The 56,242-nt window shown below is 74.0% G+C and carries 49 protein-coding genes, 1 tRNA gene and 1 pseudogene (1 of these 51 only partly in view); 20 read left to right on the top strand and 31 right to left on the bottom strand.

Annotated elements, in window-relative coordinates:
• A protein-coding gene (locus AC2TEW_RS04400) for a hypothetical protein (protein WP_484621945.1) crosses the window boundary here: on the bottom strand, positions 1–477 show its 5' portion. It extends 156 nt beyond the left edge of the window; 477 of the gene's 633 nt are visible here — the first part of the coding sequence; the start codon lies at positions 475–477; the stop codon falls past the left edge of the window.
• Positions 478–718: 241 nt separating this feature from the next.
• Here AC2TEW_RS04400 and AC2TEW_RS04395 point away from each other — a divergent pair, with 241 nt between their 5' ends.
• Positions 719–2,893, top strand: a complete 2,175-nt coding sequence (locus tag AC2TEW_RS04395) for a HelD family protein (protein WP_484621944.1) — start codon at positions 719–721, stop codon at positions 2,891–2,893.
• A 65-nt stretch (positions 2,894–2,958) separates the two neighbouring features.
• Here AC2TEW_RS04395 and AC2TEW_RS04390 read toward each other — a convergent pair whose 3' ends face one another.
• Positions 2,959–3,432, bottom strand: a complete 474-nt coding sequence (locus AC2TEW_RS04390; RefSeq protein ID WP_484621943.1) for a MarR family winged helix-turn-helix transcriptional regulator — start codon at positions 3,430–3,432, stop codon at positions 2,959–2,961.
• Between the two features lie 122 nt (positions 3,433–3,554).
• On the opposite strand from AC2TEW_RS04390, the gene AC2TEW_RS04385 reads away from it, so the two are divergent.
• Positions 3,555–3,971, top strand: a complete 417-nt coding sequence (locus AC2TEW_RS04385) for a nuclear transport factor 2 family protein (protein WP_484621942.1) — start codon at positions 3,555–3,557, stop codon at positions 3,969–3,971.
• A gap of 119 nt (positions 3,972–4,090) precedes the next feature.
• Positions 4,091–4,474 (top strand): annotated as a pseudogene (locus tag AC2TEW_RS04380) (ester cyclase); the annotation flags it as partial.
• A 188-nt stretch (positions 4,475–4,662) separates the two neighbouring features.
• Here AC2TEW_RS04380 and AC2TEW_RS04375 read toward each other — a convergent pair.
• The 4 genes from AC2TEW_RS04375 to AC2TEW_RS04360 form a co-directional block, all read right to left on the bottom strand.
• Entirely contained in the window at positions 4,663–5,364 is a 702-nt protein-coding gene (locus AC2TEW_RS04375) for a DUF1062 domain-containing protein (RefSeq protein WP_484621941.1), read from the bottom strand.
• A 324-nt stretch (positions 5,365–5,688) separates the two neighbouring features.
• Entirely contained in the window at positions 5,689–8,475 is a 2,787-nt protein-coding gene (locus AC2TEW_RS04370; protein ID WP_484621940.1) for a hypothetical protein, read from the bottom strand.
• 183 nt (positions 8,476–8,658) lie between these two features.
• Entirely contained in the window at positions 8,659–9,987 is a 1,329-nt protein-coding gene (locus tag AC2TEW_RS04365; protein ID WP_484621939.1) for a hypothetical protein, read from the bottom strand.
• Positions 9,988–10,652: 665 nt separating this feature from the next.
• Positions 10,653–11,897, bottom strand: coding sequence for a Mu transposase domain-containing protein (locus AC2TEW_RS04360; RefSeq protein ID WP_484621938.1), 1,245 nt, complete (start codon positions 11,895–11,897; stop codon positions 10,653–10,655).
• 422 nt (positions 11,898–12,319) lie between these two features.
• Between AC2TEW_RS04360 and AC2TEW_RS04355 the strand changes: the two genes are divergently transcribed.
• Positions 12,320–12,634: a hypothetical protein gene (locus tag AC2TEW_RS04355; protein ID WP_484621937.1), complete on the top strand. Its 315-nt coding sequence runs from the start codon at positions 12,320–12,322 to the stop codon at positions 12,632–12,634.
• On the top strand, positions 12,619–13,437 hold the full coding sequence (locus AC2TEW_RS04350) for a DUF2637 domain-containing protein (RefSeq protein ID WP_484621936.1): 819 nt from the start codon (positions 12,619–12,621) through the stop codon (positions 13,435–13,437). Before AC2TEW_RS04355 ends, AC2TEW_RS04350 begins: the two co-directional genes overlap by 16 nt.
• Positions 13,438–13,489: 52 nt before the next feature.
• Here the strand turns inward: AC2TEW_RS04350 and AC2TEW_RS04345 are convergent, their stop codons facing one another.
• The 8 genes from AC2TEW_RS04345 to AC2TEW_RS04310 form a co-directional block, all read right to left on the bottom strand.
• Positions 13,490–14,836: a M20/M25/M40 family metallo-hydrolase gene (locus tag AC2TEW_RS04345; RefSeq protein ID WP_484621935.1), complete on the bottom strand. Its 1,347-nt coding sequence runs from the start codon at positions 14,834–14,836 to the stop codon at positions 13,490–13,492.
• A 124-nt stretch (positions 14,837–14,960) separates the two neighbouring features.
• A complete protein-coding gene (locus tag AC2TEW_RS04340) occupies positions 14,961–15,794 on the bottom strand; it encodes a M55 family metallopeptidase (protein WP_484621934.1) in 834 nt (277 codons plus the stop codon).
• The gene (locus AC2TEW_RS04335; RefSeq protein WP_484621933.1) at positions 15,782–16,768 is read right to left on the bottom strand and encodes a S66 peptidase family protein; all 987 of its coding nucleotides are present in this window, start codon (positions 16,766–16,768) and stop codon (positions 15,782–15,784) included. Before AC2TEW_RS04335 ends, AC2TEW_RS04340 begins: the two co-directional genes overlap by 13 nt.
• On the bottom strand, positions 16,765–17,685 hold the full coding sequence (locus AC2TEW_RS04330) for an ABC transporter permease (RefSeq protein ID WP_484621932.1): 921 nt from the start codon (positions 17,683–17,685) through the stop codon (positions 16,765–16,767). The genes AC2TEW_RS04335 and AC2TEW_RS04330 overlap by 4 nt, the downstream gene beginning before the upstream one ends.
• Positions 17,678–18,604, bottom strand: coding sequence for an ABC transporter permease (locus AC2TEW_RS04325; RefSeq protein WP_484621931.1), 927 nt, complete (start codon positions 18,602–18,604; stop codon positions 17,678–17,680). Before AC2TEW_RS04325 ends, AC2TEW_RS04330 begins: the two co-directional genes overlap by 8 nt.
• A 43-nt stretch (positions 18,605–18,647) precedes the next feature.
• Positions 18,648–20,261 carry a peptide ABC transporter substrate-binding protein gene (locus AC2TEW_RS04320; protein ID WP_484621930.1) on the bottom strand — a complete coding sequence of 538 codons (1,614 nt, stop codon included), beginning with the start codon at positions 20,259–20,261 and terminating at the stop codon, positions 18,648–18,650.
• A 92-nt stretch (positions 20,262–20,353) separates the two neighbouring features.
• Positions 20,354–21,946, bottom strand: a complete 1,593-nt coding sequence (gene dacB, locus AC2TEW_RS04315) for a D-alanyl-D-alanine carboxypeptidase/D-alanyl-D-alanine endopeptidase (protein ID WP_484621929.1) — start codon at positions 21,944–21,946, stop codon at positions 20,354–20,356.
• A 277-nt stretch (positions 21,947–22,223) separates the two neighbouring features.
• The gene (locus AC2TEW_RS04310) at positions 22,224–23,126 is read right to left on the bottom strand and encodes a LysR family transcriptional regulator (RefSeq protein WP_484621928.1); all 903 of its coding nucleotides are present in this window, start codon (positions 23,124–23,126) and stop codon (positions 22,224–22,226) included.
• A gap of 99 nt (positions 23,127–23,225) precedes the next feature.
• On the opposite strand from AC2TEW_RS04310, the gene AC2TEW_RS04305 reads away from it, so the two are divergent.
• The 3 genes from AC2TEW_RS04305 (at position 23,226) to bla (ending at position 26,225) form a co-directional block, all read left to right on the top strand.
• The gene (locus AC2TEW_RS04305) at positions 23,226–23,969 is read left to right on the top strand and encodes an SDR family oxidoreductase (protein ID WP_484621927.1); all 744 of its coding nucleotides are present in this window, start codon (positions 23,226–23,228) and stop codon (positions 23,967–23,969) included.
• Positions 23,970–24,130: 161 nt separating this feature from the next.
• A complete protein-coding gene (locus AC2TEW_RS04300) occupies positions 24,131–25,168 on the top strand; it encodes a C40 family peptidase (protein WP_484621926.1) in 1,038 nt (345 codons plus the stop codon).
• A 124-nt stretch (positions 25,169–25,292) separates the two neighbouring features.
• Entirely contained in the window at positions 25,293–26,225 is a 933-nt protein-coding gene (bla, locus tag AC2TEW_RS04295) for a class A beta-lactamase (RefSeq protein ID WP_484621925.1), read from the top strand.
• A gap of 10 nt (positions 26,226–26,235) precedes the next feature.
• On the opposite strand, the gene AC2TEW_RS04290 is transcribed toward bla, so the two are convergent.
• Complete coding sequence (locus AC2TEW_RS04290; protein WP_484621924.1) at positions 26,236–27,333, bottom strand: vWA domain-containing protein; 1,098 nt, start codon at positions 27,331–27,333, stop codon at positions 26,236–26,238.
• Between the two features lie 263 nt (positions 27,334–27,596).
• Between AC2TEW_RS04290 and AC2TEW_RS04285 the strand changes: the two genes are divergently transcribed.
• Positions 27,597–28,061 (top strand): hypothetical protein, encoded by a 465-nt coding sequence (locus tag AC2TEW_RS04285; protein WP_484621923.1) that lies wholly within the window; start codon positions 27,597–27,599, stop codon positions 28,059–28,061.
• Between the two features lie 34 nt (positions 28,062–28,095).
• Here the strand turns inward: AC2TEW_RS04285 and AC2TEW_RS04280 are convergent, their stop codons facing one another.
• The 3 genes from AC2TEW_RS04280 to AC2TEW_RS04270 all read right to left on the bottom strand — a co-directional run bounded on the left by AC2TEW_RS04280 (position 28,096) and on the right by AC2TEW_RS04270 (position 30,588).
• Positions 28,096–28,836 carry a class I SAM-dependent methyltransferase gene (locus tag AC2TEW_RS04280; RefSeq protein WP_484621922.1) on the bottom strand — a complete coding sequence of 247 codons (741 nt, stop codon included), beginning with the start codon at positions 28,834–28,836 and terminating at the stop codon, positions 28,096–28,098.
• Between the two features lie 207 nt (positions 28,837–29,043).
• Positions 29,044–29,445 (bottom strand): hypothetical protein, encoded by a 402-nt coding sequence (locus tag AC2TEW_RS04275; protein WP_484621921.1) that lies wholly within the window; start codon positions 29,443–29,445, stop codon positions 29,044–29,046.
• Between the two features lie 102 nt (positions 29,446–29,547).
• Entirely contained in the window at positions 29,548–30,588 is a 1,041-nt protein-coding gene (locus tag AC2TEW_RS04270) for an NAD(P)-dependent alcohol dehydrogenase (RefSeq protein WP_484621920.1), read from the bottom strand.
• Between the two features lie 822 nt (positions 30,589–31,410).
• On the opposite strand from AC2TEW_RS04270, the gene AC2TEW_RS04265 reads away from it, so the two are divergent.
• Complete coding sequence (locus AC2TEW_RS04265) at positions 31,411–32,379, top strand: LysR family transcriptional regulator (protein ID WP_484621919.1); 969 nt, start codon at positions 31,411–31,413, stop codon at positions 32,377–32,379.
• Positions 32,380–32,605: 226 nt separating this feature from the next.
• Entirely contained in the window at positions 32,606–35,203 is a 2,598-nt protein-coding gene (locus tag AC2TEW_RS04260) for a collagenase (protein ID WP_484621918.1), read from the top strand.
• Between the two features lie 118 nt (positions 35,204–35,321).
• Here the strand turns inward: AC2TEW_RS04260 and AC2TEW_RS04255 are convergent, their stop codons facing one another.
• On the bottom strand, positions 35,322–36,308 hold the full coding sequence (locus tag AC2TEW_RS04255) for a LysR family transcriptional regulator (protein ID WP_484621917.1): 987 nt from the start codon (positions 36,306–36,308) through the stop codon (positions 35,322–35,324).
• 173 nt (positions 36,309–36,481) lie between these two features.
• Between AC2TEW_RS04255 and AC2TEW_RS04250 the strand changes: the two genes are divergently transcribed.
• Complete coding sequence (locus AC2TEW_RS04250) at positions 36,482–37,732, top strand: MFS transporter (RefSeq protein WP_484621916.1); 1,251 nt, start codon at positions 36,482–36,484, stop codon at positions 37,730–37,732.
• A gap of 69 nt (positions 37,733–37,801) precedes the next feature.
• Here AC2TEW_RS04250 and AC2TEW_RS04245 read toward each other — a convergent pair whose 3' ends face one another.
• Positions 37,802–38,317, bottom strand: coding sequence for a MarR family winged helix-turn-helix transcriptional regulator (locus tag AC2TEW_RS04245; RefSeq protein WP_484621915.1), 516 nt, complete (start codon positions 38,315–38,317; stop codon positions 37,802–37,804).
• Positions 38,318–38,597: 280 nt separating this feature from the next.
• Here AC2TEW_RS04245 and AC2TEW_RS04240 point away from each other — a divergent pair, with 280 nt between their 5' ends.
• Both AC2TEW_RS04240 and AC2TEW_RS04235 read left to right on the top strand, forming a co-directional pair.
• Complete coding sequence (locus AC2TEW_RS04240; RefSeq protein ID WP_484621914.1) at positions 38,598–39,668, top strand: alkene reductase; 1,071 nt, start codon at positions 38,598–38,600, stop codon at positions 39,666–39,668.
• A 211-nt stretch (positions 39,669–39,879) separates the two neighbouring features.
• On the top strand, positions 39,880–40,788 hold the full coding sequence (locus tag AC2TEW_RS04235; RefSeq protein ID WP_484621913.1) for an NADP-dependent oxidoreductase: 909 nt from the start codon (positions 39,880–39,882) through the stop codon (positions 40,786–40,788).
• A gap of 26 nt (positions 40,789–40,814) precedes the next feature.
• Here AC2TEW_RS04235 and AC2TEW_RS04230 read toward each other — a convergent pair whose 3' ends face one another.
• Positions 40,815–42,848: a hypothetical protein gene (locus AC2TEW_RS04230; protein ID WP_484621912.1), complete on the bottom strand. Its 2,034-nt coding sequence runs from the start codon at positions 42,846–42,848 to the stop codon at positions 40,815–40,817.
• A 96-nt stretch (positions 42,849–42,944) separates the two neighbouring features.
• Positions 42,945–43,565 (bottom strand): TetR/AcrR family transcriptional regulator, encoded by a 621-nt coding sequence (locus tag AC2TEW_RS04225; RefSeq protein WP_484621911.1) that lies wholly within the window; start codon positions 43,563–43,565, stop codon positions 42,945–42,947.
• Between the two features lie 128 nt (positions 43,566–43,693).
• Between AC2TEW_RS04225 and AC2TEW_RS04220 the strand changes: the two genes are divergently transcribed.
• Complete coding sequence (locus tag AC2TEW_RS04220; RefSeq protein WP_484621910.1) at positions 43,694–44,359, top strand: DsbA family oxidoreductase; 666 nt, start codon at positions 43,694–43,696, stop codon at positions 44,357–44,359.
• A 75-nt stretch (positions 44,360–44,434) separates the two neighbouring features.
• Positions 44,435–45,370 (top strand): NADP-dependent oxidoreductase, encoded by a 936-nt coding sequence (locus tag AC2TEW_RS04215; RefSeq protein ID WP_484621909.1) that lies wholly within the window; start codon positions 44,435–44,437, stop codon positions 45,368–45,370.
• 89 nt (positions 45,371–45,459) lie between these two features.
• Here the strand turns inward: AC2TEW_RS04215 and AC2TEW_RS04210 are convergent, their stop codons facing one another.
• From AC2TEW_RS04210 to AC2TEW_RS04180, 7 genes are all read right to left on the bottom strand, one after another.
• Positions 45,460–45,960: a VOC family protein gene (locus AC2TEW_RS04210; protein WP_484621908.1), complete on the bottom strand. Its 501-nt coding sequence runs from the start codon at positions 45,958–45,960 to the stop codon at positions 45,460–45,462.
• 154 nt (positions 45,961–46,114) lie between these two features.
• Complete coding sequence (locus AC2TEW_RS04205; protein ID WP_484621907.1) at positions 46,115–46,531, bottom strand: hypothetical protein; 417 nt, start codon at positions 46,529–46,531, stop codon at positions 46,115–46,117.
• Positions 46,532–46,632: 101 nt separating this feature from the next.
• The gene (locus AC2TEW_RS04200) at positions 46,633–47,556 is read right to left on the bottom strand and encodes an oxidoreductase (RefSeq protein WP_484621906.1); all 924 of its coding nucleotides are present in this window, start codon (positions 47,554–47,556) and stop codon (positions 46,633–46,635) included.
• Between the two features lie 181 nt (positions 47,557–47,737).
• Positions 47,738–48,136 carry a hypothetical protein gene (locus AC2TEW_RS04195; protein WP_484621905.1) on the bottom strand — a complete coding sequence of 133 codons (399 nt, stop codon included), beginning with the start codon at positions 48,134–48,136 and terminating at the stop codon, positions 47,738–47,740.
• Between the two features lie 459 nt (positions 48,137–48,595).
• Positions 48,596–48,692: transfer RNA gene (locus tag AC2TEW_RS04190), tRNA-OTHER, on the bottom strand.
• 138 nt (positions 48,693–48,830) lie between these two features.
• Entirely contained in the window at positions 48,831–50,057 is a 1,227-nt protein-coding gene (locus AC2TEW_RS04185; protein ID WP_484621904.1) for an alpha/beta hydrolase family protein, read from the bottom strand.
• Between the two features lie 245 nt (positions 50,058–50,302).
• Positions 50,303–50,776, bottom strand: a complete 474-nt coding sequence (locus AC2TEW_RS04180; RefSeq protein ID WP_484621903.1) for a hypothetical protein — start codon at positions 50,774–50,776, stop codon at positions 50,303–50,305.
• A gap of 119 nt (positions 50,777–50,895) precedes the next feature.
• On the opposite strand from AC2TEW_RS04180, the gene AC2TEW_RS04175 reads away from it, so the two are divergent.
• Positions 50,896–51,294 (top strand): hypothetical protein, encoded by a 399-nt coding sequence (locus tag AC2TEW_RS04175; protein WP_484621902.1) that lies wholly within the window; start codon positions 50,896–50,898, stop codon positions 51,292–51,294.
• 165 nt (positions 51,295–51,459) lie between these two features.
• On the opposite strand, the gene AC2TEW_RS04170 is transcribed toward AC2TEW_RS04175, so the two are convergent.
• Both AC2TEW_RS04170 and AC2TEW_RS04165 read right to left on the bottom strand, forming a co-directional pair.
• The gene (locus tag AC2TEW_RS04170; RefSeq protein WP_484621901.1) at positions 51,460–52,713 is read right to left on the bottom strand and encodes an RNA polymerase sigma factor; all 1,254 of its coding nucleotides are present in this window, start codon (positions 52,711–52,713) and stop codon (positions 51,460–51,462) included.
• On the bottom strand, positions 52,710–53,042 hold the full coding sequence (locus AC2TEW_RS04165; RefSeq protein ID WP_484621900.1) for a YciI family protein: 333 nt from the start codon (positions 53,040–53,042) through the stop codon (positions 52,710–52,712). Before AC2TEW_RS04165 ends, AC2TEW_RS04170 begins: the two co-directional genes overlap by 4 nt.
• 194 nt (positions 53,043–53,236) lie before the next feature.
• Here AC2TEW_RS04165 and AC2TEW_RS04160 point away from each other — a divergent pair, with 194 nt between their 5' ends.
• From AC2TEW_RS04160 to AC2TEW_RS04150, 3 genes are all read left to right on the top strand, one after another.
• Entirely contained in the window at positions 53,237–53,836 is a 600-nt protein-coding gene (locus AC2TEW_RS04160) for a TetR/AcrR family transcriptional regulator (protein WP_484621899.1), read from the top strand.
• A 77-nt stretch (positions 53,837–53,913) separates the two neighbouring features.
• Positions 53,914–55,137, top strand: a complete 1,224-nt coding sequence (locus tag AC2TEW_RS04155; RefSeq protein ID WP_484621898.1) for an MFS transporter — start codon at positions 53,914–53,916, stop codon at positions 55,135–55,137.
• A gap of 101 nt (positions 55,138–55,238) precedes the next feature.
• Positions 55,239–56,168, top strand: coding sequence for an MBL fold metallo-hydrolase (locus AC2TEW_RS04150; RefSeq protein WP_484621897.1), 930 nt, complete (start codon positions 55,239–55,241; stop codon positions 56,166–56,168).
• Positions 56,169–56,242: the final 74 nt, after the last annotated feature.

The following is a 56,242-nucleotide window of genomic DNA, read 5'->3' as shown; positions in this document are numbered from 1 at the left end:
CGATCCGGTCGAGACCCCGCACTTGAGGAGGCCCTGCGGATCGCGCGGGTCCCGGGCGTCCACGTCCGTCATCGGCTCCGTCCACGTCTCCCGCGGGGCGAGCATCGCGGAAATCGCGGAGGAGGCCACCGCGGCGGGGTCGGTGATGGTGCCCCAGGCGCCGCCGATGGTCAGGATCCCGCCGGAGTCGTCGGTGTACCTGGCCTTGAGACTGCCGTCGAAGGCGGCGTAGCCGGGCGGCAGCGGTCCCGTCGGCGGGTCGGTCAGGACGTCGGCCGGGCCCTGCGCGCGGTAGCCGCCGGGCAGCGAGTCCGGGGCGGACAGCCGCAGCGAGCCCGGCGCGGCGCTGCCGGCCGTCCCTGCCGCCGACGGCGCCCCCGCCCCCGACGGTGAGCCGTCGCCGCCGCAGCCCGTCAGTGCCCCCGCCATCAGCACGGCAGCCCCGGCCGCCGCCGTACGCACTCCCACCCATTTCATGATCACATCGTACGGGCCCCGCCCGTCCGCGGGGATCCGTCCTTCCCCGCGCGCATCCGGTCCGACGAGGGCCGGGGTCCGCAGCCGCCACCGCACGAGGCGGGCGACCTGCTGCGGACCGTCCAACTGGCCGCCTTCTGCGGCGAGATGGCGGCGAGATGGTTCGGCAGAGGCCACATCTCCCCTCGTCCGGTCAATATTTACTTTTCCGGAACGCGTCTGCATAGTGACGGCTCGACTTATGGGTGAGGCGAACCGAGGGGGCCCGATCTTGTCCCGGAACAATGACGCTGCCGCACGCGAGACGGCACGGGAGAGCGCTCAGGTGGCCGTCATCGGCGAGCTGTTCGACGAGCGGCTGGCCGGGGTGCGGGAGCAGTTGGCGCGCGTGCTGGCGTCGCCGCCGGACGGTACGGGCAGGGCGTACGAGCGGGAGCTGGCGGCGGGGCGGCTGGCGGGTGAGGTCCGCCGGTTGGAGGGGGCCGAGGACGGACTGGTCTTCGGGCGGATCGACCGCGCGGACGGGACCGTCCTGCGGATCGGGCGGCTCGGGCTGCAGCGGGAGGCGGACGAGCTCCCGGTGCTGGTGGACTGGCGGGCCGAGGCAGCGCGGGCGTTCTACGAGGCGACGCCCGTTCATCCGATGGGGCTGCGGCGCCGCCGCCATCTCCGGCTGGCGGGCCGCGCGGTGGTGGGGGTGAGCGACGAACTGCTCGACGGCGGCGCGCCCACCGGGCAGGACGTCGTCGGCGACGGTCCGCTGACGGCGGCGCTGCGGGCACGGCGGACGGGCCGGATGGGTGCGGCGGTCGCCACGCTGCAGGCCGAGCAGGACGCGATCGTCCGGTCGCCGCACCGCGGGGTGACCGTCGTCCAGGGCGGCCCCGGCACCGGAAAGACCGTGGTGGCGCTGCACCGCGCCGCGTACGTGCTGTACGCCTTCCCGAAGGCGGCCGAGCGCGGCGTGCTGGTCCTCGGGCCGAACGCCCGGTTCCTCGAGTACATCGGCCAGGTCCTGCCCTCGCTCGGCGAGAACGACGTGGTCCTGTCGACCTGTGAGGACCTGGCCGGCGTCGCACCGCGCACCGTGGAAGCCGACGTGGACGGCGGCGCGGCGGCGCGGCTCAAGGGCGGCGCAGAGCTGGCCGACGCGCTGGCCGCGCTGGTCCGCTCCCGGCAGGCCCCGGGCGGCGCGTTCCGGATCCGGGTCGGCCGGGAGTGGGTCGAGCTGCCGGACGGCGAGGTCGCACAGGCCCGGGAGTCCGCCCGTGGCAGCGGACTCGCGCACAACCCGGCGCGCCGGCTGTTCAAGGAGCTGCTGGTGGACGCCCTCGTGCGGGAGCTCGCCGGCAGCGGCGCCGAGGCGCTCGAGGAGATCGACGCGCAGGTCGCCCTGCTGACCGGCCTCGACCTCGACCGGCTCGCCGCGGCGGGCCTGCGCAGCCTCGGTCTCGACGACACCCCCGCCACCGGCGCCGACGAGTTCGACGCCGACGCCGTCCGGGCCGGACTCCTGGACGATGCCGCGCTCGACCTGGCCGTCGAGGACCTGTGGCCGCGGCTGACGCCCGGCGACGTGGTCCGGGACCTCCTGGCGGACGGTGCCGCGCGCGCCGCCCACCTGCCGCAGACCGCGGACGACCCGCAGCGGGAGCTGCCACGGCGGGCACCCACCGCGCCGTGGACCGACGCGGACGTCCCGCTGCTCGACGAGGCGGCGAGCCTGGTCGACGGCCCGCCGGAGCGCACCTTCGGGCACGTCGTCGTCGACGAGGCGCAGGAGCTGACGGCCATGCAGTGGCGGATGGTCCTGCGCCGCTGCCCCGGCCGGTCGATGACGCTGGTCGGCGACTTCGCCCAGGCAGGCCCGGCGGCGGTGGCCCGGGACTGGGACGAGGCCCTCGGCCCGCACCTCGGACGCCGCTTCGACCTGCGCACCCTGACCGTCAGCTACCGGACCACGCAGGAGATCCTCGCCGCCACGCAGGACCTGCTCGCCCGGATCACCCCGGACCGGCCGGCGATCCGCTCGATCCGCCACGGCGAGCCGCCGCGGACGCTGCCCACCACGCCCGGGTTGCTGCTCGACGCGCTCGTGCGGGAGCTGCAGGAGCAGGAGGCCGCGTACCCGGGCGAGCTGATCGGGGTGATCTGCGCCGACGGCAGGGCGCAGCAACTCGCGGACGCGGGGGTCGAGCGGTACGCCCGGCTGGTACCGGCCGCCCAGGCGCGCGGCCTGGAGTTCGACTCCGCCGTCGTCGTCGACCCGGACGGGATCACCGCCGCCCGCCCGGGCGGCGAGCGCGACCTGTACGTCGCCCTGACCCGGGCCACCAAACGCCTGTGCACCGTCACCGTCGCGCCCGCGGCGGAGAAAACGGGACCGGGCAGCCCCGCCCGGCCGACCCGAGGCTAACCCCGGCCCCCGGCCTCGGCCGCCTCCCGGAACACCTCGGCGGCGATCCGGTAGGCCAGGGGCCGTCAGTGCGGTCGGGGTCTGCCGGGGGTGACGGGGGTGAAGGGGCCCTCGTCGGCGAAGCGCAGGAGGAGTCGGGCGAAGGTCCGGGCATCGGCCTGCGGCCAGGCGGCGAGCGAGGTCTCGATGGCCGCCGCGAGGCGCTGCCGGGTGACGGCGACGGTGCCGTGCCCGTGGTCGGTGAGGGCCAGGAGGGTGGCGCGACCGTCGGCGGGGTCGGGTTCGCGGCGCAGCAGGCCGGCCCGCTCCAGGCGGTCGGCGCGGCGGGTGACGGTGGTGCGGTCGAGTTCGATGTCGCGGCCGAGGTCGGCGGCGCTGCACGGGCCGGTGCGGGCCAGGCCGCTGAGCAGCGGGTAGGTGAGTTCGTCGACCTCCTCCCCGAGCCCCTCGGTCAGCCGGGCGTGCAGGCGCGTGCGGGTGCTGCGCCGCAGGAGCAGTCCGAGTGCATGGGCGATGTCGTGGCCTGTCGAGTTGTTCACCACGGCAGATTAGCGTGCATCGCGCACGCTTTTCCGCTACAGTCATAAGCGTGCTCGAAGCACGCAATACCCCGCACGGCCCGTCGTGCGGGCCACGACTTCACCCTCCCGGAGGAACCCCCATGAACCGCACCGACGCCCGCACCGACGCCCGCGCCGACGTCCGCACCGCCCTCACCGACCTGCTGCTCACCCCGGGCCTGCCCCTGGAGGAGGCCGCCGAGCGGCACTTCGCCCCCGATTACCGCCAGCGCACCGACGGCGAGTGGGCCGACCGCACCGAGTTCCTCGCCCACATCGCCCACCTGCGCGCCGTCGTCGCCGGCGGCTCCGTCGAGGTCCACGACGAGCTCACCGACGGCGACCGCTACGCCGACCGCCACACCATGACCGTCACCAAGACCGACGGCTCCACCGTCCGCATGGAGGTCTACCTCTTCGCCGAGTACGCCCCCGACGGCCGCTTCCGCCGCATCGAGGAGACCACCCTCATGCTCGAGGGCACCGACGCCGACCGCGACCTCGGCAGCGCCCGCTGAACCCTGACACACGCACGCACCCACCGCACCAGCCGTCCCGCGGAGCAGTTGGAGGGCCGATCGGCTGACGGCCGGGTCCGCAGCGTTGGGTGGACCCGGCTCGAAGGGAGAACCTCCGCATGGAACGTGACCAGATGCTGCATCTCTTCGAAGTCCACCGCGAGGCGGAGAAGGCCCGCGACTTCGATGCTGTGCTTGCGACCTTCGCCGACGACTGCTTCTTCGAGACGGTGGCCCTCGGGCGCCGGGTCGAGGGCAAGGCGGCCACCCGTGCCGCGTACGAGGGGTTCTTCACCGCCTTTCCGGACATCGTGCCGGTCGACCAGGGCATGAGCTTCGGTGAGGACGTGATCGCCGTGTGGGGCGAGCTGCGCGGCACCAACACCGGCAGGTGGCTCGGCCTCCCACCGGGTGGGGGCTCGTTCGTGGTGCCGTTCGCGAACGTCGCACCGTTCAGGAACGGCCGGATGGCGGGCGAGCGGATCTACTTCGACCTCGCCACGCTCTGCGACCAGGCGGGGCTGTCGACCGAGGAGGTCCGTGCCGCCGCCCGAGCAGCCGCCGGGGGCCCCCCTTCTGAAACAGTCGGCAAGCGGCGCCGCTTGCCGTCACCGGGCCTCCCGGCCACCCGACGGCGCCGCGCCGAGGGGCGCGCGCCGCTGGGTGGCCGGGAGACCCTGCTGTCCCGCCGCTACGCGCCGGCCGTGGCCGCCGCCCGGCGCGGCAGCTGCTGCGGCGGACCGGAGACCCCGGCCTGCCCGAGGACGGTGCGGGCACCGCTCGGAGCGGCCGGCAGCTTCGACTGCTTCGCCGCCTCGACGGCACCCGGGCCGTGGATGGTCAGCTCGAAGTCCTGGTGCGCCTTGGCGTCCAGGGCCATCGGCAGGTGGATGCACCCCTCCTCGACCAGCCGCCGGATCGCGGCCCGGCTGAGCCCGAGGCCGAGCGCGAGCAGCCGTTCCACCCGCACCGGCGCGGGCAGTTCGAAGCCGACCTGGACCTCGAGCGGCGCCGGGTCGTCGAGCGCGTACAGCGGCGTACGGGTCTCCAGCTCCCAGGTGCCCGTCCAGTCGAGGCGGTAACCGTTCCGCGCGGCGAGTGACCTACTGATCGTCAGCTCCCGTACCACGGCCGGATCGTTGGTCTCGTACGCCACCCGGCGGGCCGGCTCCAGCGTGGAGACGTGGACGCGTTCGTGGACGGGCACCTTCGAGGTGCGGTCACAGGCCGCACAGCTCAGCAGGAGCCAGACGTCGAGCAGTTTGCCGTTCGCGTTGACACGGATCTTGCCCGAGGGGCGGTGCCGCGTGCCGGAGCAGTCCGGGCAGGGGCGGACGATGGTGGGCAGGGCGGACTGACGCACGGCCCACCGGGCCTTGCGGTCGGTATTCATCAGGTGATTGCTCTCAGGACTCAGCAGGAGCTCGCGCAGCACGGGCTGCGGCTCCCGGATCTGACGAATGCACACGAGGGCGCGGCAGGGCGCCTCGGGGCCGGTTCGTCAGGCTCCGAGGTCGCCCGCGCGACCGGTCGGTTGATGCTTCGTGGCAGCCGTTACATGTCCATGAGGGCGATCGTGGTCGAGATGACGGGCCGTGGGCAACTCATTTTTCGCACCGCCGCTGCCCGCGCCGACAAGGCCGGGCCGGCGTCCGCCCGCACCGGTCCGGCGACGGGCGCGGACGCACGCCGGGCGCCGACGAACGCCCGGGCGGCCCTACTTCTGGCGGCCGGTCTTCGGGTCGTAGGACACCTCCACGGGGACGACCTGGTCGGTCGGGAGCACCTCGATCCACTGGCTGCAGACCTCGAAGCTGCCCTCGGTCCTGGCCTTGAAACCGCCCTGGAGCGGGTAGAAGCCGTGCTCGAAGACCCGCTCCACGGGCGTCGCGGTCACCCGGTTGTCGTCGTCGGGCTCCTCCTTGGGGTAGCGCCCGGTGGTGGCGGCCGCGATGTGCTTGTCGGCGACCGTGTGGCACAGGTCGCGGACGGCGTCCTCGATGGTGACCTCGGCGTGCCCGCGCACCGGGTCGTGCGGGTCGTGCAGCAGCAGCCTGGTCCGGATGGCCGCCAGCTCCGCGGGCGGTGCCGAGTACGCGGCGTCCAGCCCGTCGGTGCCCTCGACACCCACGTGGCGCAGCCAGTTGACCGCCGCCTCCTCCTTCCCGGGCCGGATCGGCAGCACGGCCTTGACCCAGGGCGCGTTGAGGAACGCGTTGCGCAGCTCGTCGCCGTCCAGTTGGAGCAGCCAGCCGAGTGAGCTGCCGAGTGTGGCCGGGGCGGAGGCGTCGGTGATGAAGTACTTGCCGTGGGCCCGGTCGTCGGCCCACTCGACCGTGGTGCCCTCGATCGATTCGGGCAGCGGCCGGCCGGCGAGGGCGAGGGCCGCCGGGCGGCGGGGCTTCCACCACTCGGGGGCGACGAAGTAGAGCATCTTCTCGATGTCGAAGATCGAGTTGATCAGCTCGGACAGGACGTGCCGGGTGCGGTGGCCCGCGGTGGTGTCGGGCGTGTCGTTGTAGAGGCGCTCGCTCATCAGGGCGCGGATCAGGCTGCGGTGCACGATGGTGCGCTCCTCCTCACGGAGGTGTTCGAACCGGCGCTTCTCGATCTTGCTGGCCAGGGTGACCCGCTCGTGCACCGCGTCCAGGTAGGCCTGCTCCAGCTTGCGCTTGTTCTCCTCGTCTGCGGCGAGCTTGGCACTGACCAGGGCCTGGTTGGCGGCGTTGATCTCGGCCTCGGCGGCGGGCAGCAGCCGGCAGGTGACGGCCCCGGAGACCTTGAACGTGATCCGGTCGTCCCAGGCCAGGCCGCCCGGGGCGGTGCTGACCCCGACCATGATGCGTTTGGCATCGGGGGTGATCATGCCCAGGAAGGCCCAGTTCGCCGCTCCCCAGGACTCGTCGTCCTCGGCGGCCACCACGGTCTTGTCGATGGCCAGGAACGGGTCCTGCACGTCGTAGGCGATCTCGTAGCCGTTCGGCACCCCCGGGATGTCGAGGGTGGCGAGCGGCACGAAGCGGTAGCGGGTCTCGGCGTGGCCGGACTGGTTCTGGCGGGAGTTGTCGGGGAAGTTCCACACCGCCTCGCCGCTGAAGCCGATGGTCAGCGTCCTGGGCGGCATCGGTGTGAGCTTGGGGTTCGGTACCAGGACCAGGTCCGCGGGCTTGGCGATGTGCACGAGGTGCGGCAGCGCCAGGTCCTTGCCGGGGTCGTCGACGAAGGTCTCCCAGCACAGGTAGCTGCCGATGTCCTGGATCTGCACGCCGACCTGCCGCATCTTGCGCCGCAGCTCGTAGTTGACCAGCGCGGGCGTGGTGTTCGCGAGGACGTAGCGCTTGCTGGAGGAGTCGAGCGTCTCGGTGACCGTCTTGAAGGTCGACTTGAAGTTCTGCCGGATCTCGGTGGACAGCTTCTCGCTCTGCTGCCGCATCCGCTTGTGGCCCTGCTCGCGGGCGGTCTGCTGGGTCTTGTCGAGGTTGAGGCTGCCGGTGGCGGTGGCGTTGCCGGTGCCCCAGCTCTGGTTGACGGTGCTGGAGAAGCCGAGCTTCATGTCGTCGCGGTTGTCCTGTTTGACCGCGTCGCTGATCTCCTCCTCCTCCGTGGTGGCGCGCTCGGACTTCGACGTGGTCTCCAGCGCCGTCTCGATGGTCTTCTCGACCAGCGACCGCCGGGTGGACACCTCGATCAGCTCCACCGACGAGCCTGGGCTCAGCCAGACGTGCCCGACCGGGGTGCCGAGGAAGGTGTCCAGCTCGAAGAAGTACTGGCGGAACAGGTGGACGATCCCGATCGGCGACAGCGTGACGTCGCTGATCTGCTTGGTCGGGTCGAAGTCCAGGTAGGGGTCGCGGTAGGTGTCGTCCGGCCCGGCGAGGGCGAGGTCGAGGACCTCCGCGCCCGGTCTGGTGGCGTAGAAGAGGTCCTTCAGCTCCTGATAGCGGCCGCGGTCGGCGAGGTCGACCAGCAGCCCGGCGACGGCCGACTCCTCGCGCAGCCGCGCGGTCACCGCGTCCTTCAGCCGGGCCGCGTCGAAGCCCTCGCCGCTGTGGCCATCCTGCCAGGCGTGCTGGTACTCGTCCCGGTAGGCCTGGTAGACGCCGCCGTTGAGCAGGTCGGTGAGTTCGCGCTCGTTGACGACGCTGCGCCAGTCGTCCCCGCAGGGCGCCGACTCCAGGCGGCGCAGCCGCTCGGCGAGGGCGGTGAGCACCCGGGCGCCGTCGGCCGCGGAGCGCGGGGCCAGGGTGCGCGGCAGGCCGGGGTCGACCCGGCCGGACACGATCTGGTCGTCGGCGTTGAACACGACGTCGGCCCGGCCCTCGAACTGGCGGCGCAGCCCGAGCAGCCGGTCCTGCCGCTCGCCGGCCGTACCGGTGGCGAGCCGGTCGAGACGGCGGCGGGAGCGCCAGCCGAGCATCGGCTGGTAGATGCCGAACATCTCGCTGGCGTACGGCAGGACGGAGGTGTAGTCGCTGAGGTCGGTGATCCGCTTGTTGGTCGGCACGGAGGGTCCCTCCTCGGATCCGGCGGCACCGGTGGGCCGGCGGACTGACGGACTTGCGGGTGGCGGGCCGGCCCGTCCGGCGAGCTGGCGGACGGGGTGGGAGCCGCCGGGCGGGCCGGGCCAGGTGTCAGAGGTCAGAGGTCAGAGGTCACGGGTCAGAGGTCGCAGGTGACGGGCCAGGGGTCAGGGGACGTGGACGACCTTGATCGGCAGCTGGTGGGTCTTGAAGAGTTCGGTGAGTTTGTCGGTCGCCGCCTTGCCCGCGACCCGCCACTCGACCTGGATCCCCTGGGCGGCCTCCAGCTGCCGGGTCGCGGTCTCCAGCGCCTTCCAGCCGGCCCAGTAGCTCTCCTTGACCAGGGCCTGGGCCATACCGCTCTCGTCCCGGTAGAACTTGGCGTCGATCAGCGCACCTCTGTCGTAGCCGTCGAACTGGACGCCGTTGCGGTAGTAGCCGAGGCCGGGGTCGGCGTGGCAGACCCGGCTCTGGTACGCGGCGGCCTCCTTGGTCATGTTGGTGCCCCCCTCGAAGTCCGGCATCCAGCGGCCCGGTTGGTCGGCCAGCGTGTCGCTGACCGGGCGGTTCCCGAATCGGCGGGCGCCGCCGGCGGCCGCCGGGACGGTACTGGTCAGCAGCGAGCCGGCGAGCAGCACCAGGTTGGTGGTCGTCTCGACGGCGGCATAGGCGGTGGTGAAGAACTCGGCGTTCTGCGCCTCGACCTCGGCGATCTTGGCGCGTTTCGCCTCCCACATCCGGGGCGTGCTGCTCCGGCCGTACCAGGCGGGGTGGAGCAACTCCCCCGCGCCGTACCGGGGCGGGTCGGGCGGCACACCGGTGGTGTCGAGGATGTCGTCGGCGTGCAGGCGGATCGCGCGGGCCGGCACCAGGTCGTAGGTGAAGACCAGTTGGAGGGTGGAGAGCCCGGCCCGCTCGCGCTCGGCGTCCCGGGCGAACGAGGCGGGGTGGACGTAGCAGGCGTCGAACGCGTCCGCCCGGAGCTTCTCCGGCTTCACCGCGAAGCTCTCCAGCGCCCGGACGATCAGCAGCCGGTCGTACTGCGCCGCGGCCGGGACCTCCCCGAACCGCAGCAGCAGTTCGTTGACCACCCCGGGGTCGTCCAGCCACACGGCGTCGAGCAGGTCGTAGAGGTCGACCGCGGGCAGCAGGTCCAGCACCCCGTACGCGTCGCCCCAGCGCCGGTCGGCGACGGCGCCGCGCAGCCGGGCGCGGACGGCCGGGAGTGCCTCGGCGCCGCGGGGCGGGAAGCCTCGGTGCACGGTGAGCGGGAAGGCGGCGGGGTAGGTGAGGGCGAACGGCTCGGCGGTGTCCAGCGTGATGCCGAACCGCAGCCCGGTGCGGACCTGTCCGCGGCCGAAGACCCACTGCCGGCGCTCCCGGTCGACGGTGAGCGTGTAGCCCCCGGGCTGGAGGTCGGTGTCGATGTCGCCGCGGACCGGCGGGCCCTGCGCAGTCAGCAGGGCGACCCGGCCCGCGTCCAGATCGACCGTCATCTCCTCGACCAGGGTGCCGTCCGGTGGCCGCCGCGCCGCCGTGGCCCGGCGGCCGGGCCGGCCGGACGTGCGGCCGGGTGGGCGGGACGGCACCCGCAGGACCGGATCCGGCCCCGGTGGGGCCGGCTCGACCGGGCGCGCCGGTGGCCTCGGCGGCGCGGGCCTCGCCGCCGGCGCGGGTGCGGCCGGCGGGGACGGGCGGGTAGGTGGGACGGGTGGGGCCGGACGGCCGGACGGGCCCGGGCCCGCCTGGGCAGGCTGCATCGCCCGAGGTCCGCTGTCGCCGCTCGCCAACTCCCCCACCCCGCCCCACCGGTTCGGATACGTGCGGATACCGTAGAGCCGAATCGCTCGGTATGCGTCCGATCCTTCCGGGGTTCACCCCAACGAGTGATCGCGACCGCCCTGGCAAGCGGCGGGCGCCGGGGAGGGGCCCGCGGGTCCGGCGCTGCGCGCCGGCGTCACGGCAGGATTCGCCCCGACACCTCGACGGCCCGCCATTCCCGGACGCGGAACTCACCGCCGGATTCCCTCGCATTCCCGGTCGGCCATCCGGTCCGGCCGCTGAATTGCCGGTCGCACGGCGGACATTCGGCCGGACCGGAACCAGCACCGGACCCGGAGCCATCGCCGGAGCCGGCACCCGGCACCCGGCACCCGGGGGGTCAGGCCCTGCCGCCGTCGGCCGTGCCCTCCCTGGGGGGCGGCACCCGGCCGGCCGGGTTGCCCGGCGCGTTCCGGAGCCGGCAGGCGGGCCGGCCCGCGGTCTGGGCGCGTAGGGCGGCCGCCTCCGCCAGCGCCTCCTCGGACGGCGGGCGCGGCGTGCTCCTGCGGCAGGGCGGGACCTCCGCGTTCGGGACCGGGCGCCGCTCCAGGACGACGCTCCTGCGTTCCACGACGGTCCGTCCCGCCCCCGCCGGGGCGAGCGGGTACCGGGCGAGCACGGCCCCGGCGGTGGTGGCGATGGACAGGTGGGACTGGTCGATGCGCCGGCCGACCACCAGGACGGCGCCGGCCAGGTGGTGCGCCACCGCGTAGTGGTTCCCGCCGAAGGGCACCAGCCCCTGGGCGGTGACGGTCCGCCGGGTCCGGATCCACAGCGGGAACGGTGCGGCGGGAAGCGCGCGGAGCGGGTCGGCCCGCGGGCGCGGGTCGTCCCGGACGCCCGGCTGGGCACCGTCCCGGCCCCGGTGGTGGTCCATCCGCTCCGCGATCCGGTCCAGGGCGTCCTGGGCGTCCGGGAGGGAGGTGCCGTCCGTGACCGCGCTCCACCACGACCGGGCGGCCCGGCCGGGACCCCCGCCGGCCGGCGGCGGGGCGCCGTCCTGCGGGCGGATCTCCAGCTGGGCGCCGTAGTACCGGGCCACCCGCCGGAATTCGGGCGTCACCCGGCCGTCCGGGGCGCGGCACGGGTCCGGCAGCCGGTCGAAGCACCAGCGGCCGGCGGTGCCGCCCAGCCGTCTCATCACCTGGTCCATCGCCTCGACCAGGTGGGGCAGGCCTTCGCCCTGCGCCAGTGCCCCGCGCCAGCGGCCGGAGGGGCCGAGCGAGCCCAGCAGCAGCTGTGCCCGGTCCCCGCAGCCCCAGGCCGACGGGGGGTCGGGAAGTCTCAGCCAGGTGAAGCGGATCCGCCCGGCGGGCTGCGCCGCGGCGGACGCACCGCTTTCGGCGTCGCCCGCGTCCCGGCACTGCCCGCAGGGCGGTCGGGCGTCGTGGCTGCGCAGCGCGCGGGTGAAGGTCGAGTAGGCGCCCGGGTATCCCAGCCCGACGAGCTCGGCGTACAGGACGGTCCCGGCGAGGTGCGGATCCTCCGTCAGACGCCGGCGGCAGTACGGCAGGAAGCGGAGGAAATCGTCACCGGAAGGAATTCTGGGGCCCGGGGCGCGTTTCCCGGAAAGATACGATCTCACCGTTTTTCGGTCGCGCCCCAGCTGTCGGGAAATCCTGGCAATCGACCATCCCTTGCGTTGGAGATCGAGCGCCTCCCGGTATTCCTCCGGACTGATCACGATTCCTCCCGATGGGCTCGGCCGATGTCCTGCGGCAGTGAATATGCCGAAGGCAAGCGGGAAATATAGCACGGGAGCTGGATGATCAAATCGAAGTAACGTTTCTCCAGAAGCGTGCGCGATGGGGATTTTCGGCGAGCGTCGCGGATGCTGAGTATGGGATTACCCGACCCCGGGCATTTTCGGCCACACCGGGCGGCGGACAGAAAACACCCACCCCGTCGCGCCACCCCGGGTAATTCCGGGGAGCGTGACCGGAACCGAATATGAAAGGGAACCCGAACGCCGCCGAACCTGCCCGCGGCAGGCTTCGTTCATTAACCGTGATCCCAACCTGCCACCCCTACGCCTCATCACCCCCCGAGCGGGAGCCGGTCGCCGCGCTCGGCAACTGGCTCTTCGTCCCCGACCGGCGCAATGCCGTCGGGGACGTCCACACCGGCTACCTGGTGTGCAACGGCGAGCGGGTCGTCCTGCGCCACACCTCGCGGCTGCTGGCCGACCTGATGCGCAAGATCCGCCACCTCGAGCGGGAGTTCGCCGCACGGATCGGGCCCCCGGCCGCTGGCGGCGCGCCGGGACGGGCCGAGTCCCTACCCGGCGACCGGGCGGGGGGTGTGCCGTGTACGACCCGATGAACGGCCTGCTCGCCTCCTACCCGGCCCACGGCTACGGCGAGGCGGGCGGCGAGCCGTGGCCCTCGGCCCACGGCCCGCTCCACGACGGGACCCACGGCCCGCTCCTCGACGGGACCCACGGCCCGGTCCACGACGGGGTCTTCGTCCCCGGCGACTGGTGCGGCGAGAGCCTCGCCCACGGCGTCGGCTTCTCCTACGCCGGTCCGCCGCTGTCCCCGCCCGTCGGCGTGCCGGGTGACGGGCGGACTGCCGAGGGCGGGTTCGTGCCGGCCCAGCGCGCGCCCGTCACCCAGGCCGCGCCCCGCGTGGCCGGGCCGGCCGACCCGCCCGTCTCCCGGCACCGGAGGCGGACCCGGCCGCCCGCGCCGGGCTGGTCCGACCGGATCAGCTCGACGTTCGGCGTGCTGACCGCGGTGACGGTCACCGCGGTCTGCGTGCTCGGCTGGGCGCTCTCCTACCACCCGCTGCGGGAGCTGGCGCTGTCCCGGGTGCCGCGCGGCCTGTCGCAGCTGTGGCCGGTCGTCCTCTACGGGCCCTGGCTGGCCGGCTGCCTGTCGGTCCTGCGGGCCGCCCTCCACGGGCGCCCGCCGCTGCACTCCTGGGTCGTGGTCGTCGCGTTCTCCGCGCTCGCGACCGGGCTGTGCGTGGCGGACGCCGCCCGGACCCTTCCCGCCGTCATCGTCGCCGGGCTGCCTCCGGTCACCGCCGTGGTCTCCCTCCAGCAGCTGGTGCGCCAGCTCACCGCCGCCCGGAGCGCCCGCCAGCAGCTCGGCCGCCCGGCCACCCACCGGGCGCCGCGCTGACCCGACCCGCGCGCGGGAGCCCCGGGGCCGGGCGGGCCCCCGGGCCGGGCGGTCAGTACGAGCCGAGGAAGCGGTCCAGTACCCGGACGCCGAACTCCAGCCCGGCGACGGGCACCCGCTCGTCGACGCCGTGGAACATCTGCTGGTAGCTCAGCCCGCTGCCCAGCAGCAGCGGCGCGAAGCCGTAGCAGACGATGCCCAGCCGGTTGAACGTCTTGGCGTCCGTACCGCCCGACATCAGGTACGGAACGGCGTGGCCGCCCGGGTCCTCGGCCTGCAGGGCGTCCGCCATGGCCCGGAAGGCCGGCCCGGCCGGGTCGCCCGCGACGGCGTCCTCCAGGTTGATGAACTCCCTGGCCACGTCCGGGCCGAGCAACCGGTCGACGGTCTCCAGGAACTCCTCGCGGGTGCCCGGCAGGTAGCGGCCGTCGACCTGGGCCCGTGCCGTGCCGGGCACCACGTTCACCTTGTGGCCCGCGGCCAGGACGGTCGGGTTGGCCGAGTTGCGGACGGTGTGCGCGAACAGCTCGCCGGCCCGGCCGAGCCGGGCGGCCTCGGCCTCCAGCCGGTCACGGTCGACGGTGGTGCCCAACACCCGTTCCAGCGCGGCGATCAGGGCCTCGACGGGCGGGGTGATCCGGGTCGGCCAGCGGTGTGCGGCGAGCCGGGACAGCGCGTGGACGAGGGTGGCGACCGCGTTCCCGTCGGCCGCCCGGGAGCCGTGTCCGGCCGGGCCGGTGGCGGTCAGCCGCATCCACGCGGTGCAGCGCTCGCCGACGGCCACCGGGTAGATCCGGCGGTCCGGGGCCACCGGCACCGAGAAGCCTCCCGATTCGCCGATCGCCTCCTCGCAGCCGTCGAGGTGGTCGCCGTGCCGGCCGGCCACGTACCGGGCGCCGAACTCGCCGGTCGACTCCTCGTCGGCCAGGAACGCCAGCACCAGGTCCCGGCGCGGGCGCCGGCCCGACCGGGCCCAGGACCGGACCAGCGCCAGCGTCATGGCGAGGGTGCCCTTCATGTCGACCGCGCCGCGCCCCCACAGGCAGCCGTCGTGGAGCTCCCCGGACAGCGGGTGCCGGGACCAGTCGGCGGCGTCGAACGGGACGGTGTCCAGGTGGCCGTGGATCAGCAGCGGTGCGAGCGACGGCTCGGTGCCGGGGATCCGGGCCAGCACGCTGGACCGCCGCGGCGCCGCCTCCACCAGCAGCGGGTCCGCACCGGCGCCGGTCAGCACCTCCGCGACGTACTCGGCGGCCGCCCGCTCGCCCGGCCCGCCGCCGTCGCCCGGGTTGGTGGAGTCGATCCGCAGCAGGTCCCGGCAGATCCGGGCTGCCTCGCCTCCCCCGGACGGCGCGGGCTCGGGTGCGGTGGGCTCGGCGGGTCTCGGGGCGGCGGTCATCGGCGGTCCTCTCGTTCGGGGGCGGTCCTCTCGTCAGGGGCGGTCCGCCCGTCCGGGCTGGTGCGATCGTCCGGGCGTGGGGCGATCGTCCGGGGGTGGGGAAATCGGCGGTGCCCGGGCCGGGTCAGCCGTAGCCCTCCTCGGCGGCGGCCTTCGCGACGACGGTGCAGATCTTGAAGGTGCGGGCGGCCCGGGTGGCCGTCGGCGCGGTGTACGCCACCGTGCAGGGACCGGTCAGCTCGACGGTGGGGACGGCCGCGACGGCCTCGGCCTGGTGGGTGGCGTGGAAGTCGATCTCGAAGCGGTGCGGGCCCGACACCGGTTCGGGCCGCTCGTGCCGCACCCGGTGGGCGACCGCCGCCCTGGCCTCGGCCCGGATCAGTTCGGCGCTGCGCGCAGGCGGCAGGCAGAGCGCCGCGTACCGGCTGACGCACTCCTTGACCGCGACGGTACGGGTGCCCGGCGCCCAGCCGGGGGCGGCCGCGCAGACCAGGTCGTCGCCGGTGACCAGCACCACCGGGACCCCGTGCTCGGCCGCCGTCAGCGCGTTCATCCGGCCTTCGTCGGCGTGCTCGCCGTCGATCCGCAAGCCCGTCAGCCCGGCGCCCAGGTAGGTGTGGGAGAGCACCCCGGGCAGGCCGGCCCCGGTGTGGTAGCCGAGGAACACCACCGCGTCGGCCTCCTCGACGCCCTGCATCATGCCGAGCGGCTTGTGCCGGCCGGCCAGCAGCCGGGCCCGCGGGTCGAGTTCCTCGATCAGCACGTTGCGCTGGCTGTCGTGGGCCTCGTTGACCACCACCTCGGCGACGCCGCCCTCGAACAGTCCGGCCACGCAGGCGTTGACGTCGGAGGTCAGCATCCGGCGCATCCGGGACCAGCCGGGGGTACCGGGCAGCACGTCGCCGGGCCAGGTGGTCCCGGTGGCGCCCTCCATGTCGGCGGAGATCAGGACGCGCATCGGACGGCCTCCGGCGGGTGGTCGGCGACCGGGCGGGCCGCGAGCGGGGGTTCCAGCAGGTGCAGCGCGGTGGGCGTGAGCCGGGCCGGGGTGCCGAGCGGGACGGTCAGCTGCAGCTCGCCGTGCCCGGCCGGCAGTCCGGCGGCGACCGGCACGCCGAGGCGGCCGAGCCGGTCGGCGAGCAGCGCGCGGACCTCGTCCGGGTCGCCGCAGTCGGTGAAGTCGCCCAGGACGACCCCGGCCGCCCGGTCGAGCACGCCGGCGCGCAGCAGTTGGGTGAGGATCCGGTCGAGCCGGTAGGGCTCCTCGCCGGTCTCCTCCAGGAGCAGCAGGCAGCCGTCGGGCGGCAGGGCGGTGGGGGTGCCGACGGAGGCGGCGAGCAGGCTGGCGTTGCCGCCGGCGAGCCGGCCCTCGGCGGTTCCGCCGGTCAGGGGCGGTGCGTCGAGCGGGAGTTCGGTGACCTTCTCGGGCCGGAACAGCACCTCGTGGAGGTGGGCGGCGTTGGCCGGGCGGTCGGTGAGGGCGGCGGTGGCGGGCATCGGGCTGTGCAGGGTGGTGGTGCCGAGCCGGACCGCGCAGGCCTCGTGCAGGGCGGTGACGTCGCTGGAGCCGGCCAGCACGGTGGGCGGGGCGTCGGCGAGCCGTGCCCAGTCGACCAGGTCGACGGTGCGCTGGGTGCCGTAGCCGCCGCGGGCGCAGAACACGGCGCGGACGGCGGGGTCGGCGAGCGCCTCGGTGAGGTCGGCGGCCCGGTCGTGGTCGCGGCCGGCCAGGTGCCCGAGGTGCCGGTCGTGGACGTGCGGCAGCACGGTGACCTCGAGCCCCCAGGAGGTGAGCAGGGCGGTGCCGCGGGCGAGCAGTTCGGGGTCGACCGGTCCGGCGGGTGCGGCGACGGCGACCCGGTCGCCGGGCAGCAGGTGCGGCGGGACGCGCGGCGGCGCCGGGGGCGGTGGAGGGGGCACGGCGGTCCTCATCTCAGCTTGGGGTCGTACGCGTCGCGGACGGCGTCGCCGAGCAGGATGAAGCTCAGCACCGTCGCGCACAGGAACAGCGCGGGGAACGCGAGCAGGTGCGGGAAGTCGAGGAAGTACGCCTGGGCGGCGTTGAGTTGCAGTCCCCAGGAGAGGGCGGGGTACTGCAGCCCGACGCCGAGGAAGTCCAGGGTGGCCTCCCCCGAGATGACGTTCCCGACGTTCAGCATGGCGACCACGACGACCGGTGTCACGGCGTTCGGCAGGATGTGGCGGGTCATCAGGCGCAGCGGTCCCGCGCCGGTGGAGCGGGCGGCCTGGACGTAGTCGGCGTCCTTGACGCCGATCACCTGGGCGCGCATCACCCGGGTCATGGTGGTCCAGCCGAGGGCGACCAGGACGAGGGTCATCGCGCCGAGGCCGTGGTCGGGGAAGGCGACCAGGACGACGGTGGCGCCGAGGACGAACGGCAGGCCGAAGAAGACGTCGGTCAGCCGGGAGACGGTGGCGTCGACCCAGCCGCCGTAGAAGCCGGCCAGCAGGCCGAGCAGGACGGCGACCAGCAGCGCGCCCGCGGTCACCGCGAGGCCGATGACCAGCGAGGGGCGGCTGCCGCGGACGACCTGCCCGAGGTAGTCGCAGCCCTGGAGGTCGAAGCCGAACGGGTGGGCGGGGCTGGGGCCGACCCGGGAGTCGGAGAGTTCGCAGCGGCCGCTGTCGTGGGTGAGCAGGGCGACGAACGGTTCGGGGAAGGCCGCCATCAGGCTGATCAGCAGCAGGGTGGCGGCGCTGCCCAGCACCAGGGGGCGGGCCCGCAGGTCCCGCCAGGCGCTCGCGGAGGGGGTGTCGGTCTCGGGCGGGGCGGGCGGCCCGGGCGGGTCGGCGGGTGGGAGCAGGAGGTCGGTGGGCGGGCTAGTCATGGCGGATCCTCGGGTCGAGCAGGCCGTACAGGACGTCGACGAGCAGGTTGGCGAGGCAGAAGACCAGGACCAGCACGGTGGTGACGCCGACCACGGTGGGGCCTTCGCGCAGTTGGATGGCCTGGAAGACCTGCTGGCCGATGCCGGGGAGGTTGAAGATGTACTCGGTGACGACGGCGCCCGCCATCAGCGAGCCGAGTTCGACGCCGAGGAAGGTCGCGACCGGGATCAGCGAGTTGCGCAGGGTGTGCAGCACGATGATGCGGCGGCGGCTGAGCCCCTTGGCGCCGGCCGTGCGGACGTAGTCGGCGCGCAGGTTCTCCAGCAGCGAGGCGCGGGTGAGCCGGGCGACGTAGGCGACGCCGAAGGAGGCGAGGACGAGTCCGGGCAGCAGGTAGGCGGTGGGCCAGCCGCCGTCCTCGCCGGAGACCGGGAACCAGCCGAGCCGCACGCCGAGCAGGAGTTGGGCGAGGTAGCCGACCACGTAGACGGGGACCGCGATGACCAGGGTGGTGCCGGCCAGGACGGCGCTGTCCACCCAGCGGCCCTTGCGCAGGGCGGCCCAGACGCCGAGGCCGATGCCGAGGGCGGCCTCGAAGAACCAGGCGGTGAGGCCGAGCCGCAGGGTGACCTGCCAGCGGCCGGCGATCGTGTCGGCGACCGGCTGGCCGGTGAAGGTGCGGCCGAGGTCGCCGGTGAGCAGGCCGCGCAGGTAGTGCAGGTACTGGGCGAACAGCGGCTCGTCGAGGTGGTAGCGGCTGCGGAGTTCGGCGAGGACGGCGGGTGGGACGGGCCGGTCGCCGGCCAGGCCCTGGATGGGGTCGCCGGGCAGCACGAACACGAGGGTGTGGATCAGGAAGGTGGTGGCCAGCAGTACCGGGACGGCGTACAGCAGGCGGCGGGCGAGGTAGCGGCCCATCGGAACGGTTGCCCCCTGGGGGTCGATGCGGCGGCGGTCGGGGTCAGTGCCGGACGGTCACCCGGTCCAGGTGCAGCCCCCCGACGTAGGGGTCGAGGACGACGTTGCCGACGCGGGTGCTCCAGGCCGTCTGGTCCTGCCAGTTCCAGAGCGGGATGAGCGGCAGGTCGGTGAGGGCGAGGTCCTCGGCGCGGTGGTAGTAGGCGATGCTCTCCTGGTCGGTGGGGGCGGCGTTGCCGCGGGCGAGCAGGTCGTCGAAGGCGGGGTTGCTCCAGCCCATCCGGTTGCCGGGGCCGAACAGGCCGGCCAGGTAGTTCTGCACGCTCGGGTAGTCGATCACCCAGTTCTGCCGGTACGGGCCGGTCGCCTTGTGGCCGTTGAGGATCGGGCCGAGGTCGGCGCCGGACATCTTGCGGAACACGACGCTGCGGATGCCGAGGTTCTGGCGCAGTTCGTTGGCCACGGCGGTCATCCACTGTTCGTAGGTGGGGTCGGAGTTGGCGAAGTACAGCTCGACCGATCCGGTGAACCCGCCTGCCCGGTCGAGGAGTTCGCGGGCCTTGGCGGGTTGGTAGGTGCAGGTCTCGCCGCAGGCGCCGGCCCGGTGGCCGGGGATCATCGCGGCGACCAGCGAGTCGGCCGGGGTGAAGACCTCGTTGTAGATCGCCCGGGTGATGCCGGCCCGGTCGATCGCCATGGACAGCGCCCGGCGGACGTCCGGGTTGCGGTAGCGCGGGTCGGCCAGCGGCAGGCCGAGGTAGTCCATGGTGCCGCTGGGCCGCACCGAGTAGCGGCGGCCGAAGGTACGTTTCGCCTCGTAGGCCCGGGCGGCGGGGACGTTGGTGACGAAGTCGACGTGGCCGGCCCGCAGTTCGGTGAAGGCGGTGTCCTTGCTGGTGAAGATGCGGAAGTGTACGGCGTCGGCGGTCGGCGGGCGCGGGCCGGTGTAGCCGTCGGCGCGTCTGAGGTCGATCCGCTGGTTGTGCCGCCAGTCACCGTCCATCGCGAACGGGCCGTTGCCGACCGGGTGGCGGTCGAAGCCGTCCGGATCGGTGAAGGCGGCGGCGGGCAGCGGGGCGAACGCCGGGAAGGCCAGCAGCATCGGGAACTGGCTGAACGGCGCGGCGAGGGTGACCCGCAGGGTGGTGTCGTCGAGCACGGTCAGGCCGGACAGGTGGCGGGTCGCGGGGGTCCGCCCGTCGGTGGGGTTGAGTTCGGGGTAGCCGTCGATCTGGGCGAAGTAGGCGTTCGCCTCCCAGCCGTTGGGCCCGTACGCGGCGGCGTCCCAGGCCGCGGCGAAGCTGCCCGCGGTGACCGGCTCGCCGTCGTGGAACCGGGCGCCCGGGCGCAGCCGGAGCGTCCACACCCGCTGGTCGTCGGAGCTGACCGACTCGGCGGCGAGCGGCAGCGGGTGGCCGTCCCGCGGGTCGAGCGTGACCGGGGTGTCGAACAGGCCCTGGAGGACCTGGATGGCGTAACTGCTGGTGGTGCGGCCGGGGGTGAGGTGGTCCGGTTCGGTGAGTGCGACGGAGTAGCTGCCCCCGGGCACGGCCGGGAAGTCGCCGGGGTCGTCGGTGCGGCGGGCGCAGCCGGGCAGGGCGGCGGCGGTGAGGAGGGCGAGGGCCGCGAGGGCGGCCCGGCGCCGGGCCGGCTTCATCGGCGGTGCGGTTCCTCTCCGTTCAGGTGTCCGGGGCCCGGGGGCCGCTGCCCGCGCCTGTGCCCGGGGCCGGCGGGCGGGTGGGCCGGGGGTCAGCAGCGGGCGTCCGTCAGGCAGGCGGTCTCCCAGTCGTACGGCGCGGCCCGGCGGCCGTCCCGGGCCGGGGGTGCCGCGCGGTCGGCGGGGGCCGGTGCGGCGGCGTCACCGGCCAGCCGGACCGCGAAGGCGTCGAGGAGCGGGCGGGGGCTGTCCCCGGCGAAGTTGTTCAGCAGGACGGCGAAGGCGAGCGTCCGTCCGTCGGCGCGTTCGACGTAGCCGGCCAGGGCGTCGACACCGGTCATCGAGCCGGTCTTGGCGTGCACCCGGCCGGCGGCGGCGGTGTCGCGCATCCGGTTGGTGAGGGTGCCGCCGACCATCCGGCGGGGGTCCCCGGCCACCGGCAGCGCGTCGTACCAGGCGTGGAACCAGGGCCGGGTGCGGGCGAACCCGAACAGGGCGGTCAGCCTGCGGGCGGTGAGCAGGTTCCGCCGGGACTGGCCGGAGCCGTCGCGCTGCCGGGCGGCGGTCGGTTCCAGGCCGCTGCGGTGCAGGAAGTCCGCGATCCGCTCGAGGCCCGCGGCCCAGCTGCCGCTGCCCGCGGTGACCCGGCCGATCTCCTTCACCAGGTGCTCGGCGATGCCGTTGTTGCTGAGCTTGAGGAACGGCACCATCAGGTCCGCCAGCGGCGCGGAGTCGTGCCGGGCGAGCAGGGTGTCGGTGTCGGGTGCGCGGCCGGTCGCGGTGCCGCCGCGGACGGTGACGCCGTGCCGGGCCAGGGCGGCCGCGAACACGGTGGTGGCCAGCGCGGCCGGGTCGTCGACGGCGATCCACTCCTGCCCGGTGCCGCCGTCGGCGGGCAGGGCGCCGTCGAGCCGCAGCTCGTTGCCGCCGGGCCGCCGGTCGACCTGGACGGTGTACGCGCCGCCCGCGGCGGCGGTGGTGACGCTGCCGCTCAGCTGCACCGGCGCCTCGGCGGGCGTGACCTCGACCCGGGCGGGCTGCCCGGGTCGGGCGGCGGGGGTGAGGGTGAGCCGGACCGTTCCGGGGTCGTAGTCGGTGTCGGTGGTGAGGGTGAGGGCCGAGATCTGCGGGCTGTAGTACGCGGCCTGGTCGTCCCAGGCCCAGTCGGCGCCGAGCGGCACGTCGTCGTACCGGGAGACGTCCGCGCGCAGCGCGCCGGTCACCTCGGTGACGCCGGCGGCGGCCACCTCGCCGGCCAGGGCGTCGAGGTCCGCGGGCAGCAGGGTGGGGTCGCCGCCGCCGCGCAGCACCAGGTCACCGTCGAGGGCCGGTCCGCTGCGCCGGCCGGCGGCGAGGACCTGGGTGGTGAACCGGTGGTCCGGGCCGAGCAGGTCGAGGGCGGCGGCGGCGGTCACCGTCTTGAGGGTGGAGGCGGGGAGCAGCAGCGCTCCCGGCGCGTGTTCGTACAGCACCTCGCCGGTGGCGGCGTCGGTGACCAGCGCCGAGGACTGGGCTCCGGTCAGCCGGGCGTCGGCGAACAGCCGGTCCAGGTCCGGGCCGAGGGACGGCGCGAGGGAGCCGGCCGATCCCACGGCCCGGGACGGGGTCGCCGCCTCCGTCTCGGCGGCCGCCGAGGTCAGCAGCAGCGCGCCGACGAGGACGGCGGCGAACGGCGTCGTGCGCACAGTTCCTCCACGGGGACGGGCCCCGACGGGCCGGACGTCCACCACCTTGGCGGTTCGCGGGCCGCCGCCGGGCCGGTGGCGGGCCGCGGCGGCCGAAATTCCTCCGCACGGACCACCCTGCGGCGTGTCGGCCGGGGGCCGGGCGGGCGGTGCGGCTACGCGGTCTCCGACGGCTGCCCGTCGCGGTGGAGCTGCGGAGGCGGAACGCGCCCGGCTCCGCCGGTGGGCGGCAGCGGGAGCGGCCGGTGGGGTCAGTCGACCGGTTCAGTCGACCGGTTCAGTCGAACGGCGGTTCGTCGTTCCTCCGTCGGGAGGCCGTGCCCGGCCGGGTCCGGGCGACCTCTTCCAGCGATCGGAGCAGCGGGTTGGGGTCGTCGGCGCGCGTGACGAGCACGACCTCGCAGGGATCGATGTCGGTGACGGGCACCAGGGCGATGTCCTCGCGCGCCGCGGCGCGTCGATCGCCGGCCGGGAAGACCGCGAGGCAGTGCCCGGTGGCGATGAGTTCCAGCTTGTCCTCGTAGCTGTCGTCGCTCGCGGGCGGGGGTGGTGCCGGGCGGTTGCCGACGGGCTTGGGCGTGCTCCAGAGGACCGGGGTGAAGGCGCAGCCGACCAGGTTCTCGTCCGACAGGGCGCGCAGGCTGACGGTCCGCTCGTTCGCCAGCGGGTGGTGTGCCGATGTGACCAGCACCCGCGGCTCCTCATGGAGGGCGGTCACCCGGAGGCCGTCCGCGGGCAGCGGCAGGGGGCGGTACGCGACGAGGGCGTCGACCCGCCCCTCGGCGAGGGAGTGCGTGTCGCGCCAGTCGAGGTGCCGGGAACGGACCTGGCCGTCCGGGTGGCGGCGGCGCAGTTCCTGCACCCAGCCGGTGATGACCAGTCCTTCGGCGCAGCCGACGGTGAGGGTGGGGGGCCGGACGGCGGCTCTGGCGGTGCGGGCGGCCTGCCCGGCCTCGTGGAGCAGTACCCGGGCCCCGGGGAGGAAGGCCTGACCGGCGTCGGTGAGGCTGCTGCCCTGCGGTGAGCGGTCGAACAGCCGGACCCCGAGCTGAGCCTCCAGCCGCTGGATCTGACGGCTCAGCGAAGGCTGCGCCAGGTGGAGCCTGGTGGCGGCCCGGCCGAAGTTGCCGCACTCCGCCACGACCGTGAAGTAGCGCACCAGCCGCAGGTCGAGGTCCATCCACCCAGGGTACGTGGCGCGCCGTCATGCGCCCGGGGCATGACGGCATGCGGAACAGGTCTTGGACGGGGTGGGCGGGTGGACCTTTGACTTGGGGGCATGACCACTTATGACGGCAAGAAGATCGTGATCACGGGCGGGAGCAGCGGTATCGGCCTGGCCACGGCCCGGTTGTTCGCGGACGGCGGGGCGCAGGTACTGATCACCGGCCGGACCCGGTCCACCCTGGACGCCGCGCTGGCGCAGTTGGGGGGCAGGGCGATCGCGGTCCGCAGTGATGCCGCGTCCCTGGAGGACATGGCGGCGCTGGCCGACGCGGTCCGGGAGCGGTTCGGCGTGGTGGACGCGCTGTTCGTCAACGCCGGCATCACGGCGTCGGCACCGTTCGGCTCGATGACGGAGGAGATGTACGACGCGGTGTTCGACGTCAACGCCAAGGGCCCGTACTTCACGGTGCAGGCGCTGGCGCCGCTGTTGCGCGAGGGGAGCGGCGTGGTCCTCACCACGTCGGTGGTGAACGTCCTGGGCCTCGACGCGCTCAGTGCCTACTCGGCGAGCAAGGCCGCCCTGCGGTCGATGACGCGCACCCTGGCCCGCGAGTTGCTGCCGCGCAAGGTGCGCGTCAATGCCGTGAGCCCCGGGCCGATCGACTCCGGCATCCTGGACCGCTCCCTGCCGGCCGAGGTCCTCGAGACGGTGAAGGACAGCTACCGGAGCACGATCCCGATGCAGCGGCTGGGGGCGTCGGAGGAAGTGGCCGCCGCGGTGGCGTACTTGGCGTTCGGTGCGACCTTCTCGACGGGGGCGGAGTTCCCGGTCGACGGAGGGGCGTCGCAACTCTAGGTGCTCCGACTGCCGACGGTCCGCCAGTTCACTTGCCGGGCAGGCGGGTTCGCGGGGACCGGAGTGGACGTGGGGCAGGATCTTGATTACGGTCCATCATCAAACCTATGTCAGGACGATCACACCTCACGGTGAGTCCGACGGGAGAAGGAGCCGGATCCTTGGCCGCACACCGCCGTTCCAAGCAGCCCAGCCGCGCGAGGGTCTCCGTGCTCACCGGCGCCGCCGCGACCGCGGTCGCCCTGACCGCCCAGGTCGGCGCACACGCGGCGCCCGCCCAGCCGGGCAAGGACGAGGTGAAGGCCCAGGTGGACAGGCTCCTCGAGGAACAGGAGCAGGCGTCCGAGCGGTACAACGGCGCCAAGGAGCGGGCCGACCAGCTGCGCAAGCAGGCCGACCAGCTGCAGGACCAGGTGGCCCGCGGTCAGGCCCAGTTGACCGAACTGGCCGCGGGCCTGTCGGCGGTCGCCGCCGACGAGTACCGTCAGGGCGGCGTCGACCCCTCGATGCAGCTGATGCTGTCCGCCGACCCGGACGAGTACCTGGCCCGGGCGTCCGGCTTCGAACAGGCCGTCAGCACCCAGGCGGACACCCTCAAGGCGCTCAAGGACCAGCAGCGCCGGCTGGACCAGCAGAAGCAGGAGGCCGCCGCGGTCCTCGCCGAACTGGACGCCTCCACGCAGACGCTGAACGGCGCCAAGGACGAGGTGCAGCACAAGCTCCAGGAGGCGCAGCGGCTGCTCGGCAGCCTCAGCGCCGCGGACCGCACCGCGATCCTCCGCGGCACCGACGGCTCCGCCTCCCGCAGCTCCGCGCGCGTCGACCCGTCCACCCTGCCGCCGGCCGGCGGCTACGCCGCGACCGCGGTGCGGGCCGCCCTCGACCAGCAGGGCGACCCGTACAAGTGGGCGGCGACCGGGCCGGACACCTTCGACTGCTCCGGCCTGATGGTCTTCGCGTACGCGAAGGCGGGCGTCTCGCTGCCGCGTACCTCGCAGGAGCAGGCGACCGTCGGCACCGGCGTCGGCACCGACTGGCACAACGCCCAGCCCGGCGACCTGGTGATCTACCACGGCGACCGCAGCCACGTCGGTATGTACATCGGCAACGGCCTGGTGGTCCACGCACCGCGCGCCGGGGACGTGGTCAGGACGATGAAGGTCGACGCCATCCAGATCTCCACCATCCGCCGGGTGTGAGCCCCCGCCGGGAGCCGGAACCCGCACACGGCGCACATGCTGCTCAAGTGGGGCGAACTGTAGGAAGGTCGGATGCGTCCCTCTTCCCGAAGGACGGATTGCTTCGGACAGGGAGGACCACGGAATGACGACCGACAAGGGGCGGCTGAGCCGCCGGGCGGTACTGGGGATGGGCGCCGGCACGGTCGCGGCCGCGGCGGTGTCGGCGGGCGGGCCGGCGTACGCCGCGACCGCGACGCCGCGGCGCCCGCCAGCGCCCGACGTGAGCCGCGCGCTGGCCGGCCTCGAACGCGAACACTCCGCCAGGCTGGGCGTGTTCGCCCGGAACACGGTCACCGGCGCGCAGGTGCGATACCGCGCGGACGAGCTGTTCCCGATCTGTTCCGTGCACAAGATCGTGACGGCCGCCGCCGTCCTGCGCGACCTGGACCACCACGGCGAGTTCCTCGCCCGCCGCATCCGGTACACCGCCGAGGACGTCTCCGCAGCGGGGTACGCGCCGATCACCGGCACCCCCGAGCACCTGGCATCCGGACTGACGGTCGCCGAGCTCTGCGCCGCAGCTCTCGACTACAGTGACAACGCCGCCGACAACCTCCTGCTCCGCGAGCTCGGCGGACCGGCGGCCGTCGGCCGCTTCTGCCGGTCCGTCGGCGACGGCGTGACCCGCCTGGACCGCTGGGAGCCCGCGCTGAACTCCGCCGAGCCGGGGCGCGTCACCGACACCACCACCCCGGCCGCCATCGCCGGCACGCTCACGGCGCTCGTCCTCGGCGGCGCGCTGAACTACCGGGACCGCCGCCGGCTCACCGACTGGATGCTCGCCAACACCACCGGCGCCGCCCGCCTGCGCGCCGGGCTGCCGCAGCCGTGGGCCCTCGCGGACAAGACCGGCACCGGCGACTACGGAACCACCAACGACGTCGGCGTCGCCTGGACCGCCGACGGCGCTCCGGTGGTCCTGTCCGTGCTCTCCACCAAGGCCGACCCGCACGCCCCCGCCGACGAACCCCTGATCGCCCGCGCCACCGCGCTGCTGGTACCGGCCCTGGGCTGACGGCCCGCGGTCACGGCTGCAGGAGGACGAGCAGCTCGGTGCCCGGCACCAGCTTCCGGTTGACGGAGGTGGACTGGACGAACACCGTGAAGGCCGGGTTGTCGCCCGGCTTGACCGTGGTCTCCGCCGCCGGCAGGCCGAGCAGCCGGCGCGCCGCCGGACCGGAGAACACCCGGCCGGTCATCCGGCCGGTCGCCGGGTCCTTCTCCGCGACGGCGAGCTGCTTGCTGCCCTGGATCTTCTCGCGCTTGGACAGCTCGTAGAAGGCGCAGCCGGTCCGGTACGTGTGACCGGCACCGGTGACGAAGTCCCGGATCGGCAGCGGCCGGTCGACCGGGACCAGCTGGTCCGTGGCGGTGTCCAGGGCGTCGAGGTTCGCGCTGACGTCGGCGGTGCTGAGGTCCCGGCCCATGGCGAACAGGTTCCTGGTGCCGCGCACGCCCTTCTCGCGGCCGCGCAGGAAGCCGGTGGCCGCCGTCTTCACGGTGCCGATGGCCTCCTCGACGCCCTCGCTGGAGTCCGCGTCCCAGATCGCGATGTTGCCCGCGGGGAAGCCGTACTCCTGGGCGGTCCGCTTGGCCAGCGAGTTCGGGACCAGGATCGCCGAGGTCCAGTGGTCGGGGAGGTCGTCCATGGCGCGCCGGATGCGGTCCATCCAGGTGCGCAGCACGGCGGCGCCCCGGCTGCCGGCCATCCTGACGTGCATCTTCCCGGTCTCCGAGCAGCCGGACGCGTTCTCCTCGCCATCGGTGACGACGACCTGGAGGAAGGAGTGCTCCCCGTACCCCTCCCAGATGTTCTTCAGGTCGTCGACGGACTTCACGGCCGCCTCGATCAGCGCCGTCGCGCCGTTGTCGACCCGGTAGAGGCCCTGGAGCGACGGCAGGTGCTTGACGTCCATGTCCCAGACCAGGTTCTGCACCTCGTGGTCGAAGGCGTACAGGCTGATCCGGGTCTCGTGCCCGAGCCGGTCGGACTCCTCCTGAAGGCCCTTCACGAACTCGTCCACCACCCGGACGAGCTGCGCCTCGTGCTGCCGCATCGAACCGGACCGGTCGACCACGAGCGAAACATGGTTCACCTTGTGGCTGATCCTCTGCGCAGACATGGCTGTCCCCCTCTTTTCAGTGCCATTTTCGGAACCGTTTCCGGCACCGTTTCCGGCGCTCTCTCCGGCGTTGTTCCAACCCTAGGCGGAGGCACTGACAACCGGCCCCGACCAGGGACTCTCCCGACTGCCGAGCGCCATTGCACCGGAATTGCGTAACCGCGGAGAAACGCTGACGGATTGTCGGGCGAAGGCCGGCCGCTGCGGGCTCCGGACCGGGCGCGCGAATTCAGCACGGTCGGGGTGGGTGCGAGGATACGGGGATGTACAGGTACCTGACCGTCCGTTCGGACCGCCGCTACAGCGGGAGCGCTGCGACCTGCGCCCTGGTGGAGCACCTGGACGCGGTGCCGGGCCTGCGGAGGACCGGCGCGCCCTTCTACCGGGCCGAGGACGGCTTCGACTGGCTCCACCTGACCATGGCCGCGTGCGACGCTGCCGGGAATCACGCCGCCCACGAAGGCCGGGTGCCGCGGCGGGTCACCATGGTCGAGCTGATCTGCTCCTCGGCGGGCGGCGACCCCGCCCACCGGGCCGCCCGGGACGTGGCGGCGGGGATCGCCGACCTGCTCGGCTGGGAGGTGGCCGACCCCGACAGCGACGAGGTCCTGTACACCGCACGGGCCGCAGCCGTTCCGGCGGCGTGCGCCGCCGGATGTCCGGCGTGTGCGGCAGAGGTCCGCGGCGCGGCCTCCCGTGATCCTCGGACGGGACCGTGGTCCTCCTGACGGTCGGCCGGGGAACCGGCGGGGCGCCGGAGGGTCAGGCGCGGCAGCGCAGCATCGTCAGCGGCGGGTTGGCGGCGTAGTCGTCCCAGAACTCCCGGCCGTACTCGCGCACGCCCGCGGCGGAGACCTCGAGGGGTACCCAGGTGAGGTCGTCGAAGCCGGCCGCCCGCAGGCTGCTCTCGTAGACCTGGCGGCTGGGCGGGTTGGCGACGAAGGAGATCGGCGGGTCGAGCAGTGCGGTGATCCGCACCCGCGGTCCGATCCCGGTCTCCTCGCCGAGCGGTTCGCACAGGAAGCCGTACTTGGCCAGGGACGGTCCGCCGAAACGGAAGTCGGGGTGCTGGGCGAAGGCGAAGAACTCGGCCCCGGGCGCGAGGCTGCGGTGGATGTTGCGGCACATCCGCTCGATGGTGGCGACGTCCGGGGCGTAGTTGAACAGCTGGACCGCGACCGCGAGGTCGAACGGGCGCTCGAAGCTGCGCAGTTCGGCCACATCGCCGACCTCGTAGGCCACGCCGAGCGGGTCGCGGTCCTCGAGCGCCCGGGCCGCGTCGACCATGGCGCCGGAGATGTCGACGCCCAGCACGTGCGATGCCCCGCGGCGCTTGAACTCCCTGCTGTAGAAGCCGGTTCCGGAGGCCAGGTCGAGGATCGACCTGCCCCGCACGTCGCCGACGAGGGCGAGGAAGCCGGGCACCTCGGCGTAGCGTGCCAGTGGGAGGGTCTTGAAGCCCTCGAAGGATTCGCCGATCTCGTCGTAGAGCTGACCGCTCATCGTCCTGTTCCCCCTGTGTCGCGGCGCCGGGCCTCCGGATCGGGCCGCGGCGCCTGACCGGAAGTCTCCCGCCCGCCGGCCGGGCAGGTGTACTGGCCGATTCCCCAAACAACCAGGGGCCGACGGTGGTTCGGTCTTCGTGTTCGTCTCGGAGCGGACCGGGCAGAGCGGACCGGGCGGACCGGGCGGACCGGGCGGACCGGGCGGTCACGGCCCGGCGGGCCCGGACGGGCGGCCGTGCCGTTCCTGCCAGGCGGCCGCGCGTCGCAGCTGCTCCTCGCTCAGGCCGGTCATCGCGACCACCCGCTCGTACATCTCCTCGTCGTCCAGCTCGCCGAGCAGCCGCACGGCCCGGACGATCTGCCCGGACCACAGCTCCTCGGTGACGAACGGGCGGTGCTGGTAGAGGGCGGCGAGTTCGACCAGATGGGCCTCGCCGCAGGCGCGCAGCAGGCGCTCGCCGTCGAACCGCATGTCCCCGGCGACCGCGGAGGAATCGGGCACCCGCAGCACCACCAGTTCGGGCAGCGGCACCACCGCGCCGCACCGGTCACACAGCTCCGGTCCGCCGCCGGCGCCGGATCCGCCCGCACCACCGAGTCCGTCCACCCCTCCGGTCTACGCCCGGCGCCTCACGCACGCGACCGGGGGCGGGTGCCCGCCCGCCGAGCGGCGGCCGTGGGTGGCGGCCCGGGCCGGCCGCGCGGCCGGTCAGATGGTGGCGGTGTCGATGACGAAGCGGTAGCGGACGTCGCTCGCGAGGACCCGCTCGTAGGCGTCGTTGACCTCCTCGGCGCGGATCAGTTCGATCTCGGCCGCCACTCCGTGTCCGGCGCAGAAGTCGAGCATCTCCTGGGTCTCGGCGATGCCGCCGATGCCCGAGCTGCTCAGGCTGCGGCGCCGGCCGTTCAGCGACCCGAGGTCGATCTGCACCGGGTCCTCGGGGAGGCCGAGGTTGACCAGGGCTCCGTCGGTGCGCAGCAGCGCCAGGTACGCGGCGAAGTCGAGCGGCGCGGAGACGGTGTTGAGGATCAGGTCGAAGCTGCGCGCGAGCCGGTCGAAGGTCGCCGGGTCGCCGGTCGCGTGGTAGTGGTCGGCGCCCAGCCGCAGGCCGTCGTCGCGTTTGCGCAGGGACTGCGAGAGGACGGTGACCTCGGCGCCGAGCGCGTGCGCGATCTTCACGGCGACGTGGCCGAGTCCGCCGAAGCCGATCACCGCGACGTGGCGGCCCGGCCCGGCGTTCCAGTGCCGCAGCGGCGAGTAGGTGGTGATCCCCGCGCACAGCAGGGGGGCGGCCGCGTCCAGCGGGAGGGCGTCGGGGATGCGGACGACGTAGTTCTCGTCGACGACCACGCTCTGCGCGTAGCCGCCGTAGGTGGGCTGCCCGTCCTTGCCGACCGCGTTGTAGGTCCAGACCGGGACCTGGTCGCAGTACTGCTCCAGCCCGGCCCTGCAGTTCTCGCACACGCGGCAGGAGTCGACCATGCAGCCGACCCCGACCCGGTCGCCGGTGCGGTACCTGGTCACGCCCGGGCCGGTGGCGGTGACGACGCCGGCGATCTCGTGTCCGGGCACCATCGGGAAGATCGCCTCGCCCCAGCCCTCGCGGACCTGGTGGATGTCGGAGTGGCAGATGCCGACGAACTTGATGTCGATCAGCACGTCGTGCTCGCCGACCGTCCGCCGCTCGACGGTGGTGCGCTCGAGCGGGGCCTTGGCGGCGGGTGCGGCGTAGGCGGCGACGGTGGCCATGGGGGTCCCTGCCCTTCACTGCTGCGGATCGGTACGGTCCACCCGGGTCCCGGCCCGGCACCCCGGGCGCGGTCTCCCCTCCATTGTCCGTGGCACCGTCCCCTCGGCGACTGCTCCCCGCGGAGGTCGCTCTCCCCGGAACGAGGACGCCGCGTCGCGTTCCGGGCCGGTCGCGCCGTCGGTGCGGCGTTCGCGGAGCAGTCCGCCGCTGCACGAGCATCGGGGCGCCGGGGCGTCCGAGCGGGCGGCCCGCATGGCGGGCCGGCTCGCGCCGCCCCGCCCGGATCCGCCCGGATCCGCACCGGAGGGGTCCGGGGCGGCGGACACCTGTCCGCCACCACGCTGCGGGAGCCCGGCGCGGCGCGCCAGTCGCAGCGTTCGCGCAGCGACGGGTGACGGGCACCTCTCCAGGGCCACCCTGCGGGAACGCGGGGCGGTCCGCCTTCGGCGCTCGACGGCGTGCCGGTCGGTGCCCCGCGGTCCCGGGCCGGACCGGCACTCCCTCCCCTGCACGGCGACAACCGGCGTGCCCGCCGGCACCACCCCGCGACCACCTCACGACGGCCCCGGACGGCCCGGACGGCCACCGCAGGGCCGAACCCGCTCCGCCACCGGCCGCCCGACCCCGCGCCCGCCCGCAGCGCGGTCCGGCCGGTGCCGCCGTCCCGCCCGACCGGGCTTGACGCGGCAGCGGCGCACCGCGAAGGTGAGCCGCACGATTGCCATGTCACGCGTGCCATGGCACCGGCTGGCGGCCGTCGTCGGCCCCGCCACCGGCGGGGCGGGCGGGCCGCCGGACGAGGGGGACCACGAGGAGGGCCAGTGGAGTTGGAGCTTCGGCATCTGCGGGTGCTGTGCGCGATCGCGGACACCGGCAGTGTGGGCCGGGCGGCCGCGGCGCTCGGCGCCTCGCAGCCGGCGACCAGTACCCAGCTGCGCCGGATCGAGCGGCACCTGGGCGCTCCGCTGTTCGAACGGGCGGCCTCGGGGGTGGTCCCGACCTGCTTCGGCGTCGAGGTGCTCGCGGCGGCGCGCGACGTGCTGGCCCGCGCCGACGGTCTGGGCCGCCGGGGGGCCGAGGAGTCCGCGCAGGCCGCCCGGGTGCTGCGGCTGGCCGCGACGCTCAGTCCCGTGCTGCCGGGGCTGCTCTCCCGGGCCCGGCGGCAGCGGCCGGATCTCCGGTTGACGGTGAGCACCGTCTACCGGTCCTCGGACATCGTCGAACTGCTCGAACAGGGCGGTGCGGAGGCCGCGTTGGCGGTGGACTACCCCGGCCGGGAGCTGCGCCACTCGCCCGCGCTCGCCCATCGGAGCATCGTCACGGAGCCGACCTTCGTGGCGCTGCCGGCCGGCCACCGCCTCAGGCACCACACCGAGATCGCGTTGGCCGATCTGGCGGGTGAGACCTGGTTCCTGACGCCGGACGACGGGGCGGGCTGGCACGAGGTGTTCCGGGGGGCCTGTGCGGCGGCCGGGTTCACCCCGCTGACGGTGCACGAATTCCTGGGCGGGCGGTTGGAGTTGCAGGAGCTGATCGCCGCCGGGCTGGGAATCTCGGTGGTCCAGGCGACCACCCGGCCGCTGGTCGAGGTGGTGGTCAAGCCGCTGGCGGGTACGCCGATCTGGTTCCGGCAGCTGCTGGTCTGGCGGCGGGCGGCGGTCAGCGACGGGGTGGTGGAGACGCTGTACGGCGCGGCAACCGGCGCCTACCGGGGGCTGGTCGCCGGTTCGCCGCACTTCCGCGCCTGGGCCGCCCGGACCTACCGTCCGGCGGGGCCCACCGGCCCCTGAGGCCGGCCGGCCTCCGCCTCACCACGCCCGGGGGTCCGGCCCCGGAACGGGCTCCTCCGCCATGGCCCCGTAAAGGTGTTATGCCGGGCCCCGTCGATGTCATATGACCTGTGACATTGTTCTGTCCCCGACCCGGTGTCAGGATTCACCGCGTCACCCCTCACCGCGTCACCCCCTGGCTCCGCCCCTGACGCCCGGTGAACTCCCCCACAGGACAAGGACCGCAGTGCGCCTTCGCATATCGCACACCACCCTCGTGGCCGGCGTGGTCGCCGGCTGCGCCACCGCCGCGACCCTGCTCCCGGTCTCGGCGTTCGCCGCCCCGGCCCCGGCCGCGCCCGCCCGGGCCGCCGCCTCCCCCGCCTCCGCCGCCGTCCCGCAGCCGCTCGGCCCCACGGTGGCGACCACGTCGGACGCACCCGCCCCGGTCGCCGCCCCGCTGCCGCCCGCCCTGCTCGGCCAGGTGGTGATGGGTCAGCCCGCGGGCACGGCCTACCAGACCGCACCCCGGCCGGCCAGGCCCGCGAACAGCGCCCCGGCCGCGAAGCCCGCCGCGCGGTCGGCGCTCGCCGCACCGGGTGGCGCGACCGCCGCGGACGCGCAGAGCTGTACCCCGGCCGACTTCGGCAGCCGCAGCGGCGCCGACCTGGTCGCCTTCCTCAAGTCCTCGACCACGGACTGCGTCAACACGCTGTTCAACGTCACCGGCACCGATGCGGGCAACATCTTCAAGCAGGCGAAGATGCTCACCGTGGCCAACGCCTTCCAGACCCTGGCGGCCGGCTACAGCGGTGACAACTCGTCCTCGATCCTGCAGTTGGTGCTCTTCCTGCGGGCCGGCTACTACGTCCAGTCCTACAACGCCGGCTCGGTCGGCAGCTACGACTCGACCCTCACCAACGCCACCAAGGCCGCGCTGGACGCCTTCTTCGCGAGCGCCCACCGGGGCGACGTCAGCGACGCCAACGGCACGGTGCTCAAGGAGGTGCTGATCCTCACCGACAGCGCCAACCTCCAGGCCAAGTACCTGAACGTCTACCAGCAGGTGCTGAGCGGGTACAACAACGCGTACAACACCTTCCCCAAGATGGTCAACGCGGTCAACGCGGTGCTCTCCTCGCCGCTGTGGCGGGCCAACTGGAACCCGGACTTCGTCGCTGCGGTCAGCGCCGACCCGGGCATCGCCACCGTGCTCGGGCGGTTCGCGCTCGACCACCAGGACCTGCTCGGCGGCCCGAACGCCTTCCTGGACACCAACGCGGGCAACGACCTGGCCCGGATGGCCGGCGACAACGCCACCATCGAGGCCGCGGCCAAACCGCTGGTCAAGCAGGTGCTCGACGCCAGCCAGATCCTCGGCCGCACCGGCCCGCTGTACGTCCACACCGCCTACCAGGCGAACGCCTTCGACCCCGGGCAGTGCTCGTACTACAAGACCTGCGACCTGACCGCGAAGCTCACCGCGGCCGTGCTGCCGAACCAGCTGGTCTGCGACAACCGCACCATCGTCACCGAGGCGCTCTCCCCCGCCGACCTGGCCGCGGTCTGCACCAGCCTGCGCGGCGAGGACTCGTTCTTCCACAGCCTCGTCAAGGACAGCGGCCCGGTCCCGAACCAGTACAACAAGACCATCACGCTGGCGGTCTTCGCCAACCAGGCCGACTACCTGACCTACTCCTGGGCGATCTACGGCAACTCCACCGACAACGGCGGCCAGACCGTGATGGACCCGACCGACCCCAACAACCAGGCCGTGTCGGTGATGTACCAGAAGTCGTGGAACGACAGCTTCCCCGCCAACGTGTGGAACCTCAACCACGAGTACACCCACTACCTCGACGGCATCTACGACATGAAGGGCAACTTCGGGGCCGAGATCTCCGTGCCCGACATCTGGTGGATCGAGGGCGTCGCCGAGTACGAGTCGTACGCCTACCGGGGCCTGACCGACACCCAGGCGATGTCCGAGGCGGCCAAGCACACCTACAAGCTCAGCACCATCTTCCAGAACACCTACGGCAACTCGGACTCGACCCGGGTCTACCCGTGGGGGTACCTCGCCGTCCGGTACATGTTCGAGAAGCACCCCGCCGACATCTACGCCATGCTCGGCCACTTCCGCACCGGTGACTACGCCGGCGGCTACGCGGTGTACAACTCCCTCGGCACCCGCTACGACGCCGACTTCGACAGCTGGCTGACGGCCTGCGCCGCCGGCGCCTGCTTCGCCGCGGGCCCGACCGCGCTGTTCGACCAGTCGGTGAGCGGCGGCACCGTCACGCTGTCCGACACCTCGGTGCAGACCGGGCCCGGCCGGATCACCTCCTGGCACTGGACCTTCGGCGACGGCAGCTCCTCCGACCTGCGCAACCCGTCCCACACCTACGCGGCCGCCGGCACCTACACCGTCGCGCTGACCGTCACCGACGACACCGGCCGCAGCGCCTCCACCCCGACCTCCGTCACCGTGACCAGCGGCGGCCCGGCCACCCTGCCCACCTGCACCGACCAGCGGGCCGACGCGATGGGCCAGAACTGCTCGCGGACGGGCCGCGCCGCGACCGCCGGAAACCTCGACTACCTGTACATCTACCTGCCCGCGGGCACCAGCACCCTGAAGGTCACGACCTCCGGCGGCACCGGCACCGCGGCCCTGTACTACAACGCGGACACCTGGGCCTCGCCGAAGGCCTTCACCGCCTCCTCGACCGCGCCCGGCACCACCCAGTCCCTCACCGTCACCAACCCGACGGCGGGCTACCGCTACCTCAGCCTGTACGCCGTCACCGACTTCAGCGGCGTCACCATCAGCACCCACTTCTGACACTGACCCCGCCCACCCGGGCGGTCACGGGCACCCTCCGGCGCCCGTGACCGCCCGTCGGCCGTTCCCGGCCGCCCGCAGCCGCCCGCGGCCGACGGACCGGACCGGCCGCCACCGGTCAGTGCGTTCCCCGCGGCAGCGCCCAGCCCGGCACCCAGGTCCCGGGGGCGCCGTGGCCGCCCGGCGCGGCGGCGAGGTGGGCGCGGAGGGTGGCCAGTGCCGGGTGGGGGTTGTCCCGGTGCCAGAGCAGCGAGTGCGGGTAGACGGGGGTCGGGTCGGTCACCGGGATCCGCCGCAGGCCGTGGCCGTGGCCGTGGTCGGCGGGCCCGGCATCGGCGGGGGCGTCTCCCGGCGGCAGCCTGGGCAGGGTCCGCGCGCCGACGAGGGTGGCCAGCGCCGGGGTGTCGGCGATGGTGTCGAGGAGCGCGTCGGAGCCGAAGTTGGGGCCGGTCGCCTCGATGGTGAGGCCGAACGCGGCGGCGAGGTCGTCGTAGTAGGCGGCCCACTCGGTACCGGGCACGATGCCGGGCATCCAGATCCGGTGCCCGGCCAGCCCGGCGACGGTCACCGACCGGGCGCCGGCGAGCGCGTGGGCGGGACCGACGAGCAGTTCGAGCGGCTCGTCCAGCACCCGGACGGCTTCGACGTCCTCGGGAAGCGGCCGGCCCGGCACGGCGACGGCGCGGAAGGACGCGTCGATCGCACCGGACCGGATCGCGTCGACGGCCGTCCCCACGTCGAACAGCATCACCACGTCGAGGTCCACCTCGGGGTGCGCCCGGTGGAAGCCGCGCAGCAGGCCCGACGACGCGATGCGCGAGGCGATCACGTCGACCCGCAGCGGACGCCCGCCGCCGCGGACGGATGCCACCGCGCGCTCGGCGACCCGCAGCAGCTCCCGGGCGTGGGGCAGGAACGCCTGTCCGTCGATGGTGAGTTCGGCGCCGCGCGGGGTGCGGGTGAACAGCCGGACGCCGAGCCCGCGCTCCAGGGCCGCGATGCGTTTGGAGACGGCCTGCTGGGTGACGGCCAGCTCGGCGGCCGCCTGCTGGAACTGCCCCGCGTCGGCGGCCGCCACGAAGGTCCGGACGGTGTCGAGGTCCATGCCGCCAGCCTAGGGGTACAACCGGTGGTTGTGGCACGCCCGTGCGGCGGTTGTTTGACCACGGCGGACCCCGCTCGCTTTGATGCTCCAGGCCTTGGACCGGACCTCGGATCGGGCCGCGGACCGGACCGTGGACCGGGCTCGTGCGGCCGAGCAGCGAGGGGGTGTCGGGGATGGGCGGCGGACAGCGGCCGGGGCCGCGGTTCGGGTGGCTGCGGGGCGCGTACGCGTGCAGCGAGCTCGGTACCTGGCTCGCCTTCGGCGCGTTCCCGCTGATCGCCGTCCGCGTGCTGCACGCCGGCCCGGCCGGGGTCGCCGCGATCTCCTGCGCGGGGGCCGCGGTGGGGGCGGCCGTGGCGGTGCCGCTCGGCCCGTGGGTGGAGTTCCGCCGCAAGCGGCCGGTGATGGTCGCGATGGATCTGGTCCGGGCGGCGGCGCTGCTGACCATCCCCGCCGCGTACGCGCTCGGCATGCTCACCTTCGTCCAGCTCCTGCTGGTCCCGGTCGTCGTGGCAGCGGCCGACATCACCTTCCGGGCTGCCTCGGGTGCCTACCTCAAGACGGTGCTCCCGACCGGCGAACTGCTCGTCGCCAACGCCCGGTTCGAGTCCACCTCCTGGCTCGCCACGATCATCGGTCCGCCGCTCGGCGGCGCGGCGACCGGTCTGCTCGGCCCGGTGGCGACCGTGGCCGCCGACGCGGCCAGCTACCTGCTCTCCGCCCTGGGGATCCGCGCCACGGGCGGCACCGAACCGCCGCCCGTGCGCCGGACGTCCGGGCGCCCGCGGGCGGCGGACCTGCTCGAGGGCTGGCGGTTCGTCCTCGGCGACGCGGCGCTGCGCCCGCTGCTGGTCAACACCGCACTGTTCAACGGTCTGGTGATGGCCACCGAGCCGCTGCTGGCCGTGCTGATGCTCGGCCGGCTCGGGTTCACGCCGTGGCAGTACGGTCTCGCCTTCGCCGCGCCGTCGGTCGGCGGGCTGCTCGGCGCACGGCTGGCCCGTCCCCTGGCCGACCGCTTCGGGCAGCTCCGGGTCCTGGTCGCGGCGGGGACGCTGCGCGCGCTGTGGCCTGTCGGCCTGGTCCTCCTCGGGCCGGGCGCCACCGGGCTGCTGCTGGTGGCCGGGGTCGAGTTCGGGCTCATCTTCTGCTGTGCGGTCTTCAACCCCGTCCACGCCACCTACCGCCTCCGACGCACCCCGGCGGACCGGGTCACCCGCGCGCTCTCCGCCTGGGCCGTGACGACCAAGGCCTCGACCGCGGTCCTGACGGCCGTCTGGGGCGCGCTCGGTGCCCTGCTCGGCCCGCGGACGGCCATCGGCCTGGCCGGGGTGCTGCTGCTGGCGACCCCGCTGCTGCTTCCCCGCCGTACCTCGCCACCGCTCCCCGAACCGGATCCGGCACCGGCGCCGGCCCGCGCCTGACGGGGCGGCCGCGGGCCGGGCGGACCGGGGCGGGCCGGCGCGGGCCGGGAGCCGGGGTGCCGGGTGCCCTCAGGTGCCGAGCGCGGCGGCGGTGCGGGTGAGCCGCGCCTCGATGCCTTCCAGGGCCCGTAGGACGGCGGCCTGTTCCTCGTCGGTGCTGTCCCCGACGGTGGCCTCCTCGAGCTGGCGCCAGAGCTGCTCGACCTCCGTGCGCAGGGCCTGGCTGGCCGGGGTGGCCTCGATCAGGGAGGCGCGCCGGTCGTCCGCGCACGGGGACCGCCGGACGAAGCCGGCGTGTTCGAGGCGGCGGATGGTGCGGGTCATGGTGGCGGCGTCGGAGTCCAGCAGGCGGACGAGGTCGACCTGCCGCTGCGGTCCGAGTTCCCAGAGCTGCATCATCACCAGCTCCTGGCCGGGGTGGAGGCCGACGCGGCGCAGCAGCTGTCCGGCGATCATGCGGTGGGTGCGGGCCACCCGGAAGATCGCGTGGCTGATGGGCCCCCCGGCGGCGGCCGCGGGCAGCGCGACGCCCCCGCTCCCGGGGGCCGTGGAGCAGCCATCCGGACCGGCTGTGGATTCCGCCATGGCCTGATCACTCCCGTTCTCGGCGAATACTGCCCGAGCAACGATACCTGGTCGGCGTTGGGATCTCACCTGCTCAGCCGCCGCCCACCAGCCATTCTCCGCCCGGACCGGACTCTTCGCGGGCCGCCGGGGCAGAAGTCGGGTCGCTTGCGGGAATGCTGCGGCTGCTTTTACTGTTCGAACAGGTAACTCGGTCGGGGGCCTCACAGGGACCCGACCGACCCGACCGGCGGGGCCGTTCCCGGCCCCTTGCCACACCCACCACCCGGAAGGCTCGATCATGACCACCGCTTTCGACCCGATCGTCCTGGGCGGCCGCCGCCTGGCCAGCCGCGTCGTGATGGCGCCGATGACCCGCAGCCGCGCCTTCGGCCCCGGCGCCGAGCCCACCGAGCTGATGGCGACGTACTACGCCCAGCGTGCGACGGCCGGCCTGATCGTCACCGAGGGCATCCAGCCCTCGCCGGTCGGCCAGGGCTACCCCGACACCCCCGGCCTGCACACGCCCGGCCAGGTGGCCGCCTGGCGGACGGTGACCGACGCCGTGCACCGCGAGGGCGGCGTGATCTTCGCCCAGCTGATGCACACCGGCCGGATCGGCCACCCCGACCTGCTGCCCGACGGGCTGGTACCGGTGGCGCCGTCGGCGGTGGCCGCCGAGGGCCAGGTCTTCACCCACCAGGGGCCGAAGGACTTCGTGACACCGAAGGAGCTGAGCGAGGCGGAGATCCGGCAGACCGTCACCGACTTCGCCGACGCCGCCCGCAACGCGATCGAGGCCGGGTTCGACGGCGTGGAGATCCACGGCGCCAACGGCTACCTGATCCACCAGTTCCTCGCCCCGAACACCAACCGGCGCACCGACGCGTGGGGCGGCGGCACCGATGGCCGGATCCGCTTCGCCGTCGAGGTGGTCACCGCCGTGGCCGAGGCGATCGGCAGCGACCGGGTGGGCCTGCGGATCTCGCCCGGGAACCCCTACAACGGCATCACCGAGAACGGGCCCGCCGAGGTCTACGAGGCGCTGATCGAGCGGCTGGCCGGGCTGGACCTGGCGTACCTGCACCTGCTGGAGGGGCCGGACCGCGACCTGACCGCCCGGCTGCGCAAGGCCTGGCCCGGCGCGTTCGTGCTGAACCCGTTCACCCACCCCGCTGCCACCGGCCCCGAGGCCCTGACGCTGATCGAGGACGGGACCGCGGACCTGATCGCGTACGGCGCGCTGTTCCTCGCCAACCCCGACCTGCCGGCCCGCCTCGCCGCCGGGGGCCCGTTCAACACCCCGGACGCCGCCACCTTCTACGGCGGCGACCACCGGGGCTACACCGACTACCCGTCCCTCGCGGGCTGACCCGGGCCGCCGCAGCGACGCCGCATCCGCCCGCTCGCAGTCCGCAGGCAGTCCGCATGCAGTCCGCATGCCGTCCGCATCCACTCAGGTGCGATGCCGGGACTGATGCCGGGAGCCCACGGCCTGCCGCCGGGGCACCCCGCCTCCGCGACCCCATCCTGGTGATGTGGATCACTTCCGGCCCGCATCCCCTCCCCTTTTGGAGTTCCCCATGTCCAACGCGATCACCTATTCGAGCTACGGCGGCCCCGACGTGCTCACCCTGACCGAGGTCGACGCCCCCGAGCCCGGGCCGGGCCAGGTGCGGGTCAAGGTCCGGGCGGCCTCCGTCAACCCGCTCGACCTGAAGCTCCGCTCCGGCCTGATGGCCTCGGTCCGGCCGGCGCAGTTCCCGGTGCGGCCGGGCTTCGACGTGGCCGGCGTCGTCGACCGGGCCGGGGAGGGCGCCGGCGCCGCGGTCGGCGATGAGATCTTCGGCGGCGCGGTGGGCGGCGGCTACGCCGAGTACGCCCTGGTGGACCGGCCGGTGCAGAAGCCCGCGCAGGTCCCCTTCGAGACCGCGGCCGCGCTGGTGACCGTCGGCGAGACCGCCTACCGCGGCCTGCACCTGCTGGGCGCGGAACCGGGCGAGACCCTGCTGGTCCACGGTGGCGGCGGCAGCGTCGGCATCATCGCGGTCCAGCTGGCCGTCGCCCGCGGCATCACGGTCGTCACCACGGCCGGCGAGGACGACCTCGGGCGGCTCACCGGGCTCGGCGCCGTCGCCGTCCGCTACGGCGACGGCTGGGCGGACCGGGTGCGGGCCGCCGCGCCGCAGGGCGTGGACCGGGTGTTCGACACCTCCGGCGCGGGCGTGCTGGCCGAGTCCGTCGCCCTCACCGGTGACGCGGCCCGGGTGATCACCATCGCCGACATGTCGGCCGCCGAGCACGGGGTGCGGTTCACCAGCGGCGGCCCGGCCGAACGCTTCGAGCAGGCGCTGCCCGAGCTGGCAGCTCTCGCCGCGGCCGGAAAGCTCGACCTCCCGATCGGCGCCACCTACCCCCTCGCCGAGGCCGCCCGCGCCCACGCCGACATCGAGTCCCGCCGGGTCCGCGGCAAGGTCGTCCTGCTGCCCTGACCCCGGGCCGCCGGCCCGTCGCCCTCTCAGTCCACGGGCTCCTCGAACAGCGCGTTCGCCAGTGCGAGCAGCTCGGCCAGGCCGAGCTGCGGCACGGTCCACCGGTTGCGCTGCGCGTGGGCGACGAACCGCGGATCGAGCGCGACGTGGTAGCGCTCGACGTAGTGGGCGAGGTCCGAGTACCAGAACCACTGCCCGTCCGTCAGCAGTTGCAGCCCGCCGATCACCGTGCCGGCCGGGCCGAGCACGTCGTGCACGATGCTCGTTGTGGCGGCCACGACCGCCCCTCGGCGCAGGTATCCGGTCACCTCACCTTCGAGGGGTGCCGCCTGCGCGCGCACGGCCGACCGGAGCGACGGGCCGTCCGGTCGGCCGTGCAGCAGCTCCCGGAACTCGCCCACGCCGGCCGGCCACTCCGGCACCGGGCCCTGCGCGAGCGCCTGCCCGACGAGCGCCCGCACCTCCTCGTCCTGGAGGATCCGCCGGTAGCCGCCGAGGTTCGACAGGCGGCGCTCCGACTTCTGCACGGCCACCAGGGCGGCTCGGACGGCGGCGCCGGTCTCGCCGGACCGGAGTACGCCGTGGAGCGCGTCACGGAAGCGGTCGAAGTCCTCACCCCCGGCCGCGACCGCCAGGACGGACTCCGCCACGGACCCGGCGGCCGGCTCCGCCGGGTCCCCGCTCGGCCGCGGGGCGGTCGCCGCGCCCGGCAGCTCCCCGCCCCACGCCGTCAGCACCGCGACGAAGGCACTGGTCGCACCGCCACGGGCCCCGCCCTGCCGGATCGCCTCCAGCAGCTCGGGCAGCAGGACATCCGCGTGCGTACGCAGCGGGATCAGCACATCCACGATCTCCGGCCGCCCGGGTTCCTCGAGGCAGAACGGGACGAACTCATCCTCGCCCTGGGCGCGCAGCTGCCCGACCAGCCCCGGCAGCGCGCGCGGGTCGTCCATCCGGGCCAGCGCCCACCGGGCGGCCTCGCCCACCGTTCCGACCAGGTCCACCGGGGCCCCCCTGTCGTCGAGCAGTTCGGCCAGCCGGTCCGCGTACGGCGTTGCCACCGGCCCCAGCGCCGCGAGCAGGCTCGCGGCCCGGAAGCGGACGCCCCCGTCCGGGGCGTCCAGCAGAGCACCCGCCACCGGCAGCGCCGCGGACGCCGCACCCCGCCACTCGGTGACCAGCTCCCACAAGGCGTCCAGCGCTTCCCGGCACAGGGCGGTGTCCCCGGCCCGGTCCGCCCGTTCGGCCAGCCGGACCACTAAGGCCAGCTTCGTCTCCGGGGCGTGGTCCAACCGCCGGACGATCCAGCGGAGCACGTTCTCACGGCTGCACGGCTCGTCCACGCCCGGCGCGAACCAGACGCCCGCGAACCGCGGCTGCACCACGGGGTCGGAGAACACCTCCACCAAACGGTCAAGTTGACGCACCGGCAGGTCGCGGTCCAGGTCGGCGCAGGCGTACACGGCGGCGACCCACAGCACCGGATCGTCGCCCGCCAACACGTCCGCCAGCACCGCGCGCACCGCACGTACGGAGCCGGCGGCGTCGTCCGTTCTCCCGTCCCCGCCGCCGTCCTGCGCCTCGGCCGCGGCCCCGCCGAGAGCGAGCACCAGCGCAACCCGGACCGACCGGTCCGTCTCCACCCGCCACCGCTCCAGCAGCCGGGCGGCCGGCCGCGCGAGCGGGAGTGCCGCGCGCCGCACCGCGGGGTCCGGATCCGCGAGCAGGGCCAGCGCCGGCTCCCAGTCGCCTGCCGCCCGGCCCTGGGCTCCGATGGCGCCCAACAGGTCGACCAGGGCGAGGCGCGCACCCATGGCGGGGTCCGCGGCGAGGGCGAGGACGAACGGCAGGGCCACCGGCAGGGCGGACGGTGTCGCGCACCCGTCCGCGGCGGCGAGGGAGTACAGCGGGTCGCAGTCCCGCTCCACGGCCTGCGCCCCGGCGACGGCGAGCCTGCGCAGCGCGCTCGGCACGTCCTCGACCGGACACGCCGGGTTCCCGGTTTCGAGTCCGTTCCAGACCACGGCGTCCAGCGCCGCCAGGAATTCCTTGGTCACCACGCCGCGCCCACCGCTCCGCCGTCCCGCCGTCCCGCCCGTCGGCGGCCATCATCCAGGGCGCGGTCCCGTCCTGTCCTGCGGATTTGGACGCGGCGCTCAGGACAGCGCGAGGTCCCGGGCCTGGGCCGGTGCGGTGGCGGGCGCCAGCAGGGCGAAGGCGGAGTCCAGGCAGGCATCGGTGCGGGACGGATCCGGGTCGGCCTTGCGCATGATCTGCAGGCCCTGGACCAGGGTCACCAGCAGGTGGGCGGCCTCGGCGGGGCTGACGGTGGGCGAGAGCTCGCCGCTCAGCCGGGCCCGGTCGAGCTGGGCCGCGAACGTCTCCTCCGCCTTGCGCAGGCTGCGCCGTGCGAGCTCGGCAACCTCCTGGTCGTTCGGCAGCAGCTCCGCGATGCTGTTGACGCTGAAGCATCCCGAGCCGCTGCAGAACGAGTCGGTCTGCAGCAGCCGCTCGAACAGCCGGCGCAGCTGCGGGAGGGCGGGGCTGCGGTCGTCGAAGGACGAGGCGAGGAGCTCGTCCTGGCGGCCGAGGTAGCGGCCGAGGGCCAGCAGGAACAGCCGGTGCTTGTCGCCGAACGCGGCGTAGATCGAGCCCCGGCCCAGCCCCAGCTCGTCCACCAGGTCGTTCATGGTGGTGGCCTCGTAGCCCTTGCGCCAGAACAGGAGCATCGCCCGGTCCAGGATCGCCTCTTCGTCGAACGTGCGCGGTCGTCCCATGGGTCCAACGCTACCCAACGCGGGAGCCGGAAGCAGCACGTATTTGACCTGACGTTCCAGAATCGCTAAGTTCTGGAACGTAAGGTCCAATACTCCCCGCCACCGGGACCCGTCAGGAGCTGTGAGTCGTGAAGGTCGAGATCTACTCGGATGTCGTGTGCCCGTGGTGCTACATCGGCAAGCGCCGGTTCGAGAAGGCCCTGGCGGCGTTCCCCGGAGCGGCGGACGTCGAGGTGGTCTTCCGTCCGTTCCAGCTCAACCCCGGTGCCTCCCCGGTCGGCGAGCCGTCCGCCCAGGTCTACGAGCGCAAGTTCGGGCGGCCGGCCCGGACCATCTTCGGCCCGCTGACCGAGGCGGCGGCCGCCGAGGGCATCACCTTCCGGATGGACGACGCCATCGCCACCAACACCTTCGAGGCGCACCGGCTGATCTGGTTCGCCGGGCAGCACGGTCGCCCCGGCCGGGCCGGTCAGCAGCAGAGCGCGGTGAAGGAGGGCCTGCTGGCCCACTACTTCACCGACGGCGGCCACCTCGGCGACCATGCGGCCCTCACGGAGATCGCCGTGGCGGCCGGTCTGGACCGGGCCGAGGTCGCGGCCTTCCTCGCCTCGCGGGACGGCGTCGACGAGGTCCGCGCCGAACTCGGCGAGGCCGGGCAGCTGGGCATCACCTCGGTACCCACCTTCGTCTTCGACGGGGAGGTCGCCGTCGCGGGCGCCCAGAGCCCGGAACTGCTCCTCGAAGTCATGACCAAGGTCGCCGCCGGAACCGCGACGGCACCCGCCGACGCGTAACCGGCCCGCGCACCTCCCCCTCCTCAACGCACCTCCCCTCCTCAACTCGCCCTCCGCACACGCAAGGAACGCACCATGAAGGCAGTGACCATCAGCAGCTACGGCCCCGTCGCCGAGACCGTGACGATCGGCGACGTCCCCGCTCCCGCGGTGGGACCGCGCGACGTCCTGATCGAGGCCCGGGCCGCCGGGGTCAACCCGATCGACCACCTGATCGTCAAGGGCTTCATGCAGCCCGAGGGCCTGGCACACACCCGTGTGCTCGGCAACGAGGTCGCCGGGGTGGTCGCCGCCGTCGGCGAGGCCGTCACCGCCTTCGCGGTGGGCGACGAGGTCTTCACGCGGGTCGACCCCCGGGTGGGTGCGGCCTTCGCCGAGTTCGTGGCCGTGGACGAGTCGCTGGTGGCGGCCAAGCCCGCCGCCATGTCCTTCGAGGAGGCCGCCTCGCTGCCGCTGGTGGCACTGACGGCGTGGCAGGCGCTGACCGAGCAGAGCCGGCTGCTGGCCGGGCAGCGGGTGCTGATCCACGCCGGTGCGGGCGGGGTCGGGGCCGCGGCCGTCCAGATCGCCAAGCACCTCGGCGCCGAGGTCGTGACCACCGTCAGCCCGGACAGCGTCGAGCTGGTCCGGTCGCTCGGCGCCGACCAGGTGGTCGACTACCGCAACGAGAAGTTCGACGAGGTCGTCGAGCCGGTCGACGTGGTCCTCGACACCGTGGGCGGCGAGACCCAGGACCGGTCCTTCCCGCTGCTCAAGCCGGGCGGCACGCTGGTGTCGATCGTCTTCATCCAGGACGCCGAGGCCAAGAAGGCCCGCTGGGGCGTCGAGGCGAACGCCTTCATGATGCGCCCGGACGGCGCCCAGCTCGCCCGGATCGCCGAGCTGGTGACCTCGGGCGAACTGCGGCCCGTCGTCCGGACGGTCCTCCCGCTGGAGCGCGCGGTGGACGCCCTCACCGAGGTGGAGCGCGGCCGCGCCCGCGGCCGGACGGTCCTCAGCATCGCTTCCTGAACCGGTCGCGAGGCAGCGCGTCCTGAGGCAGCGCGTGCTGAGGCAGCGCGTGCTGAGGCAGCGCGTGCCGAGGACGTGGTGGTCGGCGCCTACGTGGCCGGGCCGGTCCCTCCGCCGTCCGCGTAGGCGTCCTCCAGTGCCTGGATGTCGATCTTCTGCATCCGGAGCATCGCCGCCATCACCCGCTGGGCCCCGGCCGGATCCGGGGCGCCCAGCAGCTCGGTCAGCCGTCGGGGGGTGATCTGCCAGGACAGCCCGTACCTGTCCTTCAGCCACCCGCAGTCGCTCTCGCGCCCGCCGTCGGTGAGGGCGGCCCACAGGCGGTCGACCTCCGCCTGGTCGTCACAGTTGACCTGGAGCGAGATCGCCTCCGTGAACGGGAACAGCGGGCCGCCGTTGAGCCCGGTGTACCGCTGCCCGGCGAGTTCGAACAGCACCGTCATCACCGAGCCCGCTGCACCGGGGCCCGTCTCCCCGTACCGCTGCACCTCGAGGATCCGGGAGTCCCGGAACAGCGAGGTGTAGAACTGCGCGGCCTCCTCGGCCTGGTGGTCGAACCACAGGAATGTGGTGATCTTCTGCGCCGGCATTGCCCGTCCTCCAGCTCTCGGTCCCTGCCGACGACGGTAGGACCCGCGGTCCGCCCGGGCGCCGCAGCCACGCCGTACCGCCCGGCGCCGCACTGCCCCCGCACTGCCCCCGCACCGCACCGCGCGGGGCCGCTGCGGACGTCCGGGCGGCGCCTCAGGCGGTCCGGGTCGCGCGACGGCCGGACCACGAGCCGGCGTACCCGGCCGTCGCGGCGGCCGCCGTGGCCGACGCGCCGCCCGCCAGGGATCCCAGCACGGGGTTGACCCAGCCGGGGACCGTCTCGACCCTGTGGCACACCGTGCTCAGCGGCAGCGTGCCGGACGAGTCGGGGAATTCGCGGTAACCGGTCAGCGCCATACAGGACTTGTCCGGGTACAGACCCGGCGAGAAGGCCGCCCAGGCACCGGCGAACGACAGCGCCGCCGCGACGGCGAGCAAGGCGCTCGACACCGCCAACGGCTTCACCGCCCGGGGTACCGGGCGCCGCACCGCCGCACGCATCCGCGCACGCAACCGCCCGGCGGCGAACACGGCCGCCCCCGCCCCGACGGGCATCACCAGCACCAGCACCCCGTACCAAGTCACACGCCATCGTCGCACCCGCACCACCCGCGAAGATCACCGCCACCCGGCCCGCCGGGGTCGGGCGGATCAGCCGGAATCAGCCGGGATCAGCCGGCGGCGACAGCATCGGGGGCGGCGGCGGCCGGGCGGTCGAGGAGGACGAGTTCGTCCTCGGACAGGCGCAGGGCGCCCGCGGCGATGTTCTCGGCCAGGTGCGCCGGGTTGCTGGTGCCCGGGATGGCGAGCACGTGGCGGCCCCGGTGCAGGGTCCAGGCGAGCCGTACCTGCGCCGCCGTCGCACCGTGGGCGCGGGCGATCGCGAGCACCCGGGCATCCTGCTCCGGGGCTGCGGCGGCCTCGCTCCGCAGCCCCGACACGGCGAAGAACGGGACGAAGGCGATGCCGTGCTCCCGGCACAGGTCCACCAGCCCGTTCTGGTCGGCGTGGCGCCGGTCCAGACCGTAGGCGTTCTGGACGCAGACCACTGGTGCGATCGTCCGCGCCTCGGTGACATGCTCCGGCCGGACGTTGGAGAGCCCGAGGTGCCGGACCAGACCGGCCTCGCGCAGGTCGGCGAGGGCGCCGAAGTGCTCGGCGATCGAGTCGGTTCCGGGGCCGTTGCGCCGCAGGTTCACCACGTCCAGGCAGTCCCGGCCGAGCTGGCGGAGGTTCTCCTCGACCTGGCCGCGCAGCTGGTCGGGGCGGGCCATGGTCTGCCACTCGCCGCAGGGGGTGCGCCCCGGGCCCACCTTGGTCACCACGACCACGTCCGCGGGCCAGGTGGACAGCGCCCGGTTGATGATCTCGTTCGCGGAACGCAGCGGCGAGAAGTAGAAGGCCGCTGTGTCGACGTGGTCGACGCCCTGCTCGAACGCGCTGTGCAGCAGCCGGACGGCGGTGGCGCGGTCGACCGGGGCACCGTCGGAGTTCCCCATCATGCCGTTGCCGGTCAGCCGCATCGCGCCGTAGCCGATCCGGTTCACCTCCAGGTCCCCGAGCCGCCAAGTCCCTGCCGCCGCTGCTGCGCTCATCGTGCTCCTCCGCCTCGACCGTCGTTCCGTCAGGGTCCGGAGTATGCGGTGCCCGCCGGGCGCCGCGACAGGGCCGCGGGCCGGGTGAAAGATCACATCCGGATCGGGAACGAACCGTCACCGGCCGCCCGTTGGACCTGCCGAGCGGTCGTCGCCGAGACGGGTCCCCGCCGTCGCGGGTCTAGGGGGTGGGGATGGCCAGCAGCAGGCCGCCGTCGAGCCGCTCCTGCATGTGGCGGCCGTGCCCGGCGCAGACCAGCGCCGTGCCGCCCATCGTGTCCAGCGCCAGGTAGGCCCCGGGCTCCCCGCACGGGCCCTGCGACCGGTCGTACCCCCAGCGGGCCCCGCACTCCGCGCACCAGGAGCGGCCGCCCTCCGCGCACAGGGTCGGCCCGCAGCTCGGGCAGATCCCCCACCACGCGGTGCACGCCCCCGACCACTGCGCGGCCCGGACCCGGGCCAGGCTATCGGCCGCCGTCCCGATCCGCTGCGCCGTCTGCTGGAGGGCGTCGTCCACCGCACCGGGCAGCGATCCCCGTACGCCGCGTGGCAGGCCGGACTGCTTCAGGCGCTCACGCATCGCGCCGACGTCCCGCGCCAGCGCGTACGCACGCGCCTGAAGCTCCCGAAGCTCCGCCGGAGTCGGCTCGCAGCCGCCGCCGGCGCCACCAGTGTCCGCGTACACGCCCATCACCCCCGGAACAGCACCCCGCACACGCAAGGTGCTCGTACATCTGTTCGGCACACCGTCGTCGCCGGTGGCCGTTCACACGAAACGTCGTGATCAAACCATGATGGTCGTGTGTCGACAAGAGACCTTCGTCACTCCGTGCACGCCCACGCGCGCCCACCGCGACCGAAGCCCCGCCGCCGACCACGTGCCGCATCGGCCCCAGGACCGGGATCCGCCGGGCCACGAGGGCGGCGGAGCACCTCGGGCGGTGCGGTCGGCGGCGGGCGAAATCGCGGGTGGCATCACCGGACGACGCGTTGACGCGGCCGGGCCGGGCCTGCCCCCGGCGGTGGCGGCCCAGGGCGGCGGAGAGGGCAGGATTCGAACCTGCGTGGGCACCCGAAGGCACCCGATCCGGACCCGAAGGCCCTGGTCCCCGATCAACCACTCCGGGCACCTCTCCCAGCTCCCGGCCCCGGCCTCACTCCCCGGCGCCGTTCACGAGCACCACTCTGCCCGCGACCGCTGACCCCGCTCTGACCTGCACCTGACCGCGGCCCGGCCTGCCCTGCCGCGTCCGGCGCCCCGCCCGTCCGCTCCCCTATGCCGTGGGGCGGTGCCGCAGGGTGTCGTCCAGCCAGTCGTAGATGCGGGCGAGGGCGAGCCGCTGGGCGCCGGCCTGGCAGTGGGCGTCGGCGCCCTCCTCGGCGGTGAACTCCAGCAGGGTCCTCGGGCAGGTGAGGTGGTCGTGGAGCTGCCGGGCCTGGCCGGCGAAGAAGATGTCCTCGACCGCCTCGCAGACCAGCGTCGGGCAGGTGATCCGTTCGGCGATGCCGTCGCGCAGGTGGTAGTCGAGGTAGGCGGCGCCGAAGCTGCGCGGGGTCGGGGCGCCCATCACGTACATGCCCTGTTCCATGGCCCAGCGCAGGACCGGGTTTCCGGCCATCAACTGGGCCAGCCGGGCGTCGAGTTCGGGGTCGGAGTCGGCGCGCAGGCGGCGCTCGGTCTCCGCGCGGTCGCCGGGGATGACGTTGGTGATGGCCTGGCCGAGGTCGTAGACGCCGTCGAGGGCGACCACCGCGGCCAGCCGGTGTTCGAACGCGGCCGCGCGCGGCGCCAGCAGACCGCCCATGCTGTTGCCGAGCAGGGCGATCCGCTGCCCGTCGACCTCCGGCAGGGTCAGCGCGAAGTCGAGGACGGGGCCGACCACGTTCTCCCAGTCGGGGCGGAAGACCAGCCCGTCGCGGTGCAGCGGCCCCGGCTGTCCGGGTCCGTCGAAGACCAGCACGGTGTAGCCGCGTTCGACGCCGGCCATCGCCCCGAAGAAGTGCATCTCCTCCGCGGTGCCGTCGAAGCCGTTGTGCATCACCACGGTGGGCCGGGCGGTCCCGGAGGTGTCGGCCCGGTAGAGGTAGCCGGTCAGCGCGCCGCCCTCGTACGGGATGCGGACCGGCTCGATCTGCGGGGTGAACAGCGCGGCGGCCGTCCGGAAGCACTCGACGCTGCGGTCGTAGGCGTGGTGGTGGCGCAGGTCGGATGGGTTGCCGTGCAGGAAGAACTCGGCGGAGCGGTAGTAGTTCGACGCCCGCAGGAACCCGTCCCGCGCGCTGACCCGGTGACCCTCCGCCAGCGCCTTCCGGGCCTCGGCCGCGACCCGGTCGGCGGTGGCCAGCCACTCGTCGTGCCAGCTGTCGTAGTCGCCCTCCACGATGCGCAGGCCGGTAGCGACCACCTCGCCGAAGTCGGCCCCGCCGTAGGTGATGTGACCGAACGACCGCAGGGTCTCGTACCAGAACTGGGCGTCGCCCGGAAACAACAGCGGCTTCATGCTTGCTCCTTGGGATCGGGGATGCTCGGGACTCCCGGCACCTCGCGGATCCGCCGGGAGGTCCACGGCGCACAGCCTCGTCCGCAACGCTGTCCACAATCCAGGACCGGCCGGGCCCCCGGCCTGTCCACCCCTGCCCACCCTCGTCCACCGCCGCCCACCCTCGCCCGCCCCCGCCCGCCCCTGCCCACAGGCGCCCGCCCGCCGCCGGGTCCGTTCCCGGGCACGGCCGCTGCCGTGACCTCCTACCGGAGTCCGGGGCAGTCCGCCGCGACCCAGGTGGCAGTGATGTCGTTGCACGTGACGACGACCGACCCGGACCTGAAGGCCATCTCGTGGGTGCAGCCCTGGTCGTGGGGAAGGATCTCGTCGAGGATCAGCGTGCCGAGAGCGCCCCAGGTCGAGGGCTCGCCCGGGTTCTCGATCCTGACGTCGGTCACGCCCGTGTAGCGGATGACCAGATCCTCGTCGTGCTTCCAGCAGTTGTGGCGCAGATGGAGGACGAGGTCGTGACCGCCGTCCACGGCAGTGACCTGCTGGACCATCAGGTCCTTCACACAGCGTCTCCCGGTGAAGTCGTCGTGGTCCCGGTCCGCGGCGAACGCCCTGGCGCCCGAGGGCAGGCCCGTCGTCAGCGCCGGCAGGGCCTCGAGGTAGCGGCTCGGGTCGATGAGCCCCACGAGTTCGCCGGCTCGGCCATCGAGGTCGACATACTGCACCTGCTCGCTCCCACGGTGCTCCGGGGGCCGGCCGGTTCCGGCCCGACCCCAGGGTGTCATGCCGGCGCCTGGCAGAAGGCCGGGCACGTCGGTGTGGGGCGCTGCCATAGGGTGGTCCGATGTTCGATCAGCTTGAGATCAGGGTGCTTCCACCTGGGCGCCGGTTCCCCGCCCAGGTGCGGTTCTGGGTCAACGGCGAGGACGTCGTGGAGTCCGCCGTCGGCGCGGGAGGCCGTGGCCCGTACGCGGCCGATGTGCTGCCGGACGATGGCATCGGTCCCCTGCGTGCAACCGGCGAGCCGGTACGCGTGGAGCTGGGAGAGCCCGAGTGCACAGGCGGCTGCTGCGGCTTCCTGTCCATGGTCGTACAGCGGTTCGGGGGCGTCGTGCAGTGGTCGGACTGGGAGATTCCGCACCTGGAGACGGTACGGCCGCTGGCGCTTCACTTCGACGCCGACGAGTACGACGCCGAGCTGGCGCGCGCCGAGGCGGACCGATGGTGGCAGATCCACCCGTAGCCCGGCTTCGGCTCCGCACCCGGCCGACCAGAAACCGACGCTGACCACGCCGGTCGAGGTGGCCGGGCGCCGCTGGACTGTGGAGGAGACCTCCCGGTCCGCCGAACAACTGGCGGCGCTGGACGAGCATTTCAACGCCTCGCTGCCACAGAGCCCGATTCGCTCCTACTCCGCCACCGCTCCGCCGGGCCGTCCCAGCTGGTCGCGGCGCCGGGCCAGGTGGGCGGCCTCGGCGGTGTTGCCGGCCAGTTCGATGGCGCGGTCGTAGGCCGTTCGCGCCTGCTGTCCGCGGCCGAGGCGGCGCAGCAGGTCGGCGCGGGTCGCGTGGTAGGCGTGGTAGGTGGTCAGTTCGTCCTCGAGGGCGTCGACGATGGCCAGGGCCACCTGGGGGCCGTCGAGTTCGGCGACCGCGATGGCGCGGTTGAGGGCGACGATCGGTGAGCGGTCGAGGTGGGCGAGCTGGTCGTACAGGGCGAGGACCTGTGACCAGTCGGTGTCGGCCACGGCGGGGGCGGAGGTGTGCACGGCGTTGATCGCCGCGAGGAGCTGGTAGCGCCCGGGTGGCTCGCCGGTGGCCAGCCGCTCGCGGACCAGCCGGTGGCCCTCGGCGATCTGCGGCCGGTTCCAGGCCGTGCGGTCCTGGTCGCCGAGGGCGATCAGTTCGCCGCCGGGTGAGACGCGGGCGGCGCTGCGGGCCTCGGTGAGGAGCATCAGTGCCAGCAGCCCGGCCACCTCGCCGTCGTGCGGCAGCAGGTCGCGGAGCAGCCGAGTGAGCCGGATGGCCTCGGCGGTCAGGTCGTGCCGGACGGGATCGGTGTCCGGGCCGGTGGCCAGGTAGCCCTCGTTGTAGATCAGGAAGAGGACGGCGAGCAGGCCGGGGACGCGTGCGGGCAGGTCCGCCGCGGCCGGTACCCGGTACGGGATGCGGGCGGCTTTGATCTTGTTCTTGGCGCGGGTGATCCGCTGGCCCATGGTGCTCTCCTGCACCAGGAAGGCGCGGGCGATCTCGGCCACGGTCAGGCCGCCGACCATGCGCAGCGTCAGTGCGACGCGGGTCTCGGTGGCGAGCGCGGGGTGGCAGCAGGTGAAGATCAGCCGGAGCCGGTCGTCGTCGACGGGGCCGGGAGGCTCGGGCGGGGTGTCGTAGGACATCTGGGCCTCCTTCTGTCTGCCGTCGCGTCCCCGCTCGCGCCGGATCCGGTCGATGGCCTTGCGGTTGGCGGTCGTGGTCAGCCAGCCGCCGGGGTTGGGCGGTACGCCGTCGGCGGGCCAGTGTTCGACGGCGGTCGCGAACGCCTCGGCCGCCGCCTCCTCGGCGAGGTCGAGGTCGCCGAAGCGCCTGGTCAGGGCGGCCACCACCCGGGCCCACTCGTCGTGGTGGGCCCGGGTGAGCGCCTGCTGCACATGGGTGGCGTTCACAGGATCGGTCGGACCTCGATCCTGCGGTTGCAGGCCTTGGAGCCCTCGGTCGCGAGGGCGAGTGCCACGTCGAGGTCGGGGGCCTCGATGATCCAGAAGCCGGCGAGGTACTCCTTCGACTCCAGGTAGGGACCGTCGGTGATGATCGTCTTCTCGCCGCGGTTGTCGATCACCGTGGCCGTGTCGGGCTGTCCGAGGCCTCCGGCGAAGACCCAGTGGCCTTCGGTCTGCAGCCGGTCGTTGAACACGTCGATCGCGGCCATCTCGGCATCGGTGCCGAACGAGGGGCTGTCGTGGAGCACGGAAAACAGGTACTGCATCGCGGACATCTCCTGAGTCTCGGGGACGCCCCTGACGGGCGGCCGCTCACCTTCTCCACGAACGACTCCGGCCCGATCCGACACCACCGCCGGGATTTCTTCGAGGACCTTCCGCCGTGACACGCCCCGGGGCGTGCCCGGGGCACGCCTCAGAGCATTCGACAGGCCACCAGACGCAACTCCTTCGCGTTAAGCTGGGGCGTATGAATGCCAGAGCGACCACACGCCCCGGCGGGCGCAGCGCCCGCGTCCAGCAGTCCGTGCACCAGGCGGTGCGGGAACTGGAGGCGGAACTGGGGCGCGACGCGCTCACCGTGCCGCTGATCGCGGCGCGTGCGGGGGTCACGCCGTCGACGGTCTACCGGCGCTGGGGGGATCTGCGGGAGCTGCTGTCGGATGTGGCCGTCGAGCGGCTGCGCCCGGACACCCCGCCGGCCGACCACGGCGGGCTGCGGGCGGATCTGGAGGCGTGGGCGGTGCAGTTCGCGGAGGAGATGTCCTCGACGGCGGGCCGCACCTACATCCGTGACGCGCTGCTGGGCGACCCCGAGCAGGGCAACGCCGCCCGCTGCTCGGACTACGCCGCCGACCAGTTGAAGGCCATCGGGGTGCGGGCGGCCGGCCGGGGGGAGGCCGTGCCGGACGTGGAGAGCCTGCTGGACGTGGTGGTGGCGCCGCTGATGTACCGGATCCTGTTCCGGCCGTCGGACCTCTCCGCGGAGTTCACGGACCGCCTGGTGGCGACGGCGCTCGGCCGCGCCGCAGTCGCGCCCGCCGACCGGGAGCCGGAAGCTAAAAGCTAAGAATTTGCGTTTTGGGGTGGCGCGAGCCTAGAGTGCTTAATGCAAAGCATTCGCCTTAAGGCTCAGAGGTGCTTCCCATGTCCAGCGTCACCGCCCAGCCGTTCCGCTCCCGCCGCCTTCCCGTCCTGGGACGCCGCGCGGCGTTCCCGCTCCACGCCTCGATCCTGGTCGGCCTGCTGGCCGCCTCCAGCGCCCCGACCCCGCTCTACGCGGTGTACCAGGCGGCCTGGCACTTCTCGGCCATGACGCTCACGGTGGTGTTCAGCGCGTACGCGCTCGCCCTGCTGGTGGCTCTGCTGACCGCGGGCACGCTCTCGGACCACCTGGGACGGCGGCCGGTCCTCGCCGGGGCGCTGGTGGCACAGGCGCTGTCGATGGCCGCCTTCGCCACCGCCCAGGGGGTGTCCGCGCTGATCGCCGCCCGGATTCTGCAGGGACTGGCCACCGGTGTCGCCACCAGCGCCGCCGGAGCCGCCCTGCTGGACTTCGAGGACCCCGAACGGCCGGGCCGCGCGACCGCAGCCAACGGCATCACCCCGGTCGCCGGGATGGCGGCCGGGGTGCTCGCCGCCACCGCCCTCGTGCAGTACGCCCCTGCCCCGACCCACACCGTCTACCTGCTGCTGCTCGTCCTGTTCGGCGTCCAGGCGGCCGCGGTGCTGCTCACCCCCGAGACCGTGCGCCGCACGTCCGGCGCCTGGCGCTCCCTGCTCCCCGCCGTCACCGTCGCACCCGCCTCCCGCCCGGCCATGGCGCTCGCCGCGCCCGGGATCGTCGCGGCCTGGGCGCTGGGCGGCTTCTACTCCTCCCTCGGCCCCTCGCTGGCCCGCCTGATCGCCCCGGATGCCCCCCGCGCCACCGGCGGCCTGGTCTTCTTCACCCTGACGGCCGCCGCCGGCCTCGCCGGGCACGCCGCCCGGTCCCTGCCCGCCCGCGCGGTGAGCCTCGGCGGCAGCGCGCTCCTGATCCCCGGGGCGCTGCTGACCCTCAGCGGTCCGCACCTGCACAGCCTGTCCGCGCTGTTCGCCGGCACCGCACTGGCCGGTGCGGGCTTCGGCGCCGTCACCCAGGCCGCCCTGCGCCTGCTGCTCCCCCCGGCGGCCCCGGCCGAACGGGCCGGCACCCTGGCCGCCTACTACGTCCTCAGCTACCTGGCGATGAGCATCCCCGCCGTCCTCGCCGGACTGCTGACCAACCTGTACGGCCTGCAGACCGCCGTCTCGCTCTACGCCGTCACGGTCATCGCCCTCACCCTGGCCGGTCTCGCCCGCACCGCCCGTCGGCGGCCCGGCACCGCCTGACCGGCCCGCACCACCTGACCGGTCCCGTACATCCGTCCCAGCCCGTCCGTCCCAGCCAGCCCGCCCACCTCAGCCGCCCGCGCCACCCGAGAGGACCCACCATGAGCACCGCACCCGGCCAGACCGCCCCCGCCCCGACCACCCCCGTCACCACCGCCGGCTGGAGCCTCGGCGACATCGCCGTACGCCGTGTCGACGAGATCGAGCTGCCCCGCCAGACCGGGCCCTGGCTGCTGCCGGCCGCCACCAAGGAGGTGCTGGACGAGGCACCGTGGCTGCGCCCGGACTTCGCCGACGCCGAGGTCCCGCGGCTGGCCAGCCACAGCTTCGCGGTGTCGGCCGGCGGGCTGCGGATCATCGTGGACACCGGGATCGGCAACGACAAGACCCGCGCCAACCCGGCCTGGAACGGTCTGGGCACCGACTTCCTGGACCGCCTGACGGCGGCCGGCTTCCCGCCCGAGTCGGTGGACCTGGTGATCACCACGCACCTGCACACCGACCACGTCGGCTGGAACACCCGCCTGGTCGGCGGGGACTGGGTCCCCACCTTCCCCAACGCCCGCTACCTCACCAGCCGCACCGAGTGGGACCACTGGGCCGCCACCGACCTCGACGAGGCCCGCACCCAGATGTTCCGCGACTCCGTCCACCCCGTGCGCGACGCCGGGCAGTACGACGTGGTGGACGTGCCCGAGCAGGGCCACGAGGTGGCGCCCGGCGTCCTGCTGGTCCCGGCCCCGGGCCACACCCCGGGGCAGGTCGCCGTACAGCTGCGCGGCAGCGGCCGCCGGGCGCTGATCACCGGCGACAGCGTCCACCACCCGGTGCAGCTGTCCCACCCCCACGTGCACAGCTGCGTCGACATCGACCCGGCCGAGGCGATCCGCACCCGCGCCCGGCTGCTCGACGGCCTGGCGGACACCGACGACCTGCTCCTGGGCACCCACTTCCCGCAGCCCACGGCCGGGACCGTCCGCCGCCTGGACGGCCGCTACCGGCTGCACGCGGAGTTCGGCAGCGAGCTCTGACACCACGGCGGGCGGCGACGGGCGGCGGCCTCCGGGTCGCCGCCCGTCGCCGCACGCCCCCGGCCCGGGCCGGC

The sequence above is a fragment of the Kitasatospora sp. NEAU-CNBT7 genome, from assembly GCF_057220535.1.
Note: the sequence above shows the minus strand (reverse complement) of the source record. Positions and strands in the feature narration are given on the sequence as shown.

Coding starts and splice junctions, on each gene's coding strand:
- AC2TEW_RS04165 (WP_484621900.1), bottom strand. CDS start 53,042: ATGTCCGCGATGCAGTACCTGTTTTCCGTGCTCCACGACAGCCCCTCG.
- AC2TEW_RS04310 (WP_484621928.1), bottom strand. CDS start 23,126: ATGGACCTCGACCTGCGGCTGGTGCGCTACTTCACGGTCGTGGCGGAG.
- AC2TEW_RS04155 (WP_484621898.1), top strand. CDS start 53,914: ATGTCCAGCGTCACCGCCCAGCCGTTCCGCTCCCGCCGCCTTCCCGTC.
- AC2TEW_RS04320 (WP_484621930.1), bottom strand. CDS start 20,261: ATGAAGCCGGCCCGGCGCCGGGCCGCCCTCGCGGCCCTCGCCCTCCTC.
- AC2TEW_RS04340 (WP_484621934.1), bottom strand. CDS start 15,794: ATGCGCGTCCTGATCTCCGCCGACATGGAGGGCGCCACCGGGACCACC.
- AC2TEW_RS04345 (WP_484621935.1), bottom strand. CDS start 14,836: ATGACCGCCGCCCCGAGACCCGCCGAGCCCACCGCACCCGAGCCCGCG.
- AC2TEW_RS04335 (WP_484621933.1), bottom strand. CDS start 16,768: ATGAGGACCGCCGTGCCCCCTCCACCGCCCCCGGCGCCGCCGCGCGTC.
- AC2TEW_RS04290 (WP_484621924.1), bottom strand. CDS start 27,333: ATGTCTGCGCAGAGGATCAGCCACAAGGTGAACCATGTTTCGCTCGTG.
- bla (WP_484621925.1), top strand. CDS start 25,293: ATGACGACCGACAAGGGGCGGCTGAGCCGCCGGGCGGTACTGGGGATG.
- AC2TEW_RS04280 (WP_484621922.1), bottom strand. CDS start 28,836: ATGAGCGGTCAGCTCTACGACGAGATCGGCGAATCCTTCGAGGGCTTC.
- AC2TEW_RS04325 (WP_484621931.1), bottom strand. CDS start 18,604: ATGGGCCGCTACCTCGCCCGCCGCCTGCTGTACGCCGTCCCGGTACTG.
- AC2TEW_RS04200 (WP_484621906.1), bottom strand. CDS start 47,556: ATGAGCGCAGCAGCGGCGGCAGGGACTTGGCGGCTCGGGGACCTGGAG.
- AC2TEW_RS04195 (WP_484621905.1), bottom strand. CDS start 48,136: ATGCGTGAGCGCCTGAAGCAGTCCGGCCTGCCACGCGGCGTACGGGGA.
- AC2TEW_RS04215 (WP_484621909.1), top strand. CDS start 44,435: ATGAAGGCAGTGACCATCAGCAGCTACGGCCCCGTCGCCGAGACCGTG.
- AC2TEW_RS04385 (WP_484621942.1), top strand. CDS start 3,555: ATGAACCGCACCGACGCCCGCACCGACGCCCGCGCCGACGTCCGCACC.
- AC2TEW_RS04225 (WP_484621911.1), bottom strand. CDS start 43,565: ATGGGACGACCGCGCACGTTCGACGAAGAGGCGATCCTGGACCGGGCG.
- AC2TEW_RS04330 (WP_484621932.1), bottom strand. CDS start 17,685: ATGACTAGCCCGCCCACCGACCTCCTGCTCCCACCCGCCGACCCGCCC.
- AC2TEW_RS04270 (WP_484621920.1), bottom strand. CDS start 30,588: ATGGCCACCGTCGCCGCCTACGCCGCACCCGCCGCCAAGGCCCCGCTC.
- AC2TEW_RS04175 (WP_484621902.1), top strand. CDS start 50,896: ATGTTCGATCAGCTTGAGATCAGGGTGCTTCCACCTGGGCGCCGGTTC.
- AC2TEW_RS04235 (WP_484621913.1), top strand. CDS start 39,880: ATGTCCAACGCGATCACCTATTCGAGCTACGGCGGCCCCGACGTGCTC.
- AC2TEW_RS04375 (WP_484621941.1), bottom strand. CDS start 5,364: ATGAATACCGACCGCAAGGCCCGGTGGGCCGTGCGTCAGTCCGCCCTG.
- AC2TEW_RS04255 (WP_484621917.1), bottom strand. CDS start 36,308: ATGGACCTCGACACCGTCCGGACCTTCGTGGCGGCCGCCGACGCGGGG.
- AC2TEW_RS04395 (WP_484621944.1), top strand. CDS start 719: ATGGGTGAGGCGAACCGAGGGGGCCCGATCTTGTCCCGGAACAATGAC.
- AC2TEW_RS04365 (WP_484621939.1), bottom strand. CDS start 9,987: ATGACGGTCGATCTGGACGCGGGCCGGGTCGCCCTGCTGACTGCGCAG.
- AC2TEW_RS04245 (WP_484621915.1), bottom strand. CDS start 38,317: ATGGCGGAATCCACAGCCGGTCCGGATGGCTGCTCCACGGCCCCCGGG.
- AC2TEW_RS04160 (WP_484621899.1), top strand. CDS start 53,237: ATGAATGCCAGAGCGACCACACGCCCCGGCGGGCGCAGCGCCCGCGTC.
- AC2TEW_RS04210 (WP_484621908.1), bottom strand. CDS start 45,960: ATGCCGGCGCAGAAGATCACCACATTCCTGTGGTTCGACCACCAGGCC.
- AC2TEW_RS04185 (WP_484621904.1), bottom strand. CDS start 50,057: ATGAAGCCGCTGTTGTTTCCGGGCGACGCCCAGTTCTGGTACGAGACC.
- AC2TEW_RS04285 (WP_484621923.1), top strand. CDS start 27,597: ATGTACAGGTACCTGACCGTCCGTTCGGACCGCCGCTACAGCGGGAGC.
- AC2TEW_RS04250 (WP_484621916.1), top strand. CDS start 36,482: ATGGGCGGCGGACAGCGGCCGGGGCCGCGGTTCGGGTGGCTGCGGGGC.
- AC2TEW_RS04150 (WP_484621897.1), top strand. CDS start 55,239: ATGAGCACCGCACCCGGCCAGACCGCCCCCGCCCCGACCACCCCCGTC.
- AC2TEW_RS04240 (WP_484621914.1), top strand. CDS start 38,598: ATGACCACCGCTTTCGACCCGATCGTCCTGGGCGGCCGCCGCCTGGCC.
- AC2TEW_RS04305 (WP_484621927.1), top strand. CDS start 23,226: ATGACCACTTATGACGGCAAGAAGATCGTGATCACGGGCGGGAGCAGC.